The sequence below is a fragment of the Nocardioides sp. NPDC057577 genome (assembly GCF_042801335.1).
Classification (GTDB): Bacteria; Actinomycetota; Actinomycetes; order Propionibacteriales; family Nocardioidaceae; genus Nocardioides.
Genome location: NZ_JBHVGB010000010.1, coordinates 1 through 53,135 on the forward strand (window position 1 = coordinate 1; position 53,135 = coordinate 53,135).

Genomic DNA, 53,135 nt, shown 5'->3' on the forward strand with positions numbered 1-53,135 from the left:
GGTCGGCGTTGTTGCCACATGTGTCCCACCGGGCCCCACGGGAGTGACGCTTCGGCCGACCTGCGTGACGCTTCGGCGTCAGCGGGACGACATCCCCATCCGCTCGAGCGCGACCGACTCCAGGAGCTGGACGAGGTTGTAGAGCACCAGCGTGACCACGGTGATGATGGCGACGGCGGCCCACAGGTCGTCGAAGCGGGCGGCGGCGGGGAACTTCTGGATGTTTCCGCCGATGCCCTTGCCGGTCGAGAGCCACTCGGCCAGCAGCGCACCGGTCACGGCGCCGGGCACCGAGACCCGGGCAGCGGCGAAGATCGACGGGAGGGCGCCGGGCAGCGACACCTTCCGGATCGCGGTGAGCCGCGATCCGCCGTAGACGGCGACCAGGTCGAGCGACTGCGGCGAGGCCTGGGAGAGCCCGAACAGGATCGCGGCCAGCGCGGGGAAGAGCACCACGATGATCCCGAGCACCACGACCGAGGCGGTCGAGGCGCGGCCGGTGATCAGCATGACCACCGGCGCGATCGCGACCAGCGGGATCGAGCGAAGCAGCAGCGCCAGCGGCATGACGCCGGCCTCGACCGTACGCGACAGGTTGAACAGCACGGCCGCCACGATCGCGATAGCCATCCCGGCGAGGAAGCCGAGCGCGGCGTCCCTCAGGGTCACCCACGTCAGTGGGAACAGCTCGGCCCGGTGCGAGGCCGCGTCCGGCCCCGTGAAGAGGTGGTCGAGCACGTCCAACGGGCCCTTGGCGACGAAGTCCGAGACGCTCGAGAACGACACGAACCCCTGCCAGAGCACGACCACGATCGCGAGCGCGGCGACGGTGTGCAGCACCGGTCCCAGGAACGCCCGTGACAAAGACCCGGCCCTCATCCGGCCCTCCCGGCGACCCACGGCGTCACCAGACGCGAGACCAGCCCCAGGAGCAGATAGCCGGCCAGGGCGACCAGGGCACAGACCAGGAAGACGGCCCAGAGCCGCTCCGGATCGGGCTTGCCCTGCAGCACGATCAGCGTGCGCCCGACGCCGCGGTCGGTGGAGCCCAGATACTCCCCGAGGACGGCACCGAGGATCGCGGTCGGCACCGCGATCTGGAGCGCGTTGAGGATCGCCGGAACGGCCGCGATCAGGCGTACCTTCACCAGCTGCGTCCACACCGATCCGCCGTAGACCCGCACCACGTCGAGCGAGGCGCGGTCGGCCGACTTGAACCCGAGCACGGCCCCGACGACGGTCGTGAAGAAGACCATCAGCGCGGCCAGGAACACGGAGGTCTTCGACGGGTCCCCAGGCTGCTCGGCGCCGCCGAGGACCACGATCGAGATGCCGCCCACGGCGACCACGGGCAGGCAGTACGTCGTCACCGCGATCTGCATGATCACCGGCTCCAGCCAGGGCACCAGCAGCACCAGCGAGGCCAGCAGCAGGGCGATCAGGTTGCCCCACAGGAAGCCGATCGAGGCCTCCATCAGGGTTTCGCGGAGCACGCCGTCCCAGAACGCCGACGGACCTGCGGCGGCCATCTCCGACAGGACGGTCCACGGCGGCGGCACCGGCGTGAACCCGGTCCCGGCATCCGGCGGGAACCCGAACACCGCCACGACCGCCCACAGCACGAACAGGATGACCACACCGATCAGACCGGCGAGCCAGCCCGGCATCCGTATCAAGACTCCGCCTCGGCACGCCCGTCGTCACCGAAGAGCAGCTCGGAGGCCCGGTCGGCGAGCGCGTGGAACTCCGGGGTACGCATCATCTCGGGCGTACGCGGCCGAGGAAGGTCGACCTCGATGATCTCCTTGATCCGGCCGGGTCGCGGCGACATCACCGCGACCCGGTCGGAGAGGAAGATCGCCTCGTTCACACCATGGGTGACCAGCAGGGTGGTCGCCGGCTTCTCGGTCCAGATCCGCAGCAGCTCCAGGTTGAGGTTCTGCCGGGTCATGTCGTCCAGCGCGCCGAACGGCTCGTCGAGCAGGAGCACCGACGGCTTCAGCGCCAGGGCCCGGGCGATCGAGACCCGCTGCCGCATCCCGCCGGAGAGCTGCGCGGGGCGCGCCTTCTCGAAGCCCTCCAGCCCCACGAGCTTGATCAGCTCGTGGATGTAGTCCATGTCCGGGCGCCTCCCGGCGACCTCGAAGACGAGCTTGATGTTGCCGACCACCGAGCGCCACGGCAGCAGCGCGTGGTCCTGGAACGCGATCCCCAGCTCGGAGTCACGCCGCAGGTCGGCGGGAGCCTTGCCGTCGACGTACGCCTCTCCGCTCGTCGGCGTCTCCAGGCCAGCGAGGATCCGCAGGATCGTCGACTTGCCGCAGCCGGAGGGCCCCAGCAGGGCCAGGAACGAGCCCTGGTCGGTGTGGAGCTCGGTGTCCTCGAGCGCGGTGACGGCCTTCGACCCGGAGCCGAAGACCTTGCCGATTCCGGAGATGTGGATGCCGGTGCCGCCACCGGTCTCTGCCGCCGGAGCACCGGCATCCATGAGCTTGTTCTCGGCCATGACTACTTCAGGTAGTCCTTCAGCTCGGGGTTCTCCTCGTAGATCTCGTCGATGATCGAGGTGTCGAACAAGTCCTCGGCCGAGACCTCCCAGCCGGCGGCGGCGAGCGAGTCGACGGTCTGCTGCTGGAGCTCCGCGGAGATGGTGAAGAGGCCGTTCTTCTCGGTCTCCGGCGTCGAGATCAGCTTCTGCGACTCCTCGAGACCACGCTTGGTCTTGACCGGGTCGAGCTCGCCGAAGCTGGCCTCGAGACCGTCGGAGTCGCTGGCCGCCTGGTTGTAGTGGGTCGTGACGACCTTGACGACCTCGTCGGTGGGGTTCTTGAAGGTCTCGGTCCAGCCCTTGATCTCGGCGGTCAGCAGCGCCTTGAGGAGGTCGCGGTTCTCGGCGAGGTACTGGTCGGTGACGGTGTAGGTCTCGGCGACGTACGGCACGCCGTTCTCGGCGTAGGGCAGGTTGGTGACCTCGTGGCCGGCGAGCTCGACGGTGATCGACTCGTTGGTCAGGTAGGCCATGAAGCCGTCGACCTGGCCCTTCATCAGCGGCGTCGGGTCGAACTCGACCGGGACGACGGTGATGTCGTCCTTCTTCTCCTCCAGGCCGTTGGCCGCGAGGATCGCCTTGAAGACGTTGACGTTGGAGTCCTGGACGCCGATCTTCTTGCCCTTGAGGTCGGCCGGCGTCGCGATGTTGCCGCCGTCCGCGAGCGAGAGGATCGTGAACGGGTTCTTCTGGAAGGTGGCGCCGATGATCTTCAGCGGCGCCTCCTGCTCGGCGATCGCGGAGCCGACCGAGGCGGCGTCGTTGATCGCGACCTGGACCTTGCCGGAGAGCAGCTTGGCGACGCCGGTGTCGGGGCCGGAGATGCCGTTGACAGCGTCGAAGCCGGCCTCCTCGTAGTAGCCCTTGTCCTCGGCGTAGAACTCGCCGGCGAACTCTTCGTTCTTGATCCAGGAGTACTGCATCGAGATGGTGCCGAAGCCCTCCTCGCTGCTGCCTTCTTCGGAGTCGGAGCCGCAGGCGGCCAGGGTGGTGGCGGCGACCACGGACAGCAGGGCCGCGGCGGCCCGGCGTTGAACTGACGTACGTCGCGAGGTCCGAGAGGCGGGGGTAGACATCGAAACGAGTTCCCTTCGAGGAGTGTCACGCATAGGTTTCGGGGACCGTAGCGAGCGGAGGTTTCAGGGGCTGGCACCGGCGTTTCGGCGTTGTAACGACCCTTTCAAGACGAAACTCTCGAAACAGGGCGCTCGCCCCGAGACACGGCGTCCGCTGGACAAGAATGCCGTGGCTGTTGTCTAGTTACTCCGCGCGCATCGCCGCGTCTCATGTGCCGTGCGACACACCGGATCCGCCGTTATCGGTTCGTGACCGCACCGAGACCGTTCGGTGACCGACCGGGTCAGGTCGTGCGGCGCAGCAGCGGCGGGTGCAGGTGCTCGGCGGAGCCACGGCGGAAGAGCTGAGCCGGCCGGCCGCCGTCCCGTGTCGTCGTCGTGCCCGTGGGCTCGAGGAAGGCCTCGGTCTTGGTGACCTTGCGATGGAAGTTGCGGGGGTCCAGGCGCTCGCCCCAGACGATCTCGTAGACCCGGCGCAGCTCGGCGACGGTGAACTCCTCGGCGCAGAACGCCGCGCCCAGCGGCGAGTACTCCAGCTTGGAGCGGGCGCGCTCGACGCCGTCACGCAGGATCGCGGCATGGTCGAAGGCGAGGCCGCCGCCGGCCAGGAGCGAGTCGACCGGCCACCACTGCGCGTCCGCCGCGTCCGATCCCGCCGCGGGCACCGGCAGGTCGGGCGCGAGCGCGAGATAGGCGACGGTCACGACCCGCGTCCGCGGGTCCCGCCCCGGAGAGCCGTACGTCGCCAGCTGCTCGACATGCACGCTGCCCGGCCGGATCCCGGTCTCCTCGGCGAGCTCGCGCGCCGCCGCCTCCTCGAGGCCCTCGTCGTCGAGGACGAACCCGCCCGGAAGCGCCCAGGCGCCTCGATAGGGCTCGATGCCGCGGCGTACGACCAGGGCGCAGAGCGCGTCGTCACGAACGGTGAGCACGACGAGGTCGACGCTGACCGCGAACTTGGGGCACTCCACGTGGCAGACCCTAGAGGATCCGCCGCTAGATGATGGCGCGGTGCACCCGGGCGTGCCAGGCACCCACGGCGGTGGCGAGCCCGATGAGGACACCGGCGAGCAGCAGGCCGCCGCCGGTGTGCCACAGCAGCATCCCGGCACCGGCGAAGGCACCGAGCAGGATCAGCAGGACGGCGATCGCCCGGCGCGCGGTGCCGCCGCCACGGAAGGACGCCTTGCCGGAGCCGATCGGCGAGTCGGCCGCGAGGCCCGTGATCGTGCTGGTGACGACGACGGTGGTCACGTCCTTGACCGCGATGTGGCGAGCGGCCGCCGCCTGGGTGCCCATCGCGACCGCGGCCAGGGTGGTGGTCGTGACCATCACCGCGCTCGAGGGCTCGTCCCCGGTGACGAAGAGCAGCGCGGCCAACGCCAGCATGACCACTGCGACCAGGGAGAACAGCACGGTCGTGCGCCCGCTCCAGGCCTGCTTGTCGGCCTTCAGCACCCGCCCGCCGAGCGCGGCGCCGGCCATGAACCCGACCAGCGCCAGGGCCGGCCCGAGGACCGGCAGGTCGGTGTCGCCGACCAGCGCCATGCCGAGGATGACCACGTTGCCGGTCATGTTGCCGGTGAACACCTTGTCCAGACCGAGGTAGCCGACGGCGTCGTTGATGCCGGTGGTGAAGGTGAGCACCAGCATGAGCCACAGGTGCATGCGGTCGGCGGGGATGGTCTTCAGCAGCGAGTTCACCCGGCGCATTGTGCCGGACCCCCGATCACCCCTCGGCGATCGCTCCCGCGGCCACGGCGAGATCGGCCACACCGGCAGCGAGCTCGTCGGGCCGGTCGGTGGCCAGGTCCAGGTGGAAGCCGAACAGCGAGGAGTCGACGAGCGTGACGATCCGACCGGAACGCTCGCGCGGGGCGCCACAGGCGGTGACGTAGTCGCGCAGCGCGGCGTACCACAGCTCGTTGGTCTCCCGGACGACCGAGCGATAGGGCTCCATCCCGATCAACCCGGTCGCGGCCGCTTGCAGGTAGACCTGCAGGCAGCCGTGCAGCGGCTCGGTGCGGTAGGCCCGCCACAGTGCCTCCACCCCGGCGCGTACGTCCTCGGCCGGCTCGAGCGCCGCGACCGCCGCGACGGAGAGCTCGTTGGTGCGCGCCACCACCGCGGCGACGAGCTCGTCGCGACCGCCGAAGTGGTAGATCAGCATCCGGTCGCTGGTGCCGATCGCGGCCGCCAGCGGACGCAGGGTCAGCCCGATCAACCCGTGCTCGAGCACATGGTCGACCACCTGCCCGAGGAGCTCCTCCTTGCGGTCCATGAAAAGCATTATGCCCAACATGTAGCGACTGCTACATTTAGCGGTGATGTAGCAGTCGCTACACGCTCCCCAGGAGGACCCGGAAGATGTACGCCGCCATTCTGCTCGTCGCCGCGATCGCGATCGAGGTCGTCAGCACCGCGCTGCTCCCCCGCACCGAGGGCTTCCGCAACGTTCCCTGGTCGGTCGCGGTCGTGGCAGGCTACGGCGTCTCGATCTGGCTGCTGTCCGTGGTCGTGGAGCGGATGCCGGTCTCGGTGGCGTACGCCATCTGGTCGGGCCTCGGCACGGCACTGGTCGCGGGCATCGGCGTGATGTTCCTCGGTGAGCACCTCAGCGCCGCCAAGGCCGGCTTCCTGGCGATGATCGTCGTCGGCGTGGTCGGGCTGAACCTCTCCGGCGCCCACTGACCACGCCGACGCGGCGTCAGATCGCTGCGGCCGCAGCCCGGCCGGCCGTACGTCCCGAGAACAGGCACCCACCGAGGAAGGTGCCCTCGAGCGCGTTGTAGCCCATCATCCCGCCGCCGCCGAAGCCGGAGACCTCACCGGCCGCGTAGAGCCCGGGCAGCGGGGTGCCGGCCGAGGTCAGGCAGCGTCCGGACAGGTCGGTCTCGAGCCCACCGAGGGTCTTGCGGGAGAGGATGTGGAGCTTGACGGCGATCAGCGGGCCGGCCTCGGGGTCGAGGATCCGGTGGGGCTTGGCGGTGCGCTGCAGCTTGTCCCCGCGGTAGTGGCGGGCGGCGTACAGCGCAGTGACCTGGGCGTCCTTGGTGAAGTTGTTGGCGATCTCGCGGTCGCGCGCCTCGATGAGACGGCGCAGCTCGCTCTCGTTGATCTGCGGTCCGGTCGGGTCCTTATCGGCGAGGCCGTTCATGCCGTGGACCAGCGCGGTGAGGTTCTCGGCGACCACGAAGTCCTCACCGTGCTCCATGAAGCTCTTCACCGGGCCGGGGCCCTTGCGTGCCCGCTCGGCGAGCAGCTTGATGTCCTTGCCGGTCAGGTCGGGGTTCTGCTCCGAGCCGGAGAGCGCGAACTCCTTCTTGATGATCTTCTCGGTCAGCACGAACCAGGAGTAGTCGTAGCCGGTCTGCCGCAGGTGCTTGAGCGTGCCGAGGGTGTCGAACCCGGGGAAGAACGGCGCCGGGAGGCGCTTGCCGGTCGCGTCCAGCCACAGGCTAGAGGGGCCGGGGAGGATCCGGATGCCGTGGTTGGCCCAGATCGAGTCCCAGTTGCGGATGCCCTCGACGTAGTGCCACATCCGGTCGTCGTTGATGATCTTGGCGCCGGTGTTCGCGGTGATCTCGAGCATCCGGCCGTCCACGTGTGCAGGCACGCCGGAGACCATCGACTTCGGCGGGGTGCCGAGCCGCTCCGGCCAGTGCTTGCGGACCAGGTCGTGGTCACCGCCGATGCCGCCGGAGGTGACGATCACCGCCTGGCCGCGGAGCTCGAAGTCCTCCACCTCGGTGCGCGAGGAGGCATGGCCCCGCTCGATGTCGCTGGGCTCGAGCAGCTTGCCGCTCACCCCGACGGCCGCCCCGTCCTCGATCAGGATCTGGTCCACCCGGTGCCGGAAGGCGAAGGTGATCCGGCCGCTGTCGGCGTGGGCGCGCACCCGCCGCTCGAACGGCTCGACCACGCCCGGCCCGGTCCCCCAGGTGATGTGGAAGCGCGGCACCGAGTTGCCGTGGCCGTCGGCGCGGCCGTCGCCACGCTCGGCCCAGCCGACGACCGGGAAGATCCGGTGGCCCATCTGATGCAGCCAGGACCGCTTCTCGCCGGCGGCGAAGTCCAGGTACGCCTCGGCCCACCGCCGCGGCCACAGGTCCTCGTCACGGTCGAACTGGGCGGATCCCATCCAGTCCTGGAGCGCCAGCTCGGGTGAGTCCTTGATCCCCATCCGGCGCTGCTCGGGACTGTCGACGAGGAAGAGCCCGCCGAGGCTCCAGAACGCCTGGCCGCCCAGCGACTGCTCGGGTTCCTGGTCGACCAGGAGAACGCTCTTACCCGCGTCCGCGACCTCGGCCGCTGCTGCCAGGCCGGCAAGGCCGGCTCCCACCACGATCACGTCGGCGTGCCGTTGAATCTCCGCAGTCATGTCGGCAGATCCTGCCACCATCACTACCCGCGAGTACATGGAACCTGTCGCCCGACCGTTCCGCCAGGTGGACAGTTGTCGGACTCGCGCCCCGAAGCGACCGCCGATCGGTGTCCGAGCGGATAGATTTTTTGATCGTGATCGACCCCAAGGTGATGGCCAAGAGGCAGCAGAAATGGGTCCAGCGCGGCATCGACCGCACCGAGACCTGGCTGGGCCGCAGTGGCAGCAGACTCGGTCCGCTGATCCCGCACATCGCCACCGCCGGGGTGCTCACCGGGGACGAGGACCACGGCTGGGTCCCGCAGGGCCTGGCATACTCCCCCGAGACCGAGCTGCTCCTGCAGGGTTACTACGGCGACAAGCTCGGCTCCGCGCTCGCCCTGGTCGACAGGCCCTCGGGTGAGCTCATCAACGCCGTCTACCTGGGCGGGCCGAAGGGCAGCGTCAGCGGCCCGGTCAATGCCGGCGGCGTCGCGGTCATCGGCGACGAGGTCTACGTGTGCCGCGAGGGCAACCCGCCCCGGCTCTACCGTTACTCACTGACCCAGATCGTCCACGCCGAACCGATCTCGACGGTCTCGACCGTCTCCCCGCTGGTCGCACTCGCCGCCGGTTCCTACCTCGCCGCCGCGAAGGACCTGCTCTACGTGGGGTCGCACGCGAACAACCGCCTCTACAAGTACATCCGCAAGGACGACACCTGGCAGATCAAGACCCCGATCGGCGTACGCACCCCCGTCGGCACCCAGGGCGTCGTGGTCCGCGAGGAGGAGTACGTCTTCAGCGTCAACCGCGGCCCGACCCGGCGCAGCCAGCTGGTCGTGCAGGACCGGGTCACGATCCGGCCGCGTGCTGTGCAGTCGCTCCCCAACCTGGCCGAGGGCGTCGCCGAGGTCGGCGATGAGTTCTTCGTGACCTACCAGTCGGGCGCCAGGCCCTACTCCCGCGGCTCCACCCGAGGCCAGACCTGGCCCTCGGCGCACATGACCCGCACTCCCCTGGACAAGCTGGGCCTGGAGCCGCGGAAGTCGGCAGAATCCCTCTGATCTCTGGTGATCAGGCGGGCCAGTCGGTGATGTCGGCGTACTCCTCGCCGTGCCGCTTCAGCCACCCCGCGACGTACGGGCAATGCGGGATGATCCGCTTCCCCTTCGCCTTCACATCGGCCAGCGCGAACGCCACCAGCTTCGAGGCGAGCCCCTGCCCGTTGTAGGCCTCCTTGACCTCGGTGTGGAGGAAGTCCACATGCTCGTCGTCGGGCAGCCGGTAGGTCGCCAGCCCCGCGACGGTCTCCCCGTCGCGGATCTCGTAGCGACGCCTGGCCGGGTTCTCTACGTACTCGATCTCGCTCACGCGCCCATTCTCACCCACCCGAGGCTGCGGTCGCCGGCCAGGGAGACCTCGACAAGCTCGAGCACCAGAAGCATCAGGCAACGAAGATGCAGAAGATGTGCCCCGCAGGATCCGCATAAGCCCGCAGAGGCTCCTCGGGATCGTCAGAACGATCGAACCGGAGCGAAGCCCCCAACCCGAGCACACGAGCATGCTCGGCATCGAGCTCGGCTACAGACCCGACGACGGTGTCGAGATGCATGTGCTTGACCGCCCCAGGCGCAGGCCAGCCAGAGGGGTCCATCTCGGACGAGTCGACCAGGTTGAACGCGAGCGCCCGACGCCCGTCGGGCCAGGTGAGCACGAGCCAGTCGTCGTCACCCGGCTCCTCGTCGCCCGGACGGTAGACGAGGCCGAGGAACTGGCGGTAGAACTCGGCGAGGCCGCGTACGTCGGTGGTGTCGAGGACGGTGTGGAGGAGCTCAGCCACGCGGAGCACTCCTGGGTGAGCCGAGCCAGCGCGGAGTGGCAGCCCGATAGGAGTCGTACGCCTCCCCGAAGCTCCACGACAGGGCGTGCTCCTCCGCGGGGATCTGGGTGCGGTCGATGACGGCGACGAAAGCGGCGACGGGGACGAGCGGAAGCCAGCCACCGCGGAGGACGGCGTGGGCGGCGAGGAGGCCGGCCATGCCGACGTACATCGGGTTCCGGGTGTAGCGGAACGGCCCGTCGGTGACGACCGCGGTCGCACCCTCGGGCTCGAGCGGGTTGAACGTGGTGTCCTTGTGCTTGAACGCCCGGGCGGCACCACCGGCGACATAGACCGAGCCGGCCGCGAGGAGACCGGCCGCGACGGACCGAACGACGGTCGGACGGCGGCTCGGAGCGAGCAGATGCTGGGCGGCCAGGCCCGCGGCGACGTAGACGGGCGGCGGCACCTTCGGCATGCCCTCCACCGTAGCCCTGCGCCGCGGAACCGGCCCCCTCTTTTCTTGGGTAAGGGCCGATCAGTGGAGCAGCGCGCGCACCAGACGCTCGGCGACGTCCGGAGCGGGCTCGGAGCGCTCGAGGGAGTGGAGCACGAATCCACCGACCAGGGCGCGTACGAACTCCGTGACCGGCAGGTCGGCGGGCAGCTGGCCGGCGTCGACGGCTGCCTCGATACGGGTGGAGACGGTGGCGGTGATGCCGAGCGCGTCGTTGAGGCGGGTGCCGATGTCGGGGTTCTCGCAGGCGGCCGCGACGAGCGAGCGGACGAGGCCGTCGTTGCCGGGCTGGGCGACGAGGTCGATGAGGCTCTGCATCCAGGCGATCAGGTCGGCACGGATGTCCCCGGTGTCCGGTACGACCGGGTGGTCCGGCAGCAGCAGGTCCTCGATCAGAGCGTCGGCGACGACCGCGCTCTTCGAGGACCACCAGCGGTAGATCGTCTGCTTGGAGACGCCTGCTTCGGCCGCGATGCCCTCGATGGTGAGGTGGTCGTAGCCCTGGGTGGCGAAGAGCCGCCCGGTCGCGTCGAGGATCGCCATGCGAGCCTCTTCACTGCGTACGGCACCCCGACGGCGCACTCCTGCGGACGCTGACATGAACGGCATCCTAAGAGCCCGTGGCATCTCCTGGCCACGGCACAGGTGTGACACATCACTCGCTCAGCAACCCTTGTCCGTTCGCGCACAGGTGATTAACTGGACGCACCGTTGCGAATTACCGGAGGGATGCCGCCATGGCGGAGCTGTTGTACCGATTGGGCAAGTCGGCCGCGCGCCGCGCCTGGCTTGTGATCCTCGCCTGGGTGCTGGCGCTGTCCGGCGCCGCCGGGGCGTACGTCGCCTGGTCAGGCGAGCTCACCACCAGCTTCGACATCCCGGGGCTGCCCTCGTCCGAGGTGGTCGACGAGCTCCAGGAGGGGCTGCCCGACCTGGCCGGCGGCTCCGGCACGATCGCCTTCCAGACCGAGGACGGCACCCCGCTCAGCGCAACCCAGAAGCGGGAGATCCGGGCGCTGATCACCAGCGCCGAGGACCTCCCCGACGTCGCCGCGGTCACCGACCCGTTCCAGACCGAGGCCCAGCGCACGGCGCAGGCCGAGAAGGTCACCGAGGGCCAGGCCCGACTCGAGGCCGGCCGGACCCAGCTCGACAGCGCTCAGGCCAAGCTCGACAAGGCGCAGGCCGACATCGACAAGGCCCGCACCCAGCTGCAGAGCGCCGGGATGCCGACCACCCAGATCGACGCCCAGCAGGCCGCCCTCGACAAGCAGCAGGCCAAGCTCGACGACAGCGCCGCCGACCTCGAGGCCAACACCGCCAAGGCCGAGAACGGCGCCGAGCTGCTCGAGCTCGCAGACGGGATCCGAATGGTCTCGGCGGACGGCTCGGCCGCCCTGGTCAACGTCGCCTACTCGGTCGGCCGTCTGGAGATGTCCGAGGAGACCAAGAAGGCCACCGTCGATCACTTCACCGACAGCCCGATCGACGGGGTCGAGATCGGCGTCTCCTCCGACATCTCCCAGGAGACCCCCAACCCGGTGGGCCCGGGTGAGATCGTCGGCGTCGGCGTCGCCGCGATCGTCCTCCTGGTCATGCTCGGCACGATCATCGGCGCCGGCGTCCCGCTGATCACCGCGCTGACCGGAGTGGGCATCGGTGCGCTCGGCGCGCTCTCCCTCTCCGGGGTCGTGCAGATGGCCTCGATGACCCCGATCCTGGGTCTGATGCTCGGCCTGGCCGTCGGCATCGACTACTCGCTCTTCATCCTCAACCGGCACCGCAAGCAGCTGCTCCACGGCTCGGACGTCAACGAGTCGATCGCGCTCGCCAACGGCACCGCCGGCACGGCGGTCGTCTTCGCCGGCTCGACCGTGATCGTCGCGCTGGTGGCCCTCAACATGACCGGGATCCCGTTCCTCGGCCTGATGGGCTCGGTCGGAGCGGCCTGCGTCGCGATCGCGGTCCTGGTCGCGATCACCCTGACCCCGGCGATCCTCGGCCTTGTCGGTGGCCGCATCGTCTCCAAGCGCGCCCGGAAGAAGGTCGCCAAGCAGGACGCCGCCGAGGCCCACGCCAAGCCGATGCCGACCTGGCGCGCGCTGGTCACCGTCGTCGCCTCCGTGGTCGCCCTGCTCGCCCTGGCGGTCCCCGCCCTCGACATGCGCCTCGGCCTCCCCGACGGCGGCTCCGAGCCCGAGGGCTCCCTGGCCAAGACCGCCTACACGATCACCGAGGACAGCTTCGGTGCCGGCGCCAACGGCCCGCTGCTGGTCGCCGCCGAGCTGCCCGAGGGCCTCAACGAGGCCGGCATCCAGGGGGCCCAGCTGACGGTCGCCAAGGCACTGGCGGACCTCGATGACGTACGCGCAGTGGCTCCGGCCGCCGTCTCCGAGGACGGTCGCACGGCTGCCTTCCAGGTCGTGCCCGAGGAGGGCCCGAACAGCGTGTCGACCAACGAGCTGGTCAACGCGATCCGGGACATGCCGGCGGTCAACGGCGACATCACGCTCGGCGTCGCCGGCGCCACCGCGGTCGCGATCGACGTGTCGCAGGGGCTCAACGACGTACTCATCCCCTACCTCGCCGTCGTGGTCGGCCTCTCGCTGCTGATCCTGATCCTGGTCTTCCGCTCGATCCTGGTCCCGCTCATCGCGACCGGTGGCTTCGTGCTCTCGCTGCTGGCGACGTACGGCGTCGTGGTCGCGGTCTTCCAGAAGGGCATCGGCGCCGAGTGGATCGGCATCGACAGCACCGGGCCCATCCTGAGCTTCCTGCCGATCCTGCTGGTCGGGATCCTCTTCGGCCTGGCGATGGACTACCAGCTGTTCCTGGCCTCCGGCATGCGGGAGGCGTACGTCCACGGGGCTCCCGCGCGTCTCGCCGTCGCCCAGGGCTTCCGTGCCGGGCGTTCGGTGGTCATCGCGGCCGGCCTGATCATGGTCTCCGTCTTCGGCGGGTTCGTCTTCGCCGAGTCGGTGATGATCCGCTCGATGGGCTTCGGGCTCGCGCTCGGCGTGCTGCTGGACGCGTTCATCGTCCGGATGCTGCTGATGCCGGCGCTGATGCACCTGCTCGGCCGCTCCGCGTGGTGGCTGCCGAAGTGGCTCGACCGCATCCTGCCGAACGTGGACGTCGAGGGCGCAGGGCTCGAGCGCGCCCACGGCCCCGCCGCCGACGGAGCCACGGTCAAGCGCGAGAAGATCTCGGTCTGAGGAGGTTGTGAAGCTGAGAGTGACCTATAGACCACTCTCAGCTTCACAACTCCGGACCGTCGGTGACGGCCGGTAGGGTCACTCGCGTGAATGAGACGAACCGAGCGAGGTCGAGCGGCGAGCTTGCTCGTCCGCTCGTGCCGAGCGAGGGAGTGACCGCGCGAAGCGCGGAGGTGACCCCGGAGCTGGATGTCTTGCGCCGCGTCTTCGGCTACGACGAGTTCCGTGGCGAGCAGGCGGAGATCATCGGGCACGTCGCCGGAGGTGGCGATGCGCTGGTGCTGATGCCGACCGGTGGCGGCAAGTCGCTGTGCTACCAGATCCCGTCCCTGGTGAGAGCCGGGACCGGGGTGGTCGTCTCGCCGCTGATCGCGCTGATGCAGGACCAGGTCGACGCGCTCTCCGCGCTCGGCGTGCGCGCCGGCTTCCTCAACTCCACCCAGATGCCCCACGAGCGGCAGCAGGTGGAGAAGGCGCTGCTCGCCGGTGAGCTCGACATGCTCTACCTGGCCCCGGAGCGGCTGCGGGTGCCCGAGACCGGCCGGCTGCTCGACCAGGCCAAGATCTCGCTCTTCGCGATCGACGAGGCCCACTGCGTGTCCCAGTGGGGTCACGACTTCCGGCCCGACTACCTGCAGCTCTCCCACCTGCACGAGCGCTGGCCGGAGGTGCCGCGGATCGCGCTGACCGCGACCGCCACCGCCGAGACCCGGCGCGAGATCGCCTCCCGGCTCGACCTCGAGGACGCCCGCCACTTCGTGGCCTCCTTCGACCGACCCAACATCCAGTACCGGATCGCCCCGAAGGACAAGCCGGCAAAGCAGCTCCTCGACCTGATCCGCACCGAGCACCCCGGCGAGGCCGGCATCGTCTACTGCCTCTCGCGCAACTCGGTCGAGCGCACTGCCGCGACCCTGGTCGGCGCCGGGATCCCCGCGCTCCCCTACCACGCGGGTCTCGACGCCAGGACCCGCGCGCAGAACCAGTCGCGTTTCCTGCGCGAGGACGGCATCGTCATGGTCGCCACGATCGCCTTCGGGATGGGGATCGACAAGCCGGACGTACGCTTCGTGGCCCATCTCGATCTGCCCAAGTCGGTCGAGGGTTACTACCAGGAGACCGGGCGGGCCGGACGTGACGGTCAGCCGTCGACCGCGTGGCTGGCCTACGGCCTGGCCGATGTCGTCCAGCAGCGGCAGATGATCGAGACCTCCGAGGGCGACCGGGCCCACAAGCACCGGCTCGGCCAGCACCTCAACGCGATGCTGGCCCTGTGCGAGACCGTCGACTGCCGGCGGGTGCAGCTGCTGCGCTACTTCGGCCAGGCCGCCGAGCCGTGCGGCAACTGCGACACCTGCCTGGCCACACCGGAGTCCTGGGACGGCACCGTTCCCGCCCAGAAGGTGCTCTCCACCGTCATCCGGCTCGACCGCGAGCGCAACGGGCAGCGCTTCGGAGCCGGGCAGATCGTCGACATCCTGCGGGGCAAGGAGACCGAGAAGGTCCGCCAGTTCCGCCACCACGAGCTGTCGGTCTTCGGGATCGGCACCGACATCGCCGAGAGCGACTGGCACTCCGTCATCCGGCAGCTGCTGGCCCGCGAGATGCTCGCCGTCGACACCCGCTACGGTGTCTTCTCGGTCGCCGAGGCCGCCGGCCCCGTGCTGCGCTCGGAGCAGCAGCTGATGCTGCGCAAGGAGCCGCCGCGACAGGCTCGCCGCAGCGGCTCCGGGGAGCGGAAGCCGAAGGTGGCCGCGGCCGATCTCTCGCCGGAGGCGGCCGAGATCTTCGAGCGGCTGCGGGCGTGGCGCGGCGAGGTCGCCAAGGAGCAGGGCGTGCCTGCCTACGTCGTCTTCCACGACGCCACGCTCCGCGAGATCGCCACCCGGTTGCCGGCCACCCGCGACGAGCTCGGGACGATCAGCGGGATCGGCGAGGCGAAGCTGGAGAAGTACGCCGACGGAGTGCTCGCCGCCCTCCAGGTGTGATGCCCAGGCAACGAGGTTCCCGGCCCGCACCCCGGTAGGCTGCGCCGCGATGAGCTCCGAGGTCTGGTACGTCAGCTATGGATCGAACATGTGCCGCGACCGTCTCGGCGCCTATCTCCTCGGTGGCCGGCCCGGCGGCGCGCGACGGTCGTACGTCGGGGCCCGCACGCCGGCCATGCCGGTCGAAGACGTCGCCGTCGACCTCCCCGGGAGGCTCTACTTCGCGGGTGAGTCGGCGACATGGACCGGTGGCGTGGCGTTCTACGACCACGACGCGGCCGGGTCGTGGACTGCTGCCCGGGCCTTCCGGATGACCGCCGAGCAGTTCGCCGATGTCGCCGCCCAGGAGATGAACCGGCTGCCCACCCCGGGCGACCCGATCGAGAAGGTCGTCATCGACGGGCTCGAGGAGGGCCGTCACGAGGCGGGACCGGGGCACTACGAGACCCTGATCGAGGTCGGTCGCCGCGACGGCCTCCCGATGCTCACCTTCACCGCGCCGCACGGCTTCGACGCGGTCCCGCACACCCGGCCGTCGGCCGCGTACGTCTCGATGCTCGTTCGCGGGCTCCACGAGGCGCGCGGCTGGGATCGCCGGCAGGCCGATGCGTACGTCAGGGAGCGCTGCTGAGCGCTTCGTGCAGCAGGCTCACGGCCTTGGGCCCGACGCCGTGGAGCCTCAGCAGAGCATCCAGGTCGTCCGGCAGGTCCGACAGCGTGCGATAGCCCGCAGCGAGCAGTGCCCCGGTTGCGGGCCGTCCGATCTTCACGCCATCGAAGACCGGCCCCGCGTCGTTCGTCGTCGACATGACGGACAGGCTACGGCCCGGGCACCATGCGGCTGCGTACGTCCGACTAGCCTGCCCGCATGAAGATCGGACAGGCGGACGAGCGCGCGCTTCTCGAAGGAATGGTCGACATCCAGCGGGACGAGATCACCGGCCTCCTCGAGGACCTCGACGACGAAGAGGCCCGACGGAGGCTGGTCCCGTCGCTGACCACACCCCTGGCGCTGGTCAAGCACGCGACGTTCGTGGAGAAGGTGTGGTTCCACGCCCGTGTCGCCGGTGTGCCGCGCAAGGAGATCGGGCTGCCCGACACCGTCGAGGAGAGCTTCCTGCCGGACCCCGAGGACACGGTCGAGTCGGTCCGTGCGGCCCACCGTGCGGCCTGCGAGCGTTCCCGCGAGGTGGCCGCCGGACATGAGCTCGACGAGCAGTTCGACTGGCACGGGAATCCGGTGACCCTGCGGTTCGTCTACGCGCACATGATCCAGGAGCTCGCCCGCCATGCCGGGCACGGCGACATCCTCGTCGAGCAGATCAAGGCTTCCCGCGTCAGCTAGGGCGCGTCGGACTCAACCGGGTTGCCTGGTGGGCACGCGGCGGGCGAAGAACAGAGCGAGGAGAGAGATCAGCGCGAGCACCGACAGGGCAGCCCGCAGTCCGTCGAGGCGGGAGGCAGTGTTCTCCTCGATGATCGCCGCCGAGGCACTCTCGGGCACGCCGGCGTCGGCCAAGGCTTCCGCCAGGGCGTCGTCAGGAACGAACGGGATTCCCCCGGCGAGCTCGACCGCAGCCGCCGTGGAGAGACTGTCGGGTACGTCAGGGTTGTCCTGGATCCCGGTGAGGAACGACGAGGTCAGGGCAGAGATCAGCACGGCGCCCGCCAGAGCCGTGCCGATCGACGCGCCCAGGTTGGTGACCGTGTTCTGCAACCCGCCGACCTCCGAGCTCTGCTCGTCCGGGACCGCTGAGACGGTGACGCTGCCCAGCTGCGAGGCCAGCGCGCCCACGCCGAGTCCGGCCAGCAGCATCGGCCACGTGACGACTTCGGGCCCCACGCCCGCCTCGAGCGAGACCAGCAGGGAGACGTTGCCGGCGAAGAGGGCGGCGAACCCGACCCTGACCACCCTGCGGGGCGAGGCATCCGGAAAGAGCTTCGGGATACCGACTGCGGCGAGCAGCAGGGTGAGGGACAGCGGAAGGATGCGCACCCCGGTCTCGACCGCCGACAGCCCGAGGGCCACCGACAGGAACAGCGGCACCGAGAAGAACAGGCCGGCCTGCAGGAGGTACTGGAAGAAGAAGGACGTCAGGCCGCCACGGAGCACTCTGTTGTCGAGGATCGCCGGGTCGATCAACGCCGGCACCCCCTCCTGTTGACGCCGTCGCTCCCACCCCAGGAACAACCGGAGCACGAGTCCACCGGCGATCACGAGCCAGACGACAGGTGAGACGCCGAGCCACGACGGCGCCCCCTCCTTCGGGATCAAGAAGCCCCAGGTCCCCGCGCGCAGGATCCCGAACACGACCAGGCCGAGCCCGAGCGCCGACATCACGGTGCCCACCAGATCGAGGCGTGCGCTCGGGTCCGCCGGCGAGTCCGTCATCCTCCTGGTCAGGAGCAGGATGGCCAACACGATCAGGACTTCTCCGGCGAACACCAGCCGCCAGGAGGCGTACGTGGTGAGCAGTCCGCCGATCAGCGGTCCTGCCGCCACCGCGATCGCGCCGGCCGCCGCCACCAGCCCATAGGCGCGCGGTCGTTCGGCCCGAGCGAAGTTCGTGGCCACCAGCGAGACGATCGCCGGCATGATCAGTGCGGCCCCGACACCCTCGAGGAACGACCATCCGATGATGAGCACGGTCAGGTTGGGGGCCAGCGCAGTCGTCGACGAGCCGACACCGTAGATGACGCAGCCGATCGCGAAGGCCCGCTTGGTGCTCAACAGCTGGCCTACTTTTCCGCCCGTGATCATGAGGCTGGCCATCACCAGCGTGTACAGGGTGATGGCCGTCTGGATCCCGGTGACTGTCGTGTCGAGATCCTCGGCCACCGTCGCGATGGAGACGTTCATGACCGAGCTGTCCAGGGTCATCAGGAACTGCGCCGAGGCGAGGGTGAACAAGACGGCTCCCGATCCGGCGCCCACCGTGGTTCGCGTCACCTCGCTCATGACAGCCATTCGAGACGACCCGAGCGCCGTCCGGATCATCCATGGCGCATGAACCTCGTCTCGCCTGCCAGAAATGGTTCGTACGTCTGGCCGCCCGTGCCGGAGAATCTGAATCGTGCCGTCCCTGAGCCAGTTCGCCGCCTTCGCGCTCGCGTCCGTCATCTTCATCCTGATCCCCGGACCGAGCGTGCTCTTCGCCCTCGGCCGGGCCCTGACCGCGGGCCGCCGCGAGGCGATCCTCGCCGTCGGCGGCAACGCGCTGGGCCAGTTCGGCCAGGTCCTGGCGGTCGCCGTCGGGCTCGGCGCGCTGGTGGCGGCCTCGGCGACCGCCTTCACCGTCGTGAAGCTGATCGGCGCTGCGTACGTCGTCTATCTGGGCATCCAGGCGATCCGCCACCGTGCCGACGCGCGCGCCGCCCTCGACGGCGAGGACGTCGCGCGGACGACCGCATGGGGCGCGATCCGCACCGGGATGATCGTCGGCGCGACCAACCCGAAGACGATCGTCTTCCACCTGGCCTTCCTGCCCCAGTTCATCGACACCTCCGCCCCGGCGGTGCCCCAGATCCTCCTGCTCGGTGCGATCTTCTCGGCGATGGCCTTCGCCTGCGACTCGGGCTGGGTCCTGGCCGCCAGCCGCGCCAAGGCCTGGTTCGCCCGCAAGCCCAAGCGTCTCGACGGCCTCGGCGCGGGCGGTGGCGTCATCATGATCGGCCTCGGCGCGACCATGGCCACCGTCTCCCACGGCGCCTGAGGAATTCCGAGGACAGGAGCGCCGCCGTCGCAGAGACTGGGACCCATGCGGACTCCATGGAGAATCTCGGGCTTCATCGCGGCTGCGATCGCCTCGCTCGTCATCGCCTCGGGCACGTCGGTGGCCCCTGCCCAGGCCGAGGAGGAGGCGCGTCCGGACCCGCTCCTGGCGTTCAACCACGCCTGGGCGATGGTCGACCGGGAGACGGCTGACGCGATCGAGCACTCCGAGTATCTGGGCGAGTTCGCCGACCGCCGGATCAACACCGGCAACGACGGGAGCTCGACCTGGACCGGTCGCTACCTGCTCGGCAAGGAGACCTACCTGGAGTTCTTCGGGCCGGGCGATGCGCCCGACGCGGTCGCCGGGGACACCGGGCTCGCGGTCTCTGCCGACAACGACGGCGACCTGGCCATCGCCACCGACAACCTGCACAAGCTCGGCGTCGACCCGGTCGAGTTCACCCAGGTGACCGACCTCGGCGACGGCAACCCGATCCCCTGGTTCGACGTCACCTACACGACGGCCACCTACGACACCTTCTTCTCCTGGGCGATGGAGTATCGCGACGAGTTCCTCGGCGACCCGCGGCTCACCTTCCCGCCGCCCGCCTACGAGGGCGACGTCAGCCGCGACCGCTACAACCGCGACCGCTACCTCGACCACCAGATGCGCGATGTCATCGGCATCCAGATCGCCACGACCGCGGCGGACATCGACAAGATGGTGCCGCTGTGGCGTGCCGCCGGGATCACGATCCGCACCCTGAAGGACGGCGGCGTCCTCGCCTTCGACGGCATGACCACGATCCGCCTGCTCCCGGTCCCGGCCGAGAAGGCAGGCGTACGCCACGTCATCCTCGCCCTCAACGAGGCGGCCGAGGAGCCGCACACCGAGACGATCGGCAACTCGACGCTGCACGTCGGCCCGGGGGCGTACGCGCTGTGGACCTTCGACCCGATCGAGGCCGGTGCGACGGCCCGTTCCAAGGGTCCCGGCAAGCCGCTCCACCCCGCCTTCGGCGGCTGAGCCCCGGTCACCGGAACGTCGCGGCGGGGGTAGGTTGCCCGCCGCGACGGCAGACCCTAATCCGATACCGCCGCACGAAGTCGATCGATGAAGGCGTGTTCGGGCGGCGAGGTCCGCGCCCTCCTGCCGAAGAGGCCGCCGCGCTTTGTGGTGACCTCCGCGATCTGGCTCGCGAGTCCCACCAGCCAGGCGGCGTACTCATCGACGTCTGCCCTCGCGGCTCGATTCCGGAGCAGGGCGATCGAGGTCACCACCGCCTCGACCGCTCGGGCGGCTTCCCGCTCCGGGTCCGGGTAGAGAAGGTCGGTAACAGACTCGTGCTCTTCGGGCTCTTCCGGTCGATCCTGCATCGCGAGCGCGACGGCCCTGATCAACTCGTTCTCGTCCTGGCGAGCTGCCCTGAAAACCGTGGCGATCCGGGCGCTCGTTCTGTGCATCGTGAGGATGCCCGGCCTCCCGTCGGCGACGGTCACGGCGGTGATCACTGCACCTGGCGTGTCCGTGAGCTGGGTGATCTCGTCGGAGCTGAAGCCGGAGAGGATCGACATGATTCCTTGCTCTCTGGATGGTCGGATCGGGGTTACACCGACGTGGTCCTGGCTCTCCCCTGGGCAGCCAGACTATCCGCCGAGCGCCGGATGGAGATGCTTGGTCCCGATGGCGATCCGGGCCTGCTCCGCGGCGGCCCGGAGCGCGAGCTCGACCGGTTCCGTACGCAGCCGCGCGGCCAGGAAGCCCGCCATGAAGGCGTCGCCGGCACCGTTCGTGTCGACGACGGTGGCCGGCACCGCGGCAACCTCGTGTCTCGTGCCGTCGGCCTCGAGCGCGATGGCTCCCTTCGCACCGAGCGTGCACACCGCGAGTCGGGGACCACGCTCGAGGCACGAGGCCATCAGCTTCCAGGGGTCGTCGGTGCCGTCGTCGTTCATGAACACGCCCTCGGCGGCGCGTAGGAACGGCTCGTGGAACGCCGTGGCGCCGTCGTAATCGTGCAGGTCCATCCACAGCGGCGTCCCGCGCTCCGGCAGGGCCTCGAGCACCAGCCCGCCGAGCTCACTCAGGTCGACGACCGCGAGGTCCGCCGCGGCGACCGCGCGCACCGCCGCCTCGATCGCCTCGACCGACGGGGTCGAGGGCGTCGAGACGTACAACGAGACCCGGCCTCCCCCGTCCGCCATGAGGTTGACGTGCCGCTCGGTCCGCTCGCTGGCGATCGCCCCGACGACGACACCCACCCCGGCCAGCCGGTCCCGCAGCCGCGCACCGTCCTCGTCCTCACCGACCGGGGCCCACAGGCGTACGTCGACACCTAGTCCGGCAAGGTGCAGCGCCTTGCCCGCGGAGGTGCCACCGACCGTGTGCCACGACCGGCGCGCGAACTGCATGTGCGGCACCGGCTCGGGGAGATGGTCGAGCTCGATCAGGTGGTTCCAAGACGCAGGGCCGCACACCACGACCCGAGGAGTAGAAGGCATGCGCCTATTCAGCACCATCGGCCCGAGGTCGCGCAGGCGGTTGACGACGAGTTGGCAGCCGACTTGTTACTGATGGTAACGTTACGGATAGTAACTTATTCGTCCAGGAGGAGCACTGTGGATCGCGCGACGCGCGTACCCGCGACGCAGCGGCGGGAGATGCTGGTGACCGCAGGCGTGGAGATCGCCCGCGCCGAGGGTGGGCGAGCCGTGACGCTGGCCCGGGTGGCCGAGGCCTGTGGGGTCTCCAAGCCGATCGCCTACCGGCTCTTCGACTCGCTCGCCGACCTGCTGACCCAGATGGAGCGGCAGGTCGTGGCCGGCTACGAGACGGTCGTGGACGCTGCGCTCGACGACGCCCTGAGGTCAGGGGCATCGCGGGCCGAGCTCCTGGAGGTGCTGGCACGGACGTATGTGAGCCACAGCCTCGGCGCGGGTGCCGTCTACGACACCGTCTCCTCCGCCCGTGCCGCGACCGAGGAGGTCGAGGAGCACTTCTTCGAGGTGCCCGAGTCGTTCGCCCGGTTCTGCCGCGACAACCTCGGACTACCCGCCGGCGACGAGACCGCGGTGCTGGCCATGTTCCAGGGAGCGGCCGACAACCTCGTCCTCGCGATCCAGGCAGGCGCCGTCGAGCAGGCGGCTGCCGTGGATCATCTGGTCGCGCTCTTCGCGCCGCTCATGTCGAGCGCACCCAGGAGGCGCTCGTGAACCCGCTGGCCGCGATCGGCGGCATCGTCGGGTTCGGCGTGGCCGGGCTGGACCCGTTCGGCGCGCTCGTCGTCGTACCCGCCCTGGCCGGCGGCGCCCGGCGCCGCGTCGTCCTGCTGTTCTTCGGCACCTCCTGGCTCACCACGGTGCTGACCGGGATCATGCTCGGCGAGTCGGTGCAGCATGTCGTCGCCTGGCTGCGCAACCTGCTCGGCGTCCCCGACCCGGTGCGCCTGGCAGTGCAGCTGGCCACCGCCACCGGTCTCGGCCTGTGGGCTGCCCGTCGCTGGACGCACCGCAACGACACGAAGCCGGAGAGGACGAAGAGGTCCATGCTGGCCGGCCCGACCGGGATGAGCCTGATGGGCATCTTCTGGGGCGTGAGCGCCCTGACCGACCCCAGCTTCTACGGAGTCGCGACGATCGGCGCGAGCATGCCGAGCATCCTGGCCGTCGCCGCCGTCTTCACCGGATGGTTCCTGATCAGCCAGGCCCCGCTGTGCCTGGTCGTGCTCGCCCTCGCCGCCGGCAAGGACTCCCGCCCGGTCCAGCGCGCGGTCTCGCTCGCCCGCAGGACCGCCAGGCCGGCGTCGTACGTCATGACCGGCCTCCTGGCCGCCACGTCGCTGTTCCTGCTCCTCAATAGCCTGACGCTTCCCGTCACGGGTGCATTCCGGCCGTTCTGATCGCCGTTGCTCCGGAGAACACGCCCGGATGCTCAGGTCGAGGAGCGGTCGAGCCCGGCGATCAGCACCAACGCGGCGAACCCGTCCTCGGTGCCCGGCCACTGGGCCCGAACCGCGTCGATCCCGGCTCGACGGACGACGCCGCGCAGGACGGCGGCGACGATGATCGCGTCGTCAGCGTAGCCCAGCACCGGGATGAAGTCGGGCACCAGGTCGATCGGCAGCGCGAGATAGACCATCAAGAGCCCGAGCCTGATCCGTACGCCGCGAGGCATCGACCGGTCGGCCGCGAGCCTGCGCAGCAGCCGCACCACGTCGGGCAGGATCCGCAGCGCCTCACGCAGCAGGTCGCCGCGCGGGCGGACGACGATCAGCGCGACGACGAGGCAGAGCCAGGTGAGCAGCAGCGCCGCGGCGACCCCGATCGCGAGGTCCCACCAGAACGAGCCCGTCATCTCCACCACTTCCCTGCCGCACCCGGTCGCGCCGCCCCACAATTCCAGCACGGCGGGGCTGCGGAAGCCGCCGCCGTCTCCCTGTTCGAGCAGTAGGCTCGACGAACCGACGTCGACGTCGGAGCCCAGGGAGGCACCCATGCCACTCACCAGAGTCCACAATCTCTCGATCTCGCTCGACGGCTTCGCGACCGGGGAGCCGCAGTCGGCCGAGGCGCCGTTCGGGCATGCCGGCGAGCGCCTGCACGAGTGGATGTTCGCCACCCGCTACTGGGACGCCTCCGGGGCCGCGGGCGCGGACGACGCCTTCGCTCAGCGACACAGCCAGGGCATCGGCGCCGAGATCATGGGCGCGAACAAGTTCGGGCCGCCGGGATGGCAGGACGACCCCGAGTGGAAGGGCTGGTGGGGTCCCAACCCACCGTTCCACTCGCCGACCTTCGTCCTCACCCATCGGCCGCGCCCACCGCTGGAGATGGAGGGCGGCACCACCTTCCACTTCCTGGACGCACCTCCGGCCGAGGCGCTGGAGGTCGCGCTGGAGGCGGCCGACGGCCAGGACGTACGCATCGGCGGCGGCGCCACCGTGGTGCGGGACTTCGTCGCCGCCGGGCTCGTCGACCTGATGCACCTGGTCCAGGTCCCGATCGTCCTCGGCCGTGGCGTACGCATCTGGGACGGCCTCGAGGGCACCGAGACCGACTACGACATCGAGGCCGTCTCGACACCCAGCGGCGTCACCCACCTGACCTTCATCCGCAAGCCGGCCGACTCCTGACGCGGGCGAACGGTCCGTCGAGGGCGGCCCATTGCAGGAGCATGACGGTCTTGCCGTCGATGATCCGGCCGTCCCGGGTCATCGCGAGCGCCTCGGCGAAGTCGAGCTCGAGCACCTCGATGTCCTCACCTTCCTCCACGACCCCTCCGCCGTCTCCGGTGCGGCTCGCCGGCGAATAGGCCGCCGCGAAGAAGTGCAGCCGCTCGGTCACCGACCCGGGACTCATGTACGCATCGAAGACGTGGTCGACGTCGGTGAGGCTGAGGCCGAGCTCCTCGGCACTCTCCCGGCGGATCGCGGTCACCGGGTCATCGGCATCCAGCAGCCCCGCGGCCGCCTCGATGAGGAGCCCGTCAGGATGGTCGTTGACATAGACCGGATACCTGAACTGCCTGGTCAGCAGCACCGTGCCGCGCTCGGGGTCGTAGGGAAGGAGCACGGCGCCGTTGCCGCGGTCGTACGTCTCCCGCTGCTGCCGCTCCCAGCACCCGTCCCGTCGGCGATAGTCGAGCGTGGTCCGCCTGAGCACGTGCCACCCCTGCGAGGTCAGCTCGACGTCTCGGACCACGACGTCGGGGTTGCGGGTCAGGTCCCGCCCGGCTCGGTCGAGACCGGTACGGCCGCGATGGTCGGGGACGTCGACACCAGGGCGCCGGCTCATCCGCGCTGCCCCTCGACCGCGGGGATCTCCCCGATGTCGTGGTAGACCGGAAGCCCACGGCGCTCGGCGATCGCGACGTCCTGATCGGCGCCGGTCGAGTTCCCCGGGAGACGCAAGACCGCGTCGCAACGCTCGAGGAGCCGGGCCGCGGCCGGGTAGAGCACCTGCTCGGCGAGAGGGTCGCTGGGCCCGGCACCGGCGGAGTTCAACACGGGCAGCGCGACCCACTCCCCGATCATCGGAATGTGCCCTGCGGCGAAGATCGGCCAGGCGGCTGACTCGAGCCGGGCGAGATTGGCCGCCATCGCCTGAGGATCACCGTCGGTGCCGGAGCGGTAGGGACCGGCAATGAGGATGAGCATGGGCTTCGTTGTCGTCATGGCGGCAGCGTACATGCAATACTGTGCAAGAACAGAAAGGAACGTGCATGCTTGTTGGACAGCGTCGCGCTCATCTCCTCAGCGTCTTGGACGAAACAGGCAGGATCGTGGCCAAGGACGTCGCCGCGGACCTGGGCATCTCCGAGGACAGCATCCGTCGTGATCTGCGCGATCTTGCCGCGGAAGGACTGTGTCAACGCGTCTACGGCGGCGCGCTCCCCGTCTCTCCGGCGGTCGTCGACTACGCCACGCGTCACGCCGTCGAGCCCGACGCGAAGCGGGCGGTCGCCGCCACCGCGGCCGGCCTCGTACGCCCCGGCAGCACCCTCATCCTCGACGGCGGCACCACCGCGCTCGCGGTCGCACAGGCGCTCCCCGCGGACCTGGAGTGCACCGTCATCACCAACAGCCCGACCGTCGCCTCGGCCCTCCTGCAGCACCCGAGCGCCGACCTGTTCCTCCTCGGCGGCCGGGTCTTCAAGCACTCCGCCGTCACCAGTGGGGCCGCGGCCGTGGAGGCCGCCCAGAACGTCTCCGCCGACCTCTGCCTCATCGGTGTCACTGGCGTCCACCCCGAGGCCGGCCTGACCACCGGAGACGTCGAGGACGCCGCCATGAAGCGCGCCCTCGCCTCCCGGGCAGCCGAGACGTACGTGCTCGCCTCCTCGGAGAAGATCGGCGCCGCCTCGCCCTACCGGGTGCTCCCCTGGGGTCAGATCACCGGGATCATCACCGACGCCAACCCGACCGATGACATGATCAAGCAGCTCTCAGCACTCGAGGTCGAGATCCTCCACGCCGGCGGCGCATTCTAGGAACCGTCCGACATCCCGCCTCGATCGAAGTCGGAGGAACCGGAGGTGCGAGTGGCGCGGATCGACCATCGCTGCCTCATACCGCTTCACCTGCGGACCATAGGAGTCCCATGCCCAACGGATCGCCGAGTCGCTCGGGCTCCAGAGCCGAAGACCACCCCACCCCTCGCGGTTTCCGTTCCAGAGCTCCTCGCGCCTCATCGCTCTCCGCAACGTACGCAGAGTGACCTGCACCATCACACGCCACCGCGGTGGGTTCACCCACACGACGAGCTCCGCCGGCTCCCACACCAGGGTGCCGACCTTGCTCTGATAGTTCCCGTCGATGACCCAGGCATCACCGCGGGTCGCCTCGCGGACCCTGTCCACGAACACGTCCGGTTCTTCCTCGACCCACCCCGGCCGCCAGTGGATCGCGTCGAGCTCGATGTACGGGACGCCCAGGATGTCCGCCAGTCTCCTGGCAACCGTCGACTTGCCCGACCCTGAGGACCCGACCACCGACACCCGCCGGACCGGGATGGGCCCCTCAACCATTCATCGTCTTCTCCATGAGCACACGACGGTATCCGCGCTCGACCAGGTAACCAATCTCCTCATACCCCAACCGCATGTAGAGTCGCCGATTCTCGGTCATCGCCTCAAGCGTGAAGAGCTCGACGAACACCGCTCCCCGGGCCATCGCACGAGTCTCCACATGGGCGATGAGCGCCCGGCCGATCCCCCGCCGCGAGATTCTCCAACAGCACGCCGTCGTCCCCGGGGTTCCTCGTGACCGCATATCCGGCGACCTCGTCATCGACCATCGCCACCCAGACCTCAGCGGACTTGATCGCCTCCTCGCGTACGCCGCTCGCGCGATCTGCCTCAGCCGCGGGGCATCCGCCGGTGTCGCTGACCTGATGCTCACTGGAGTCGGCTCGATCAGGATGGGGCGCATCGGGAAACCGTACGTCCCGGAGGGCACTCGCACCCTTGGCTCGTCTTGGGTCCGCGGAGGTCTATGTGCGCCTGATGAAGCGAACATCGCCGTTGGGGAGGCGTTCGTGGAGGTAGGCGGTGTCGTGGGCGCGGTGGTGGTGATGGCTGCAGAGGAGGGCGGCATTGTCCAGATCGGTGGCGCCGTCTTGGGTCCAGGCGATCCAGTGGTGGGCCTCTGCCCAGGTGCCGGGGATGTCGCAGCCCTCGGCCTCGCAGGTCGCTGACCGGAGCAGGAGGGCGCGGCGTTGGGCGGCGGTGAAGAACCGTTCCTTGCGGCCGAGGTCGAGGACCTCAGAGTCACTGCCGAGGACGGCAGGGAGGATGTTCGCGGTGCAGGCCAGACGGCGGGCCTCGGCTGCCGTGATCGGGGCGCCACCGAGGACCTGGGCGACCCCGGCCTGTTTGCGGAGCTGGTCGATGTCGATGGTGACGATCACCGTGGTGGCGTCCCCGCCATGGATCGGGAGCCGGGCCGGGTCGAGGGTCTCGAGCAGCTGGCAGAACGCACGACCCAGGCGGTGGTCGTAGGGCAGGTACTCGCCGGTCTCGGTGCGGGTGCCGTCATCGCGTCGGGGTGAGGCGAAGGCTTCGAGGTTGGTGGCCAGCCGGTCGGCGGCCGCATCCGGGAGGACCGCGGAGATCCGAGTGGTGCCGTCCCCGAGGCGGCGCATGGCCAGCCGGGTCTTCTTGCGGGCGTGGGCCTCCTCGGCGGCGAGGCGTTTGGCTTCTTCGGCCTCAGCGATCTCGGGGGCGATCAGGTCGAGGATCCGGCGCCCGAGGCGGCGTAGCCGGGTGGGGTCGAACTCGGTGGCGTAGGCGACCAGCGCTTCTTCGGCCTTCGTCTTGATCTCGGGGTCGAGGTCTCTGGGGAGGTCGTCGAGAGCGGCGACGATCACCTGTGCCTGGGCCGGGTTGCAGTCGCCACGGCGCATCGCTTCGGCGACCAGCGTGTAGGAACGGTCCAGTGCCTCGGCGAGGCGGAGGTCGGCACGCAGGGTCTCGGGGCGCTGGTGGGTGTGGTGATGCAACCACGCGGCGACATCACGGGCAGCCGAGTCGGCGGCCACATCATCAGCCACAGCGAGCACCCGGAGCTCGAGCTCGGCCAACTGGGCCTTGGCCCGGGCGATCTCGAGGAGTGTGGCGGCCTTCTGGTCGGTGGCCATGAACGCCGGGTTCGCCCCAGCAACCTGCTCGAGGGAGGCGGTGATCGCGACCACGGCCCCCAGCACGGGGTGTTGTGGCTGTTGCAGCGTGGTCATCACGGTCACCTCCCGACGTACGAACTCAAAGGTTTCTGCCTATGCAGATCCATCTTGGTTCGCTGGTCTCGGAGGCCCGGCAGTACGGGCTATTACTTACCCTCGCAGCTCAGCGTGCACGCCCCTGGTTCCCCTGGATTACCCCACACCCGTTGTGTCTCGGATGAATGGGGCACGCCTCTTTCGAGGTGGTCGGCCATCACGTTTACGCCTGCGCCGAGCCTACCACACGAAGCAAACAATCGAACCCAATCAGGGACAGATATCCCAAGCCAAAGCCGAACCACTGCTGGAAGCCCGCAAGACAGGTAAATGGCACCCAGCCCAGGCACCCGGGCTTGTAAATCTCCCAACCCAAGCCACGTATTGGCCCCACCCACGCTGGAACCCAAGCACAAATGCCCGACCCGTCAGATAGCCTGCGAGCATGGCTGAGCCGCTGGACGCCGGGCCGTTCTACCACGGCACAAAGGCCGATCTTCGCGAAGGAGATCTACTCACCGCCGGGTTCCGCTCCAACTACAAACCCGATGTCGTGATGAACCACATCTATTTCACCGCCCTTCCCGACGGCGCAGGCCTAGCCGCCGAGATCGCCCCCGGCGACGGAGAGCCACGGGTCTATCTCGTCGAGCCGACCGGCGAGTTCGAGAACGACCCCAACGTCACGGACAAGAAGTTCCCCGGCAACCCGACCCGCTCCTACCGCAGCGGGGCACCGCTTCGGATCGTCTCCGAGGTCCACGACTGGACCCGGCTGACCCCCGAAGCCTTGCAGATGTGGCGGGACCGACTGGCTGCGATCCGGACCGACGACCGCTCCGAGATCATCAACTAGTCAGTCTCCCGGTCAGTGCAGGGCGGCGTCGACCGCGGTCCTACGCCAGGCATGGAAGGCGATCGTGAGCCCGGCCCGCGTGGGAGCGCAGGTGAACGGCCCGGCCTCGGCGACGAGGTCCGGAGCGAAGGGAACCAGTCGGACGAGTTGAAGAGACCCGCCGTCGACCGCGGCCCGGACGGTGAGCGCGTCGCCGGATCGGCTGACCCGCAAGAGGACCCTGCGGTCGCGCCAGTCGGGCACCGGCGCCAGCGACCAGTCCGACCTGCCGTCGGTGACGACGGCACCGAGCTGCGGACGACCGTCGGCGTACTCGACACCGGCCTTGACCCAGTGTGTCTCGCTGACGCGTACGAAGATCCCGGCCTGGTCGAACTGCTGCGAGAAGGCGGCCGTGAACTCGACCTCGACCGCGGTGTCCTGCTCGAAGGGAGCCAGCAGAGCGTGCTCGCTGTCGTGGACGAACCCGTAGGAGGTCGTACGCCACGCGTCGCTCCCCTCGGCAGCGGTGACGAGGAGGTCGGAGCCGCGCTCGACAGCGGTGACGGGCGGATGGGTCCAGCGCCCGCTCCCCCAGCGGATCAATGCCGCTCCTCGAGCCCCACGGCCTCGCGCAGGATGCGCACCGAGTCGGCCAGCTCCTCGTCGTCGCGGGCCCTGGACTCCATGAGGTCGGAGAGGGCCGAGGCGATGACGTTGAGCTTCTCGTGGGAGGCCTCCTCCGAGCGTCGCCCGGCGTTCTGGAGCAGCACCAGCAACAGCAGCGAGAGGACCGAGGAGCCTGTGTGGATGGCCAGCTCCCACTTGGTGCTCGAGGACCAGAGCGGGAAGCTCACCGCCCACAGCAGCAGGACGACCACGATCACGTAGAAGAAGGGAGCACGGCTGACCACCGAGGTGACCCTCTCCACGAAGTGTTCGAACCCGTTCCGTCCGCCGCCGCGCTGACGAGACTTCCTGGCCTTGTTCTCAACGGTCATGCGGACACGGTAGTCCTCGCCGCCGCCGCTCAGGCCGCGATCACCGAGACCACCAGGACGTACGCCGCCGTGCCGGCGAAGATGCTCAACGTCATGCTGCCGCGCCATAGGTGCAGGCCGATGGTGATCGCGAGAGCGAGGACGGCCGGACCGGCTGACGTCAACGCGACCGGGTCGGTCTCGCGGAGGGTGTAGGCGGCAAGGATGACCATCACCCCGACGGGCATCCGGTCGCCGATGTAGGCCAGCAGCGCACTGTGCCGCAGCGGGGCGAGCATCGCGAACGGAGCCGCGCGCAGGGTCCAGGTGACGGCCGCGGAGACGAGGACGGCAGACAGGACGTACCAATGATCAGCCACGGTTGCTCCTTCGGACGGCGAGGACGTACGAACAGACCAGCGCCGCACAGAACATGCCCATCGCGATCAGCAGCATGTTGTCCCGCGAGATCAGCGCTGCGACGATCGCGCAGCCCAGCGCGAGAGCCGAGACCGGCACCGACCGACGGACCTTGTACGCCTCGAGCCCCAGCACCACGAACAGTGCGGTGACGGCGAAGTCGAGGCCCACGACCTGCGGCGGGATCAGCGAGCCCAGGCCGGCGCCGACGGCCACGCAGAGCACCCACGCCAGATGGAAGAACGCCTGGATGCCGACGATCCTCGTCCGCGACCATCCGGCCGCCTCCGGCGTCGCGGTGAGCGCGTACGCCTCGTCGGTCAGGGCGAAGGTGCTGTAGGCCCTCCACCCTCGGCCGCGCACCCGGTGCATCGGGAACGAGATGGCGTAGAAGACGTGCCGGAAGTTGACCAGCAGCGTGCTGACCGCGATCTGCGCCAACGGAGCAGCGGCGGCCAGGAGGCCGACCAGCAGAAACTCCATGGAACCGGCGAACACGACCGCGCCCAGCACCGGAGCCCACCACCAGGCGAGCCCGGACTGGACCACCAGCACGCCGAGCGCGAGCCCCAGCGGGACCACGGCGACGCAGGCGGGGAGCACGGTCCGCCAGCCCGCGGCGAGCTCGTCGCGGGTCGTCGGCGACCCCTGGCACGTCGTCTCGGTCTCCATCACCTGCATGTCGCAAGCCTAGGAAAGTTCGGACGTCCTTGGGTTGCTCATCGCCGATGCTAGAGTGCCGCTATGCGCAATGATCATGCAATTGACGACCTGGATCGCGCAATCATTGCCGAGCTCGAGGATGACGCCCGACTGAGCAACGCCGAGCTCGCCCGACGGGTCGGCCTCACCCCGGCGCCCTGCCTGCGCCGCGTACAACGCCTGGAGAGCGACGGGGTGATCAAGGGCTACCACGCCAGGATCGACCCGAAGAGCGGCGGACGCGGGTTCGAGGTCATCGTCGCGATCGACATCGCCGTCAACGACGGCAAGACCATCGAGGACTTCGAGACCGCCGCGGTCGCCGTCCCCGAGGTCACCGAGATGCGCCGCATGCTCGGCCAGCCCGACTATTACCTGCGCGTCCAGGTCGCCGACCCGGAGGCCTACGAGACGCTCATCCTCGGGACCATCTCCCGGCTGCCCGCGGTGAGCAGGCTGCTGTCGCACCAGACGATGCGGCTGGTCAAGGGCTGAGCGCCTGTCGCGTGCGGTCGTCGGCGGGGACGAAGGTCTCCAGGTGGAGGCCGTTGAGCGTGACGTCCGAGGCGCTCTCGATCTGGCTGGCAACGCTGAAGAAGCGGAGGGGCTCGCCGCCCATCTCGATCTCCAGCGGGACGACGGGATCGGCCAGCGGCCGGGCGGACGGCTCACCGTCCAACGGGTAGGCCATGACCTCGTCCCGGAGCGCGACCAGTGCCGGGTCACCGCCGGTGTGGGTGATGCGCCGCCCGAGCTGATGAAGCAGGTGGGCCCGCCAGACGGCAAGGTTGCGGATGCGCGGGGCGACGCCACCCGGATGTAGGCACAGCCGGATCACGTTCAGGGGCGGCTCGAGCAGGCCGGGGTCGCAACCGGCGAGCAGCCCGTCGACGGAGGCGTTCGCATCGACGATGTCCCAGTGGTCGTCGAGGAGCAGGGCCGGGTACGGCGCATGGGCGTCCAACAGGCTGCGGAGACCGGCCATCACCGGCGCGAGCGCGTCGTCGTCGGCGGCACGGTGCGGATAGCGGGGAGCGAACCCGCCGGCGAGCAGGAGCCGGTTCTGCTCGACCATGGGCACTCCCATCACCTCGGCCAGCCGGACGATCATCTCCGATGTCGGCCGGGAGCGTCCGTTCTCGACGTAGCTCACGTGCCTGGTGCTCACCTCGGCCTGGGTCGCGAGCGCGAGCTGGCTCAGGGACCGCAGCTCGCGCCAGCGGCGAAGCTCGGTGCCGACCGACGTTGACGGTGATGTCGCGGTTGAGATCACAGCTCCGAGGCTAGCCACACCCGCATCGCGAGGGCCATGACCTCGGAGGTTATCGACCGGCGCACCCACCGGCGGCGAACCTTCTTCCACGATCCCATCGAGAGAAGGAAGACACCATGAACGACATCGTGAGGCGCTACCTCGACACCTGGAACGCCACCGACGAGGCACTCACCGAGCTGTTGGCCACCCACTGGTCCGACGACTGCGTCTACGTCGACCCGCTCGCCGAGGTCCAAGGCCGTGACGCGGTCGGAGCGACCATCCGGGCCGTACGCGCGCAGTTCCCCGACTTCGTGTTCACCCCGGTCGGCGACGTCGACACCCACCACCAGCAGGCCCGGTTCCAGTGGGGTCTCGGCCCGGCCGGCGAGGAGCCGGTCATCATCGGCTTCGACGTGGTCGTTGTCGACACGGACCAGCGGATCCGCGACGTACGCGGGTTCCTGGACAAGGTGCCCGCCTGACGGCGGTGTGCAGGTCCGCCCACCTCCCGGGTCAGACGCGCGGCAGCACACCCACGAGCGTTGCGGTGAACGAGGTCCGCAGGGCGTCGCGCAGGTCCAGCTGGAGCGCGCCGAGCTCAGGCTCGTCCGCGTAGGCGGCGAGGAGGCTGGGTGGCGGCGGGTCGTAGGCTGCCACGGCCCCTGCCGAGATCAGGCTCATCAGGCAGAAGGTCTCGGCACCGTCGCCGACCTCGGGCAGGTGGTGGCGGACGAGCGCGACCATGATCTCGAGCTTTGCGTGGGAGGACCGCTTGTGGCGTTTGACCACCTCGACCGAGACGTTGTGCTCGAGGACGCCGCCCTGTGCACCGACGAGGTCGCAGAGCACCATCCGCTCTGCGAGCGACCGGCTGAGGACCTCGGCGAGCTGTCCTGCCCGCACCTCCGGTGAGGCCTTCGCCTCGATACCCACGGCCAGCTCGGCGGCCAGCTCGTCGAGCCAGGTCGCCAGGAAGTCGTCCAGCAGCTCGAGCAGCACCGCCTCGCGCGACTCGAAGTAGCGCAGGACGTTCGACTTGGCCAGGCCCACCCGACGACTGAGCTCGTTGAGGCTCAGCTCTGCCACCGGCATCTCGTCGAGCATCGCCGCCGCCGTGTCCAAGATCGCCCGGCGGCGGATCTCCCGCTGCTCGTCGCTTCGCGCCCGTTGGAATGTCACCGCCCCAGACTAGCTTAAAGACCGCCGGTCCCTTGACATAAGACCACCGGTCTCTTAGATTGGAGGACATAACAGACCGATGGTTCTTTAGGAGCGGACAATGAGTGACACCTGGACCGAGCAGCACATCCCCGACCAGCAGGGCAGGGTGGCGGTCGTGACCGGCGCCAACACCGGCCTCGGCTTCGAGACCGCCCGGATGCTCGCCGCACACGGAGCCCACGTGGTCCTGGCCGTCCGCGACGCGGAGAAGGGAAAGCAGGCGGCAGCCCGCATCGACGGCGACGTCTCCGTCCAGGTCCTCGACCTGACCTCCCTGGACTCGATCCGATCGGCAGCGGCCGATCTTCGCACCGCCCATCCCCGCATCGACCTGCTGATCAACAACGCCGGCGTGATGTACACGCCGAAGCAGACCACCGAGGACGGCTTCGAGCTGCAGTTCGGGACCAACCACCTGGGCCACTTCGCCTTCACCGGGCTGCTGCTGGACAGCCTCCTCCCCGTTCCCGGATCCCGGGTCGTGACCGTCAGCAGCATCGGCCACCGCATCCGGGCCGACATCCACTTCGACGACCTGCAGTGGGAGCGCTCATACAGCCGCGTCGCCGCGTACGGCCAGGCCAAGCTCGCCAACCTGATGTTCACCTACGAGCTCCAGCGCCGGCTCGCACCTCACGGCACCACGATCGCGGTGGCCGCTCATCCCGGCGGGTCCAACACCGAGCTCGCCCGCAACACACCCGCCGCGCTTCGGGTGCCGCTCACCTGGCTCGCGCCGCTGATCACCCAGCCGGCCGAGATGGGCGCGCTGCCCACCCTCCGCGCCGCGACCGACCCCTCCGTCATCGGAGGCCAGTACTACGGGCCCGGCGGCCGGGCCGAGGTCCGCGGATATCCGAAGCTGGTGACCTCGAGCCCGCTCTCCTACGACCTGCAGACCCAGCAGCGGCTGTGGACCGTCTCCGAGGAGCTCACCGGCGTACGCATTCCGCTCCAGAGCACCTCACTCACCTGAACCGGGGGATGCGTCCGGGCCCGCCACGAGATCAGTCTCTGGCCAGACGACTACGGACGGAGACCAGATGGCCAAGCAGTTCAAGGGGATCGTCAATCTCGACGTGCGGGACTCGGTCCCGGACTGGACGCCGTTCCGTGAGCCGCCGGCTCCGGAGGGCGCTCCCAACGTACTGCTGGTTCTCTACGACGACACCGGCATGGCCGCGTGGTCGCCGTACGGCGGCCGCATCAACATGCCGACCATGCAGCGGCTCGCCGACAACGGCCTGACCTACACCCAGTGGCACACCACCGCGCTCTGCTCGCCGACCCGTTCCTGCCTCCTCACGGGACGCAATCACCACGAGAACGGCTTCGCCCAGATCGCCGAAGGTGCCCAGGGGTTCCCCGGTCACACCGGCCACATCCCGATGGAGAACGCCACCATCGGCGAGGTGCTGCGCGAGAACGGTTACAACACCTTCTGGGTCGGCAAGAACCACAATGTCCCGCTCGACGAGTGGGCGGTCGGGGCGAGCAAGCGGAACTGGCCGCTGGCACGCGGGTTCGACCGCTTCTACGGGTTCATCGGCGGCGAGACCAACAACTGGTTCCCGACCTTGGCCGAGGACAACCACTACGTCGACCAGCCCTACCTCCCCGAGGACGGCTACCACCTCTCCAAGGACCTTGCCGACAAGGCGATCTCGTTCATCGCCGACAGCAAGACCTCCGCACCGAAGAAGCCTTGGTACCTCTGGTTCTGCCCCGGGGCCAACCACGCCCCGCACCACGCACCCGAGGAATACATCGCGAAGTACGCCGGGCAGTTCGACGACGGCTACGAGGCCTACCGCGAATGGGTGCTGCCCCGGATGGTCGAGCGCGGCATCCTCCCCGAGGACACGCAGCTCACCGACATCAACCCGCTGCCGGGCGAGACGGCGCAGCCGATGGACCACGTGCGGCCCTGGGAGACACTCAACGACGAAGAGAAGCGACTCTTCGCGCGATTCGCCGAGGTCTACGCCGGCTTCTCCGAGTACACCGACGCCCAGGTCGGCCGGATCATCGACTATCTCGAGGAGACGGGTCAGCTCGACAACACGATCGTCTTCTACTGCGCCGACAACGGCGCCTCCGGCGAGGGGAGTCCGGACGGCACCGTCAACGAGAACAAGCTCTTCAACGCCTATCCCGAGGACCTCGAGCAGAACCTCTCGATGCTCGACCAGCTCGGCTCCCCGGAGACGTACAACCACTATCCGACCGGCTGGGCAACGGCGTTCTCCACGCCGTTCAAGATGTTCAAGCGCTACACCTACCAAGGCGGCGTCGCCGACCCGCTGGTCATCTCGTGGCCGAAGGCAATCGCCGCACGCGGCGAGGTTCGCAACCAGTACCACCACGCCGTAGACATCGTGCCCACGATCTTGGAGTGCATCGGGCTGGAGATGCCGGAGGAGGTGCTCGGGTTCGCTCAGTCGCCACTGCCGGGAGTCTCGATGAAGTACAGCTTCGACACGGACGGACCGACGCAGAAGGCCATTCAGTACTACGAGATGTTCGGGACCCGAGCGCTGTGGCACGACGGCTGGCACGTCGTCGCCCGGCGTGCACCGAACGCCGGCGGGACCGCTGCCGACCTGGTCAACGACACCTGGGAGCTCTACCACTCCGAGGGCGACCGGGCAGAGGCGAAGGACCTCGCCGCCGAGCATCCCGACAAGGTCAAGGAGCTGGTCAACCTCTGGTACGTCGAGGCCGGCAAGTACGACGTACTGCCGCTCGACAACCGGTCCATCGCCGATCTGGTCAGGGAGATGCCGGTCGCTGACATCCCGGAGGGCGGCGTCTACCGCTACTACCCGGACACCTCTCCCGTGCCCGAGTTCGCCGCCGCCGAGATCCGCGGCCGGTCGTTCAAGATCCTGGCCCAGGTGGAGCTCGAGGACGACGCGGAAGGCGTGATCATCGCGAACGGGGCCCGCTTCGGCGGGCACACGCTCTTCATCAAGGACCGGAAGCTCTGGTACGCCTCGAACTTCCTCGGCATCCCGCCTGAGCAGCAGCTGGTCTCACCGGACGAGCTGACGCCCGGAGAGCATGTGCTCGGGGTGGAGTTCTCCAAGGATGGCCACGGCGAGCACCAGGAGGCGATCGGAACGGCGACGCTCTACGTCGACGACCGGGCCGTCGCCAAGGGCGGCTGGAAGACGCAGCCCGGCCACTTCGCGCTGTGTGGCGAGGGGCTCACCGTGGGCAAGGACGGCGCCGACCCGGTCTCGCGGGAGTACTCCTCACCGTTCGCCCTCACCGGCGCCAAGATCAGGGTGGTCGAGATCAACATCGGCGACGACGTCTACCTCGACCGGGAGCGCGACTTCCACGCCGCGATGTCTCGGGACTGACCGGCGCGGCCGCGGGAGCCGACTCCAGGCATCCCGCGGCCGCGCCGACGGTCATGACATCCGCGTCGCCCTGCTCAGTCGCGGGCCAACGCCGCCAGAGCTTCGGTCTCGAGGTCGAGGTAGCTCTCGCCACTGACGTCGACGGCGACGCCGAGGATCTTTCCCCCGGTGAACGCGAACGGCGCCTTGTAGCTGCGGCTGACCGCATCGGCACTGTCGAAGCCGACGCAGAGGCCGTCGCCGCACAGGGTGAACTTGCCGATCTGGGCACGCATCTCCCCCGTGGCCACGATCTGGTCGTCGACGTACAGGTTGGTCGTACCGACCGACTCCTTGTTGGGACCGGCGCCTTCGCGGACGAACTCCATCCCCAGCGCGTGCGGTCCCGGGGTCAGCGGCTCGGAGACGAAGGTCTGCTCCGGCGGGATGCCGAGGAAGTTGTAGACGTAGTGCAGCTTGTTGTCCTTGATGAACAGCGCGTGGCCACCGAAGCGTGACCCGTGCGCGAAGATCACGCCTTCGGCACCTTCGCTGAGGTCAACGTCGGCGATGATCTTGTAGGAACGACCGCGTACGTTGACCGCAACGCCCTCCGGCACGGCCCCGCTGCCGGGGTAGTAGATGTAACGGTTGCGCGGCGGCTCGGCCTGGGGCCGCTCGACCGTGATCATCTCCAGCGCGGAACGGTCGTCGAGCGGAAGTCCGTGGTACTTCTCGGCCTCCTCGAACCAGGCCGCGACCAGCTCCTGCACCTTCTCCGGGTGCTGCTCGGCGAGGTCTTTCGACTCCGAACGGTCCTCGTCGACGTGGTAGAGCTCCCACCGGTCCTGATCGAAGTTGCCCTTCCCGGACAGCGGTGCGTGGGTGGCGGCAGCCTTCCAGCCGTCCTGCCAGATGCCTCGGGTGCCGAGCATCGTGTAGTACTGGCGCTTCTTCATGGTCGGCGCGTCGGCGCCGTCGAAGCTGTACGCCATCGAAACACCCGGCAACGGCTCCTGCTCCACCCCGCGGTAGACCTCCGGCATCTCGAGGCCGGCGAGGTCCAGGATGGTCGGCACGATGTCGGTGACGTGGTGGTACTGGTGCCGGATCTCGCCCTTGGCCCGGATACCGGCCGGCCAGTGGATGACCAACGGGTCACACGTGCCGCCGGAGTACTGGCTGTACCGCTTGAACATCTGGAACGGCGTGCTGAAGGCGGCCGCCCAACCGGTCGGGTAGTGGTTGTACGTCTCCGGCGAACCGAGCTGATCCAGCATCGCGAGGTTCTCGGCGAGCTCGTCGGGGTAGCCGTTGAAGAACTTGTTCTCGTTCACCGAGCCGGCGTCCGATCCCTCGCCCGAGGCGCCGTTGTCGGCGCAGTACATGACGATCGTGTTCTCCAGCTGGCCGGTCTCCTCCAGGTAGTCGATGACCCGGCCGACCTGGGCGTCGGTGTACTCGCTGAAGCCGGCGAAGACCTCGGCCATCCGGGCGAAGAGCCGCTTCTCATCGATGCTGAGATCGTCCCACGGCGTCACGTGGTCGGCCGGGTTGGCCTGGTCCTCGGCCACGGGGTTCCACGGGGTCAGGTCGGTGCCCTCGGGCAGGATGCCCTTCTCGATCATCCGGGCGAGCACCCACTCGCGGTAGGCGTCGTAGCCGTCGTCGAACTGGCCGGCGTACTTCGCGATGTACTCCTCGGGTGCGTGGTGCGGCGCGTGGTTGGCACCGGGGCAGAACCACATGTACCAGGGCTTCGACGGGTTGGACGCGTTCTGATCGCGCAGCATCTTGATCGCTCGGTCGGCGAGGTCCTTGGAGAGGTGATAGCCCTCCTCCGGCGTGTAGGGCTGCTCGATGTAGTGGTTGTCCTCGACCAGGTCGGGATACCAGTTGTTGGTCTCGCCACCGAGGAAGCCGTAGAACCTGTCGAAGCCCTGCTGCAGCGGCCACTGCTGGCGGCTGCCACCGGCGGAGTTGTCCTCCTCCGGGACGTTGTGGTTCTTGCCCAACCAGAACGTGCTGTAGCCGTTGTCCTGCAGGATGTGCCCGATCGTGGCGCACTCCTCAGGGATCCGGCCGGCCTGACCCGGGAACCCGTTGGTCGCCTCCATGATCGAGGCGACCCGGTTCGTGGTGTGGTTGCGGCCGGTCAGCAGAGAGGACCGCGTCGGCGAGCACAGCGCGGTGGTGTGCCACTGGGTGTAGGTCAGCCCGTTGTCGGCCAGACGCTGCAGCGTCGGCATGTTGACCCGTCCGCCGTACGGCGACCAGGTGGCCAGGCCGGTGTCGTCGTAGAGCACGACGAGCACGTTCGGCGCGCCTTCCTTCGCCGTCGGTAGCTCGTATGGGGACCAGTCCGGGACCGAGTCCCGGACGTCCAGGTTGATGACGCCGTTGAATTCCTTCTCAGCCATGACTCGTCCTCTGCTCAGCAGATCCGGGCACTTCCACCGTTGGCGCACGTGGCCGTCACTGCTTCACCCGGTTCGAGTGAGTCACGCACCGAGCCGCGGTAGGGCTCAGAGGTTCTCGACGATCTGCTTGATGGCAGCAAGGCGACGGTCCCACTCGACGCCGATGGCATCGAGGCGACGAGCCACGGTGCTGAGTCCGGAGCCGACGACTCGATACTGGACCTCGCGCCCGGCCTGGACCGTCTCCACGAGATCGACCTCGTGCAGGACGGCAAGGTGCTTGGCGATGGCTTGCCGGGTGATCGGCAGGCGCCGGGCGAGGGCGGACGCCGAGGCGTCGCCCTCGCCGAGGGCGGCAAGGATGCTCCATCGGCTCTCGTCGCCGAGTGCGCTGCACATGTCGACCACGGCCCGGTCCACGAGAGTGCCGTCGCTCATGAGCTCTGCTCGAGGAGGGCGACGAGCTTGTCGAGCTCTTCATCCCAGCCGCCGCGATGGTCCGCCATGAGTCCCGTCGGGTCGCTGGTGTGCTCGAAGCCCGTCTCCACGACGGTGAGCCGAGTGCCGCCGGGGGTCGGCTCCAGGGTGAAGCGGAAGACCGTGGAACGCTGTTCGTCGACCGTCTCGGGCAGCGGGCCCTCTTCGTTGCACCAGCGGTAGGAGACTTCCGAGGGAGGGTCGAAGGTGTCGACCCGGATCGGCACCCGGCGCTCACCCGGCCAGCCGATCGTGCCGACGGCACCGACGCCGGCACCGGTGAGAACGATCTGACCGAACCACTGCGAGATCAGCTCGGGCTCGGTGACGGTTCGCCAGACCTTCTCCCGGGGCGCGTTGATGTGGATCGTACGGCGCACGCTGAAGGTGTCGGCCTCGACTTCTGCCCGGGGGTTCTGCGTGTTCTCCATGATGGTTCCTTTCTCTCGGTATTGCGGTCACCGGACCGCGGCGGGTTCGGGTTCCGGTGCTCGTTCTGGTTGGGTCGAGGGTGCGGGCGCGGGGCGCAAGGAGCGGCTGGCGATCGCGGCGGCGACGGCGACGGCGGCGAGGATCGCGGCGACGAGAAGCGCTGCCGGGATGCCGCCGGCGGTGATCGCCTGCCCTCCGCCGAAGGCGCCGATCGCGTCACCGAGGTTTCCGGCGGACGCGGGCAGCGAGGCCGCGAGGATCGCACCGGGACCGGCGAGGTGTTCGACGCGGTGCTGCCACGGGGTGGTGATGCCGGCACTGAACATGCTGAGGCACAGCACTGCAAGAACCGCGACGGCGGTGCTCGTTCCCCAGAGGACCATCGCGACGAGTGCAGCCGAGGTGCCCACGGCACCGACGGTCAGGGCGCGTGCGGCACCGATGTCGGCGAACACTCCACCGGCGAACGACCCGAGTGCAGCCGCGATGCCGTAGCCCATCAGGCAGACTCCGATCCAAGGCCCCGAGACCCCGGCCACGCCACCCAGGAACGGGACGAGATAGGTCAGCGCCGCCGAGACGCCCGCAAACAGCAGCACGCCGACCGCGAGCACCGCGAGCACGTGCGGACCGAAGGCGAGCCGCAGCTGGGCGAGCATTCCGACGTCGCCGTCGGCAGGAACCCGCGGCACCACCAGCAACGCGATCAGGAGCGTGGCGGCGGATGCCAGGACGACGGCGAGGAACGACGCCCGCCAGCCGACGGATTCGCCGAGAAGCCGGCCCAACGGCATCCCCACCGCGCCGGAGACGGCGAACCCGGAGATCACGATGGCCATCGCCCGGCCGGCCCGTTCCGGCGGCACGACCGACGTCGCGGTCGTGATGGCGGCCGCGATGAACAGCCCCTCCACGGCGCCGATCGCGACCCGGGCGGCAACGAAGGCGTCCAAGCCGGCGCCGAGCGCCGGAAGCAGGTTGAGCCCGGTGAACGTCGCGAACGCGGCCAACAGCACCGGCAGCCGATCGAGGCGGGCGGTCAGGAACGTCAGAAGCGGACCGCCGATCGCGATCCCGAGTGCATTGGCCGAGACCAGCACGCCGACCGCCGGGACCGGGACGGCCAGGTCTTCGGCCATGAGGTCGAGCATGCCCATCACGAGCATCTCGGCAGACCCCATCACCAGCGTGCCCGTGAACAGTGCGCCCAGGGTGATCACGGCTCGCGAACGGCGCGTCATCGAACGACTCTGTCGAGAAGACATCTGTCCCCCTGTGGCTGTGCAACTCAATGGTTGCACTTAACTCTTGCAGACGCCGCCCGCAATAGCAACCCTAAGGTTGCATTACGTCTTTCGTGGGCGCACTCGATGTTCGCCATACGCCGTCCCCGAGGGTTCCTATGATCATGACCATGACCACTCCCCTCTCGACCGCAGCTCAGGTCGTCGAGGCCCTGCGCAACGCTGCCGACCCGAGCGAGGAAGCCAAGATCCGCAACCGCGTTGCCGAAAAGGAACCCGTGATCGGAGTGCGCATGGGCACCCTGTTCGACATCGCGAAGTCTGCTGTCGATCTGCCGAGAACGGAGCTCGATGCGCTGTTCGAGCATCCGGCGTACGAGACGCGCATGTCAGCGTTCTGCGTACTCGACTTCCGTGCTCGACGTAACCTCACGGACGACGAGCGTGCGGCCCTTGCACGCATCTATCTTGATCGGCACGACGCCATCACCACGTGGGACATGGTGGATCGTGCGGCCCCGAGGGTTCTCGGCTGGCCGATCCTCATCGAGGTCATCGACGACGTCGTGCTCGACGAACTCGCGGGCGCTGCCGATCCACTCCGACGCAGATCAGCGATCACGGCACCACTCTGGTTCATCAAGAAGGGATCTCCCGCAGATGTCGAACGCGGGCTCGAGATCGCCTCGTCCCTCGACGGCGACGACCACCCACGCGTCCGGTCCGCAGTCGAGATCTATCGAAAGCACGCGCTGCAACGGTTACGGAGCCAGAGCGGCGCTTAGCCGATCTGCTCGCTGCGTCATCGACGCAGCCTTCGGGAAGACGATCCCCGGACGGCACCAGTTCACTCGGGGCCGATGGAGTCGGACGCCTCGATCCGGTGTGCGTTTCGCACCGACACCGAACCGGCGTATCCCTCGATGAAGCCGACGACCACGTCGTACTCGTCGCCCGCGGTGGAGCGCAGGGTGAACGTCCAGGAGTTGTCGGCGGGGTGGTGTTCCTCCGCGCGGAGCGACAGGGCGTCCGGGTCCACGGTGTACGCCGTCGCGGCCGCGTCTCGGGCACGCTGGACCGCCGACTCGCGCGAGGCCGGCGTCCGCTCCTGTTGGCCGACCACCTCCATCACGTCGAGGAAGGCGCGGGTCACACCGTCGTACGACGCCTCCGAGACCGCCGTGGTCCGCGGCCCGATGCTCACCAGCAGCCCGATCTCGAGGGCGCCCGGACTGGCGCCCCAGCTGGTGTGCCATCGGTGCTGGTGCAGCGAGTAGTGCCGCCGCGCGTCGGCCCCGGCGTACAGGACGGGCTCCAGCGCCGCGAGGATCCGCCGCTCGTCGAGGACATCCCCGTCTCCCCCGCCATCCTGCTCCGGGACCGACAGGTCGAGCAGGTAGTGCCGATCCACCTGCTTGTCCGGGCTAGCCCGATAACCCACCTGGACCCGCACCGAGTCCACCCGCCCGAGCGTCAGCAGCGAACACGAGTCATCGACCGCACGGCTAGTCATCGCTCCAGAGTTCTCCTCACCGTCGCCCGGGTCAAGCACCTCAGCGCCCGGACCGTGCGCCGAGCGCTTCGCGAAGCTGCTTCGAGGCGGACCGAGGCGTAGCGCCCCCGCGCCAGATGGCGAGCAGCAGGTCCGCCCGTGGCCTGCCCGGCTCCGTCCATCTCGGCCCGAGCCCTACGTGGTGGAGCGCGTCGATCAGGTCATCGTCAGCTGCCGTGCGCGCTTCGGCCCAGGCCCGGGCGTACCCCTCATCGACCCGGTTCAAGATCGCCTCGCTCTCCACGATCGCAGGCGACACAGCGACCTCGACTCCAGACTCCTGCCGACGACGCAGGAACGCGATGAGGAAATAGACCAGGGCACCAGCCCAGCAGAAGACCAGCACCATCACGATGTCGAGGACGTCCAGGCCACTCATGCGTCCCCGGGCAGCGATACTGCGGCCGATCAGGACCAGCGCGACGATCGTCGGCACCCACCACAGCGCGACGAGCGCGACTGTCCACATCACCTCAACCTGACCAACCATCGCCGTTCCACTCCGTCAGCCGAGACCTCGGCCGAGACTAGCCCCGGCGCGCCGGCCGTCGACGACGAATACGGCAAACCGTCGGGGTGAACCAGAGCCGTCAGACATCAGGACCGGAGAGGGCAGCCCTCAGCCAAGCGTTCCGTCGCTCCAGCAGCGTCGTCATGTACCTCGTCAGCACGACAAGATTCACCAACCGCCCGATCGAACCGGCGGGCGCCTCGAACTCCACGACATCCGTCATCAAGGTGCCGCCGGCGGCCGGCTCGAACCGGTGCTCGTGCCACCACCGCCGGAACGGGCCGGACCGCTGCTCGTCGACGAACCGGTGCGGAGCGTCGTACTGGCTGATCACAGAGGTCATCGTGAACGGGATCCCGAAATGGCGAGCCCTCCAGGTCACCGAGTCTCCGCGACGCATCACACCGGAGGTGACTCCGGCGATGGCGCGCTCTCCCGAGTCGGACATCGACGACCGGTGCGCGTCCACGGACAGGCTCAGCTCGAAGCACCGCTCGGGCGTCGCCGAGATCTGCGTGGTGAGCACGATTCGGGGCACCTCATGATCCTAGGTTCCCAGCCGCCTCGGAACTCGATCCGATGACCTCCAGGACGAGCGCCTTGGCCCGCCCCAGCTCGTCGTCGTCCCCGAACAGCTCTCGCCGGGTATTGCCGGCCACCAGGAACGCATCGATCCGAAACGCGTCGTCGGTCGGATGTGCGGACCCCGCAGCCACCAACTCCGCCTCGAGCAGGTCCAGCCACTCTCGCTTCAGCGCACGCACCGACTCCGCTACCGGACCCACACGGTGGCCGTACTCGACCGAGGTGGCCGCGACGAAGCAGCCGCCAGGAAACACCTCCTGCAGGAGATAGTCGATCCATGAGTCCATCAGCGCGCGGAGCCGCGGCCGCCCCGGCTCCGCGTCCCAGGCGGGTGCTATCACGGTCTCGCGGTAGATGCGCCGGGCTTCGGCGACCGCGGCAACCTGGATCTGTTCCCGGTTGCCGAACACGGTGAGGATCCCGCTCTTGCTCAGCCCGGTCGCCTCGGCCAGGCCGCCCACGGTGATCGCGTCCAGCCCGTGAGTGGTCGCGATCTCGGCGGCCTTGCGCGCCGTACGTCGGCGGGTCACGTCGCCCCGGGCGCGACGCCCGTCGCGTGGAAGTGAGGTCACGACGAGGATTCTATGCGACCGACTGGACGCGGAGTTTAGAACTGGATATCTTTGCGACCGATCGGACGCCAAATGAGGAGGCCCCATGTACGCCGTGCCGACTTTGGAAGAGAGCATCGACATCGCGGCCCCACCAGCACGAGTCTGGGAAATGGTCAGCGACGTATGTCGGATGCACGAGTGGAGCCCGCAGGTGACCTCGACCCGCCTTCGCTCCGGCCATGAACGCGTCGGCCCGGGCGCGGAGTTCACCAACCGCAACCGCCACGGCGACCTCGAATGGACGACCCATGCCGAGATCACCCGATGGGTCCCGGATGAGGAACTGGCCTTTCGGATCGTCGAGAACTGGGTGACCTGGTCGTTCAGGCTCCAAGCCGTGGCCGGGAGTGGCACTCGACTCATCCAGCGGCGCGACGCCCCCGAAGGAATCTCTCAACTCTCCCGTGACCTGACCGACGGGTTCATGGGAGGGCAGGACGAGTTCACTGCGGCCATGCGCGCCGGGATGCGCGAGACCCTCGAACGGATCCGTGAGGCAGCAGGCGGCTGACATCGAGCCGAGCGTACGACCTCGGCCACCAGGTCAGACGGGGCCCCACCCGTCACAGGGAAGGCTTTACCCTCCCGCCATCGGCGCTATCCGAGGCTCGAGTACGCAAGGTTGAACGCGGCTGCGACAACCACCGTGCCACCGACCGCCACGATCAGCGGGACAGCTCCACGCAGTCCGCGCACCACGCTCCAGACGACGAGCGCCGCACCCAGGCCGATGATCACGATCCAGTAGACCGGGCTCGTCGTCTCCGACACCACCGTCAGCCCGTAGACGCCCTCGCCGACGCCGATGCCCGCGAGCAGCGCGGTGCCGAGTGCCCTACGGAGCCCCTCAGCGCGCAGCCAGCACGCAGCGACACCGACGAACGGCCCCACGACGACGCCGATGAGAGAGAACATCAGCGGGTCGTAGTAGAGGCCCCGCGCGGTGGCGATGACCGCGTACCCCACGGTGAGAAGCACGAAGCTGACCGCACCCAGGACCGCGGCCAGCCGCCACCGCACCTTCGTGATCACGATCAGGATCGCGGTGATCAACGTCCAGCCGCTCGCGGAGTTCGCGAAGGAGCTGAGCTCGTCAGGCAGCAGTCCCTGCGCAAAGGAGGTCACCCCTCCGAGAGCGAAGCTCCCGACGGCCACGAAGAGTGAGGCGACAAGCGCGGCACGCAGCCCAGCAGCACCCGCCTGCATCGAAGCGGCATCCTCGCCGGCGTACTGAATGTCGCGATCCACGTCGCGATGGTAACCATGGCGCGCGCAACCCTGAGGGATGCGAACGGTGAATGGAAGTTCATTCACCGATCAGCTCCCGGATGCGTGAAGATCGTTGGTCGTGGACGTATTCGAAGCAGTCGATACCCGCCGCGCCGTACGAGCGTTCAGCGACAAGCCCGTGCCGCGGGAGTCCATCGAACGGGTCCTCGATGCGGCGACCCGAGCCCCTTCCAGCGGGAACCTGCAGCCCTGGCACCTGTATGTGGTCGCCGGCGAACCGCTGGCCGGCCTCAAGCAGCGAGCTTCTGCCAGGGCGGCGGCCGGCGATCCCGGCGACGATCGCCAGTATCCGATGTATCCGGACCCACTCACCGCTCCGTACAGCGACCGGTTCACCGCTGCTGCCGCTCAGCGTTACCAGGCTCTGGGGATCGAGCGCGACGATCCCGATCGGCCCCGGAAGATCGCCGGCCTGAACACCCACGCATTCGGTGCGCCCGTCGTCATGTTCTGCTACATCGAGCCTTCCATGGGCCCCGGGCAGTGGGCCGACGTCGGCATGTACCTGCAGACCGTCATGCTGCTGCTGAGGGCGGAAGGTCTCCACAGCTGCCCTCAGGTGATGTGGACGATGTTCCACAGGAGCGTTCGAGAAGCGGTGCGCACCGCGGCCGATCGCATTCTCCTCTGCGGACTCTCCGTCGGGTTCGAAGACGATTCCGTCCCACGCCTGCGCACCGACCGCGCACCGATGCAGGAGACCGTGACCATGGTCGGAATCTGATCATCGGCCATGGCGCCAGACCACAGATCGGCATGCGGCTACACGTTGAAGCGGAACTCCACCACGTTGCGGCACGGAACAACCTATGGCCGATCGGTCCGGGTCAGCGCTGCGAGCTCTTCGGGTCGCGCAAGGCAGTCATCGCTTCCAGCAACGTGTCGTGGATATAGGCGAGCTCGGGCGACTCCTCGCCCCATCCCTCATCGGTGCCCTCGACCGCCCGCTCGTCCTCACCGTCCTGGGCTTCCCAGACCGCATCCCCGTGCTGATCACCGTGCTGCCAGATCCACCACAGGTTCGCACTCGCGTCCTGTACGCGGGCGAACTGGGTGCCGAAGAAGTCGGTCGGCTTCGTGACCAAACGCGCCCCACGCGCGAGGGCGCGCTCGAGCACCGCGTCGAGGTCATCGACGTAGACCTGGAGCATGCTCGGCGTGAAAGGCCAGCTCGGTTTGCGCTCGGCGAGCATGATGGTGGTCGTGCCGACGCGCACCTCGGCCTGCAGCAGGAGCCCGTCCTCATCGATGGTGCGGGCCTCTGTGCGCTCCTCGCCATCAAAGACCTCGATCACGAACCGGGTCAGCTCAACGGCGTCTGCCGTGATGATGAACGGGTTGACCGTGGCATAGCCCTCGGGGGCGGCGGGTGCGGACATCGTGTGCTCCTGTACTGGTGGTGGATGCGATGTCCTCAGTCCATCACTGAGCGAAGATCACTGTATTGAACAATTCCGCCATCATCGACCGGACAGCACCTGGGCCGGCGTTTGGCCGTGGAAGACTCTCAGAGAACGAATCAGGTGAGCCTGGTCCGCGAAGCCGCAGCGTGCGGCGCACTCGGTCGGCGGCACGCCCTGCATCAGCAGAGCAAATGCCTCACGCGCCCGGGACAGTTGCTGGATCTGCTTCCGCGTAAGCCCTGTCGCGGCGCGGACCCGGCGCTGCCGGTGCCGCTCCGAGTAACCCGCATCGTCGCCCGAGAGCACCCGTCGAACACCGTCGTCGCAGCGAAGGACGTCGAGTTCCAGAAGTCGATCGGTGAACGCCTCGAGGTGCGCGAACTCCGGGAACGGCACGGCATGCCGCCCAAGTGTGACGTGCCCGGCTTCGACAACGAGCTGCTGCTCCCCGCCGAGCAGGAGCTGTTTGCTCACTCCAGGAAGGACGACATGAGCCTTCAGCTGAATGCCCCAGCTGTGCTCCCCGATCTTGGATCGGACCCAGCGGTGGCCAAGGGTCGGACCAGCAAGTCCAGCGCGTAGCTCTCCGTCTGGCGCACGGGTGAACCATAGATCCCAGTACTCCACCGCCGAGACGAGGTAGCGCTCGTCCTGCGTCGCCCGGGCTTGCCACACGCACTCCAGTACTGGCGATTCGGGATGATGCTCTTCGTACATGCGCTCCATCCGCCGTACGTCCCCTCTGAGCACATTCGCTTCCGCCAGATGTTCAGTTCGAGAAGCGGAACTCCACCACGTCGCCGTCGGCCATGACGTAGTCCTTGCCCTCCATGCGCGCTTTGCCGAGTTCGCGGGCCTTGGCCACGGAGCCGGCGGAGATGAGGTCGTCGTAGGAGACGATCTCGGCCTTGATGAAGCCCTTCTGGAAGTCGGTGTGGATGACACCGGCGGCCTCGGGGGCGGTGGCGCCCTGGGGGATCTCCCACGCACGGACCTCCTTGGGCCCGGCGGTGAGGTAGGTCTGCAGGCCGAGGGTGTCGAAGCCGACGCGGGCCAGGATGTCCAGGCCGGGCTCCTCGACGCCGGCGTCGGCCAGGAACTCGCGGGCCTCGTCCTCGTCGAGCTCGACCAGCTCGGACTCGAACTTCGCGTCCAGGAAGATCGCCTCGGCGGGGGCGACGAGCTCGCGCATCGAGTCCTTGAGCGCCTCGTCGGCGAGCTCGTCGGAGTCGCAGTTGAAGACGAAGATGTAGGGCTTCGCGGTGAGCAGCATCAGGTCGCGGATCAGGGCGCGGTCGATCTTCGTGGCGATGATCGGGGTGCCGGCCTCGAGGGCGTCCTTGGCCTCGACCACGGCGGCGAGGTTGGCCTTGAGGTCCGGCTGCTTGCGCGACTCCTTCTCCAGCCGCGGGATCGCCTTCTCGACCGTCTCCAGGTCGGCGAGGATCAGCTCGGTCTGGATCGTGGAGATGTCGTTGGCGGGCTCGACCTTGCCGTCGACGTGGGTGACGTCGTCGTCGCGGAAAACCCGGGTGACCTGGCAGATCGCGTCGGACTCACGGATGTGGGAGAGGAACTTGTTGCCCAGGCCCTCACCCTGCGAAGCGCCGCGCACGATGCCGGCGATGTCGACGAACTGCACGGTGGCCGGCAGCAGCTTCTGAGACTCGTAGATCTTCGCCAGCTCGGCCAGCCTCTCGTCGGGAACCCCGACGACACCGACGTTGGGCTCGATGGTGGCGAACGGGTAGTTCGCCGCGAGTACGTCGTTCTTGGTCAGAGCGTTGAAGAGGGTCGACTTGCCCGCGTTGGGAAGTCCCACGATGCCGATGGTGAGTGCCACGATCGACAATCCTAGAGTCGTACGCCGACCACGACCGAAACGCCGGACAGGGCTGAGGCGCGCCAGGCAGACTCGGGATGTGAGCCCTGGCAGGTCAGGCGAAGGAGAAGATGAGCGGGAAGGCCACGACCACGACCGCCGCCCACAGGCCGTAGACCGGCAGGTAGCGGGTCTGCCAGCGCTCCACGTCGTGGAACGTGCCGGTGCGACGTACGAATCCCAGGGTGAGCCACCCGGTCCAGGCCAAATGTGCCAGCAGGATCAGGTTGAGGCCGAGGGCCGCGGTCTTGTTGGCGGTCCAGCCGAACTCCGCGATCCGGGTCAGCATCGCGGACAGCGCGATCGCGTCGACCGCGAGCGCGGCCACGACCAGACCGAGCTGGAGCCAGTCGAAGACGCCGGCCGGTTCCATCGGGTTGTGGGCGGAGATGGAGTAGAGGAGCAGGGCCACGACCAGGATCAGGACCGCGTCCATCAGGATGAGCAGGTTGCGGTCGACCGCGTCGAAGGAGTCACCGAGGACCATCACCGCGAACATCGCCACCAGCATCACCAGCGCCAGCGGGGTGAAGACCTTGGTGAGCACCGGCGCGATGTTCTCCACGACGTTCATCTTCACCTCGACCAGCCAGGCGGCGACCATGATCGCGCCGGGGATGCCGAAGGGCAGGATCCAGTTCTCCAGGTAGGGCTCGAGGTCGAAGCCGGCCAGGTTCCACACCCCGACACTGAGCCCGATCAGCACGCCGGCGCCGGCTGTGATGAGGGCCAGATACATCGCCAGCTCACCGGTGAACCTCACGAAGTCCATCCGGCGGCCGTGAGAGCGCCAGTCGCCGCCGGCGTACGCCACCGCGGTGAGCAGCCACAGCACCACTGGCGTGTGGATCACCACGAGCACGGCGGTCATGCCCGGGTCCTCGCCGCCACCGCCGGCCCACGGGATCATCTCGAACGGATAGAGGTTGACCACGAGCAGGAGCCCGGCCGCCACCGCCGTGAGCACCGCGGCGACCCGCCACGGCACCCTCCGCTTGTACGCCAGCCAGCCCGCCACCGCCGGGACCAGCACAAACGCCACGTTGCGGATGAGCGCGAACTCGTCCAGGGACTCGATCAGGATCTTGAGCACGACACCGGCGAGCAACGCCACCCCGATGACCAGGCCGAGGTCGCGCCAGCGCGACCCGACGACACCGGCCCCCGGCTCCGGGATCAGCACCAGCTGGCGCCACAGCCGCTCGGAGTGCTCGCGGGCGAACTCGCGCGAGACGTCGTCGAGGTTGCCCATCCGCTTGACCGCGACCAGGAACGCCTCGTCCTCTTCCAGGCCACCGGCAGCCAGATCGGCGATCTGGTTGCGGAGGTGGTCCTCCATCTCCACGATGTCGTCGGTGGTCATCGCCGGCCGGCGAGCCACGAAGCCGCGCCACTGGTCGATCTGCGCCTCCAGATCCACACTCATGCCAACCCCTCCGCGACCGGGGGCGTGCCGAAGCTGCGCCACACGTTGTCCAGGGTGTCGGCGACCACCTGCCACTGCCGCTGCCGCTCGGCGAACGCCTGCCGGCCGGTGTCGGTGATCGCGTAGTGCTTGCGCCGGCGGCCGGTCTCCGACCGGCCCCAGCTCGCCTCGACGTGGCCGAGTCGCTCCAGGCGGTGCAGCAATGGGTAGAGCATCCCGTCGGTCCACTCCATCCTGCCTCCGGAGAGCTCTGCGACCCGTTTGCCGATGGCATAGCCGTACGACTCGCCCTCGGACAGGATCCCGAGCACGAGCGGGGTCGCCGAGGCGGCGACCAGATCCTTGTCGATGCGCATGCGCACCTCCCTCACATACCTAGTTCTTCTAGGCATGAACCCTAGCTGTTCTAGGGGTGTGCTGGCGCCGTCTGCACCGAATCTCCACATATCCGACGGTAAAGACCACCCACCCAATAGGCTCGCCAACCGTGAGCGACCCCGAGGCACCACACCGACTGCGCGAACCCGCCCATCAGGTCTCCGAGCAGGCGCCGGCCTACTGGCGTACGGCCGAGGCGATCGGCGCGGTGATCTGGCTGGCACTGGCCGTCGGTGCCGCGGTCGCGGCGATCATGGTCCCGGGGGGCTTCTGGACCTGGATCCTCTGGCTCGTCGCCGTGTTCTTCGTCCTGGCGCCGGTGCCGGGGCTGACGTTCGTGCCCTCGATCCGGTTCCGGATCCATCGGTGGGAGGTGACCGACATCGCCGTCCACGTACGTCACGGGTGGCTCACCGTCGTCGACGAGATCGTGCCGCTCTCCCGGGTACAGACGGTCGACTCGACGCAGGGGCCGCTGATGCGGCGGTTCGGGCTGCGTACGGTCAAGGTCTCCACGGCCTCCTCGGCGGGCACCGTCCAGATCGCCTGCCTCGACGATGCGCTCGCTCTCGAGGTCGTCGCGAAGCTGGTCGCGATCACCGCCGCGACGCCTGAGGACGCGACGTGAGCACACCAGAGGTCCCTGACGTACCTGATGTTCCTGATGTTCCCGAGGTCTCCGACGCGCCCGTCGTTCCGGACGCGGAGTGGCAGCGGCTGGCCGGCTGGACGGCCGTCGTCAGCCCGCTCTCGACGCTGCGCCAGGCGATCATCCCGGCGGCGATCGCTGCCTTCGGTGCCGGACAGGCCAACCCCTTCATCGGCCTGATGATCGCCGCCGGCATCGCCGTGGTCGCGGCCCTGGCCGGCATGGTCCCGTGGCTGACCACGAGCTACCGGGTGACGCCGACGCACCTGGAGGTACGCAAGGGTCTGCTCAACCGCACCACCCTGACCGCCCGGCTCGACCGGGTGCGCAGCGTCGACCTGAACTCGACCCTCATCCACCGCGCGCTCGGGGTCACCAAGGTCAACGTCGGCACCGGGGTCGACGAGGGCCAGATCACCCTCGACTCGCTGACCAAGGACGCCGCCGCACGGTTGCGGCGCGAGCTCCTGCACTCGGCCCCCGCGCCCTCGGCGGCCGAGGTGCCCCCAGCTGCCGGACCCTCGCCATGGATCGACCCCGTCGAGGCCACCTCCGAAGGTGAGGTCGTCGCCAGGCTCGACTGGTCCTGGATCAGGTACGCCCCGCTCAACCTCAAGAACCTCGCGATCGCGGTCGGCGGTCTGGGCGCGGTCTTCGGCGCCTTCTCCGACCTCATCCCGTGGGAGTCCTTTGGGGTCCGGGTCACCAACGGCGAGGTCAACGGCGTCCCGGTCGAGGAGGTCGTGCGCACGCTGTACATCGCCGTGCCGATCGCGATCGTCGGGGCGGCCGCGGTGTGGGCGATCGGGTCGTGCGTCGGCTACGCGGTGCGTTGGTGGGACCTCCAGGTGGTGCGCGAGCAGGGCCGGGAAGGCACCACCCTGCGCCGCAGCTTCGGCCTGACCAGCACCCGCGCGACGACGGTGGAAGAGGCGAAGGTACGCGGCGCCACCTCCACCGTCGGCCCACTGATCGGCCTCGCCGGCGGCGCCGACCTCAACCTGCTGACGACCGGGCTCGACGACAACTCTCCGGCGGTCCTGCCGACGGCC

At 68.8% G+C, this 53,135-nt stretch carries 64 protein-coding genes (1 of these 64 running past the window's edge); 22 read left to right on the plus strand and 42 right to left on the minus strand.

Annotated elements, in window-relative coordinates; translation table 11 throughout:
- Positions 1-78 precede the first annotated feature (78 nt).
- From ACFU7D_RS03470 to ACFU7D_RS03500, 7 genes are all read right to left on the minus strand, one after another.
- Positions 79-879, minus strand: coding sequence for an ABC transporter permease (locus tag ACFU7D_RS03470; RefSeq protein WP_378863342.1), 801 nt, complete (start codon positions 877-879; stop codon positions 79-81).
- A complete protein-coding gene (locus tag ACFU7D_RS03475) occupies positions 876-1,667 on the minus strand; it encodes an ABC transporter permease (RefSeq protein ID WP_378863345.1) in 792 nt (263 codons plus the stop codon). The genes ACFU7D_RS03470 and ACFU7D_RS03475 overlap by 4 nt, the downstream gene beginning before the upstream one ends.
- Before the next feature lie 5 nt (positions 1,668-1,672).
- On the minus strand, positions 1,673-2,506 hold the full coding sequence (locus tag ACFU7D_RS03480) for an ABC transporter ATP-binding protein (protein ID WP_378863348.1): 834 nt from the start codon (positions 2,504-2,506) through the stop codon (positions 1,673-1,675).
- Positions 2,507-2,508: 2 nt separating this feature from the next.
- Complete coding sequence (locus ACFU7D_RS03485) at positions 2,509-3,624, minus strand: ABC transporter substrate-binding protein (protein ID WP_378863351.1); 1,116 nt, start codon at positions 3,622-3,624, stop codon at positions 2,509-2,511.
- 284 nt (positions 3,625-3,908) lie between these two features.
- Positions 3,909-4,595, minus strand: a complete 687-nt coding sequence (locus ACFU7D_RS03490) for an NUDIX domain-containing protein (RefSeq protein WP_378863354.1) — start codon at positions 4,593-4,595, stop codon at positions 3,909-3,911.
- A 25-nt stretch (positions 4,596-4,620) separates the two neighbouring features.
- Positions 4,621-5,328, minus strand: a complete 708-nt coding sequence (locus ACFU7D_RS03495; RefSeq protein WP_378863357.1) for a YoaK family protein — start codon at positions 5,326-5,328, stop codon at positions 4,621-4,623.
- Positions 5,329-5,353: 25 nt separating this feature from the next.
- Positions 5,354-5,905, minus strand: a complete 552-nt coding sequence (locus tag ACFU7D_RS03500; protein ID WP_378863360.1) for a TetR/AcrR family transcriptional regulator — start codon at positions 5,903-5,905, stop codon at positions 5,354-5,356.
- 86 nt (positions 5,906-5,991) lie between these two features.
- Between ACFU7D_RS03500 and ACFU7D_RS03505 the strand changes: the two genes are divergently transcribed.
- The gene (locus tag ACFU7D_RS03505) at positions 5,992-6,315 is read left to right on the plus strand and encodes a DMT family transporter (protein WP_378863364.1); all 324 of its coding nucleotides are present in this window, start codon (positions 5,992-5,994) and stop codon (positions 6,313-6,315) included.
- A gap of 16 nt (positions 6,316-6,331) precedes the next feature.
- Here ACFU7D_RS03505 and ACFU7D_RS03510 read toward each other — a convergent pair whose 3' ends face one another.
- A complete protein-coding gene (locus ACFU7D_RS03510) occupies positions 6,332-8,005 on the minus strand; it encodes an FAD-binding dehydrogenase (protein ID WP_378863368.1) in 1,674 nt (557 codons plus the stop codon).
- A gap of 137 nt (positions 8,006-8,142) precedes the next feature.
- Between ACFU7D_RS03510 and ACFU7D_RS03515 the strand changes: the two genes are divergently transcribed.
- On the plus strand, positions 8,143-9,054 hold the full coding sequence (locus ACFU7D_RS03515; protein ID WP_378863372.1) for a hypothetical protein: 912 nt from the start codon (positions 8,143-8,145) through the stop codon (positions 9,052-9,054).
- Between the two features lie 10 nt (positions 9,055-9,064).
- Here ACFU7D_RS03515 and ACFU7D_RS03520 read toward each other — a convergent pair whose 3' ends face one another.
- The 4 genes from ACFU7D_RS03520 to ACFU7D_RS03535 form a co-directional block, all read right to left on the minus strand.
- Positions 9,065-9,361 (minus strand): GNAT family N-acetyltransferase, encoded by a 297-nt coding sequence (locus tag ACFU7D_RS03520; protein ID WP_378863375.1) that lies wholly within the window; start codon positions 9,359-9,361, stop codon positions 9,065-9,067.
- A 73-nt stretch (positions 9,362-9,434) separates the two neighbouring features.
- Positions 9,435-9,830, minus strand: a complete 396-nt coding sequence (locus tag ACFU7D_RS03525; RefSeq protein ID WP_378729093.1) for a VOC family protein — start codon at positions 9,828-9,830, stop codon at positions 9,435-9,437.
- Complete coding sequence (locus ACFU7D_RS03530; RefSeq protein WP_378863378.1) at positions 9,823-10,287, minus strand: methyltransferase family protein; 465 nt, start codon at positions 10,285-10,287, stop codon at positions 9,823-9,825. The genes ACFU7D_RS03525 and ACFU7D_RS03530 overlap by 8 nt, the downstream gene beginning before the upstream one ends.
- Positions 10,288-10,347: 60 nt before the next feature.
- Entirely contained in the window at positions 10,348-10,926 is a 579-nt protein-coding gene (locus ACFU7D_RS03535; protein ID WP_378863381.1) for a TetR/AcrR family transcriptional regulator, read from the minus strand.
- A gap of 137 nt (positions 10,927-11,063) precedes the next feature.
- Here ACFU7D_RS03535 and ACFU7D_RS03540 point away from each other — a divergent pair, with 137 nt between their 5' ends.
- From ACFU7D_RS03540 to ACFU7D_RS03550, 3 genes are all read left to right on the plus strand, one after another.
- Positions 11,064-13,541 (plus strand): MMPL family transporter, encoded by a 2,478-nt coding sequence (locus ACFU7D_RS03540; RefSeq protein ID WP_378863384.1) that lies wholly within the window; start codon positions 11,064-11,066, stop codon positions 13,539-13,541.
- A 137-nt stretch (positions 13,542-13,678) separates the two neighbouring features.
- Positions 13,679-15,529 carry a DNA helicase RecQ gene (gene recQ / locus ACFU7D_RS03545; protein ID WP_378863558.1) on the plus strand — a complete coding sequence of 617 codons (1,851 nt, stop codon included), beginning with the start codon at positions 13,679-13,681 and terminating at the stop codon, positions 15,527-15,529.
- Positions 15,530-15,578: 49 nt separating this feature from the next.
- Positions 15,579-16,160: a histone deacetylase gene (locus ACFU7D_RS03550; protein ID WP_378863387.1), complete on the plus strand. Its 582-nt coding sequence runs from the start codon at positions 15,579-15,581 to the stop codon at positions 16,158-16,160.
- Here ACFU7D_RS03550 and ACFU7D_RS03555 read toward each other — a convergent pair.
- Positions 16,144-16,338 (minus strand): helix-hairpin-helix domain-containing protein, encoded by a 195-nt coding sequence (locus ACFU7D_RS03555; RefSeq protein WP_378729087.1) that lies wholly within the window; start codon positions 16,336-16,338, stop codon positions 16,144-16,146. The genes ACFU7D_RS03550 and ACFU7D_RS03555 overlap by 17 nt on opposite strands.
- 59 nt (positions 16,339-16,397) lie before the next feature.
- Between ACFU7D_RS03555 and ACFU7D_RS03560 the strand changes: the two genes are divergently transcribed.
- Entirely contained in the window at positions 16,398-16,874 is a 477-nt protein-coding gene (locus ACFU7D_RS03560; protein ID WP_378729086.1) for a DinB family protein, read from the plus strand.
- A 12-nt stretch (positions 16,875-16,886) separates the two neighbouring features.
- Here ACFU7D_RS03560 and ACFU7D_RS03565 read toward each other — a convergent pair whose 3' ends face one another.
- A complete protein-coding gene (locus ACFU7D_RS03565) occupies positions 16,887-18,488 on the minus strand; it encodes an MFS transporter (protein WP_378863390.1) in 1,602 nt (533 codons plus the stop codon).
- Positions 18,489-18,603: 115 nt separating this feature from the next.
- Here ACFU7D_RS03565 and ACFU7D_RS03570 point away from each other — a divergent pair, with 115 nt between their 5' ends.
- Complete coding sequence (locus ACFU7D_RS03570) at positions 18,604-19,242, plus strand: LysE family translocator (protein WP_378863393.1); 639 nt, start codon at positions 18,604-18,606, stop codon at positions 19,240-19,242.
- Between the two features lie 45 nt (positions 19,243-19,287).
- Entirely contained in the window at positions 19,288-20,271 is a 984-nt protein-coding gene (locus ACFU7D_RS03575; protein ID WP_378863396.1) for a DUF5829 family protein, read from the plus strand.
- A 56-nt stretch (positions 20,272-20,327) separates the two neighbouring features.
- Here ACFU7D_RS03575 and ACFU7D_RS03580 read toward each other — a convergent pair whose 3' ends face one another.
- Both ACFU7D_RS03580 and ACFU7D_RS03585 read right to left on the minus strand, forming a co-directional pair.
- The gene (locus ACFU7D_RS03580; RefSeq protein ID WP_378863399.1) at positions 20,328-20,819 is read right to left on the minus strand and encodes a hypothetical protein; all 492 of its coding nucleotides are present in this window, start codon (positions 20,817-20,819) and stop codon (positions 20,328-20,330) included.
- Positions 20,820-20,891: 72 nt separating this feature from the next.
- Positions 20,892-21,746 carry a carbohydrate kinase family protein gene (locus ACFU7D_RS03585; protein WP_378863403.1) on the minus strand — a complete coding sequence of 285 codons (855 nt, stop codon included), beginning with the start codon at positions 21,744-21,746 and terminating at the stop codon, positions 20,892-20,894.
- Positions 21,747-21,863: 117 nt separating this feature from the next.
- Between ACFU7D_RS03585 and ACFU7D_RS03590 the strand changes: the two genes are divergently transcribed.
- Positions 21,864-22,457: a TetR/AcrR family transcriptional regulator gene (locus ACFU7D_RS03590; RefSeq protein ID WP_378863406.1), complete on the plus strand. Its 594-nt coding sequence runs from the start codon at positions 21,864-21,866 to the stop codon at positions 22,455-22,457.
- Positions 22,454-23,143, plus strand: coding sequence for a hypothetical protein (locus tag ACFU7D_RS03595; RefSeq protein ID WP_378863409.1), 690 nt, complete (start codon positions 22,454-22,456; stop codon positions 23,141-23,143). The genes ACFU7D_RS03590 and ACFU7D_RS03595 overlap by 4 nt, the downstream gene beginning before the upstream one ends.
- A gap of 32 nt (positions 23,144-23,175) precedes the next feature.
- Here the strand turns inward: ACFU7D_RS03595 and ACFU7D_RS03600 are convergent, their stop codons facing one another.
- Positions 23,176-23,739 carry a YkvA family protein gene (locus ACFU7D_RS03600; protein ID WP_378863412.1) on the minus strand — a complete coding sequence of 188 codons (564 nt, stop codon included), beginning with the start codon at positions 23,737-23,739 and terminating at the stop codon, positions 23,176-23,178.
- On the opposite strand from ACFU7D_RS03600, the gene ACFU7D_RS03605 reads away from it, so the two are divergent.
- Positions 23,738-24,376: a dihydrofolate reductase family protein gene (locus ACFU7D_RS03605; RefSeq protein ID WP_378863414.1), complete on the plus strand. Its 639-nt coding sequence runs from the start codon at positions 23,738-23,740 to the stop codon at positions 24,374-24,376. The genes ACFU7D_RS03600 and ACFU7D_RS03605 overlap by 2 nt on opposite strands.
- Here ACFU7D_RS03605 and ACFU7D_RS03610 read toward each other — a convergent pair.
- Positions 24,351-25,037: an NUDIX domain-containing protein gene (locus tag ACFU7D_RS03610; protein ID WP_378863417.1), complete on the minus strand. Its 687-nt coding sequence runs from the start codon at positions 25,035-25,037 to the stop codon at positions 24,351-24,353. The genes ACFU7D_RS03605 and ACFU7D_RS03610 overlap by 26 nt on opposite strands.
- Positions 25,034-25,417 carry a DUF4406 domain-containing protein gene (locus ACFU7D_RS03615; protein ID WP_378863420.1) on the minus strand — a complete coding sequence of 128 codons (384 nt, stop codon included), beginning with the start codon at positions 25,415-25,417 and terminating at the stop codon, positions 25,034-25,036. Before ACFU7D_RS03615 ends, ACFU7D_RS03610 begins: the two co-directional genes overlap by 4 nt.
- Before the next feature lie 47 nt (positions 25,418-25,464).
- Here ACFU7D_RS03615 and ACFU7D_RS03620 point away from each other — a divergent pair, with 47 nt between their 5' ends.
- Positions 25,465-26,232 carry a DeoR/GlpR family DNA-binding transcription regulator gene (locus ACFU7D_RS03620; RefSeq protein WP_378863423.1) on the plus strand — a complete coding sequence of 256 codons (768 nt, stop codon included), beginning with the start codon at positions 25,465-25,467 and terminating at the stop codon, positions 26,230-26,232.
- On the opposite strand, the gene ACFU7D_RS03625 is transcribed toward ACFU7D_RS03620, so the two are convergent.
- Genes ACFU7D_RS03625 through ACFU7D_RS03635 form a run of 3 tightly spaced genes read right to left on the minus strand, consistent with a single transcriptional unit; the run spans position 26,188 to position 28,475 of the window.
- Complete coding sequence (locus ACFU7D_RS03625; RefSeq protein ID WP_378863426.1) at positions 26,188-26,769, minus strand: AAA family ATPase; 582 nt, start codon at positions 26,767-26,769, stop codon at positions 26,188-26,190. The two genes, ACFU7D_RS03620 and ACFU7D_RS03625, sit on opposite strands and share 45 nt — an antisense overlap.
- Positions 26,762-27,337: a GNAT family N-acetyltransferase gene (locus ACFU7D_RS03630; RefSeq protein ID WP_378863429.1), complete on the minus strand. Its 576-nt coding sequence runs from the start codon at positions 27,335-27,337 to the stop codon at positions 26,762-26,764. The genes ACFU7D_RS03625 and ACFU7D_RS03630 overlap by 8 nt, the downstream gene beginning before the upstream one ends.
- Positions 27,234-28,475 carry a DUF222 domain-containing protein gene (locus ACFU7D_RS03635; protein ID WP_378863432.1) on the minus strand — a complete coding sequence of 414 codons (1,242 nt, stop codon included), beginning with the start codon at positions 28,473-28,475 and terminating at the stop codon, positions 27,234-27,236. Before ACFU7D_RS03635 ends, ACFU7D_RS03630 begins: the two co-directional genes overlap by 104 nt.
- A 427-nt stretch (positions 28,476-28,902) precedes the next feature.
- On the opposite strand from ACFU7D_RS03635, the gene arr reads away from it, so the two are divergent.
- Positions 28,903-29,313, plus strand: a complete 411-nt coding sequence (arr, locus tag ACFU7D_RS03640; protein WP_378863435.1) for an NAD(+)--rifampin ADP-ribosyltransferase — start codon at positions 28,903-28,905, stop codon at positions 29,311-29,313.
- Between the two features lie 12 nt (positions 29,314-29,325).
- On the opposite strand, the gene ACFU7D_RS03645 is transcribed toward arr, so the two are convergent.
- From ACFU7D_RS03645 to ACFU7D_RS03660, 4 genes are read right to left on the minus strand one after another with little or no spacing between them, the layout of a single operon-like run.
- A complete protein-coding gene (locus ACFU7D_RS03645) occupies positions 29,326-29,898 on the minus strand; it encodes a DUF1349 domain-containing protein (protein ID WP_378863439.1) in 573 nt (190 codons plus the stop codon).
- Complete coding sequence (locus tag ACFU7D_RS03650) at positions 29,895-30,293, minus strand: low affinity iron permease family protein (RefSeq protein WP_378863442.1); 399 nt, start codon at positions 30,291-30,293, stop codon at positions 29,895-29,897. The genes ACFU7D_RS03645 and ACFU7D_RS03650 overlap by 4 nt, the downstream gene beginning before the upstream one ends.
- Before the next feature lie 29 nt (positions 30,294-30,322).
- Complete coding sequence (locus ACFU7D_RS03655) at positions 30,323-30,652, minus strand: branched-chain amino acid transporter permease (protein WP_378729065.1); 330 nt, start codon at positions 30,650-30,652, stop codon at positions 30,323-30,325.
- Positions 30,645-31,373: an AzlC family ABC transporter permease gene (locus ACFU7D_RS03660; RefSeq protein ID WP_378863445.1), complete on the minus strand. Its 729-nt coding sequence runs from the start codon at positions 31,371-31,373 to the stop codon at positions 30,645-30,647. Before ACFU7D_RS03660 ends, ACFU7D_RS03655 begins: the two co-directional genes overlap by 8 nt.
- 63 nt (positions 31,374-31,436) lie before the next feature.
- Between ACFU7D_RS03660 and ACFU7D_RS03665 the strand changes: the two genes are divergently transcribed.
- Positions 31,437-31,889: an Lrp/AsnC family transcriptional regulator gene (locus ACFU7D_RS03665; protein ID WP_378863450.1), complete on the plus strand. Its 453-nt coding sequence runs from the start codon at positions 31,437-31,439 to the stop codon at positions 31,887-31,889.
- On the opposite strand, the gene ACFU7D_RS03670 is transcribed toward ACFU7D_RS03665, so the two are convergent.
- Positions 31,879-32,667 carry a helix-turn-helix domain-containing protein gene (locus ACFU7D_RS03670; protein ID WP_378863453.1) on the minus strand — a complete coding sequence of 263 codons (789 nt, stop codon included), beginning with the start codon at positions 32,665-32,667 and terminating at the stop codon, positions 31,879-31,881. The genes ACFU7D_RS03665 and ACFU7D_RS03670 overlap by 11 nt on opposite strands.
- A 116-nt stretch (positions 32,668-32,783) precedes the next feature.
- Here ACFU7D_RS03670 and ACFU7D_RS03675 point away from each other — a divergent pair, with 116 nt between their 5' ends.
- The gene (locus tag ACFU7D_RS03675; RefSeq protein ID WP_378863456.1) at positions 32,784-33,134 is read left to right on the plus strand and encodes a nuclear transport factor 2 family protein; all 351 of its coding nucleotides are present in this window, start codon (positions 32,784-32,786) and stop codon (positions 33,132-33,134) included.
- A gap of 31 nt (positions 33,135-33,165) precedes the next feature.
- Here the strand turns inward: ACFU7D_RS03675 and ACFU7D_RS03680 are convergent, their stop codons facing one another.
- A complete protein-coding gene (locus ACFU7D_RS03680; protein WP_378863459.1) occupies positions 33,166-33,831 on the minus strand; it encodes a TetR/AcrR family transcriptional regulator in 666 nt (221 codons plus the stop codon).
- Between the two features lie 100 nt (positions 33,832-33,931).
- Here ACFU7D_RS03680 and ACFU7D_RS03685 point away from each other — a divergent pair, with 100 nt between their 5' ends.
- The gene (locus tag ACFU7D_RS03685) at positions 33,932-34,849 is read left to right on the plus strand and encodes an SDR family NAD(P)-dependent oxidoreductase (RefSeq protein WP_378863462.1); all 918 of its coding nucleotides are present in this window, start codon (positions 33,932-33,934) and stop codon (positions 34,847-34,849) included.
- A 67-nt stretch (positions 34,850-34,916) separates the two neighbouring features.
- Positions 34,917-37,241 (plus strand): arylsulfatase, encoded by a 2,325-nt coding sequence (locus ACFU7D_RS03690; protein WP_378863465.1) that lies wholly within the window; start codon positions 34,917-34,919, stop codon positions 37,239-37,241.
- 74 nt (positions 37,242-37,315) lie between these two features.
- Here the strand turns inward: ACFU7D_RS03690 and ACFU7D_RS03695 are convergent, their stop codons facing one another.
- The 4 genes from ACFU7D_RS03695 to ACFU7D_RS03710 form a co-directional block, all read right to left on the minus strand.
- Positions 37,316-39,640, minus strand: coding sequence for an arylsulfatase (locus ACFU7D_RS03695; RefSeq protein ID WP_378863468.1), 2,325 nt, complete (start codon positions 39,638-39,640; stop codon positions 37,316-37,318).
- A gap of 105 nt (positions 39,641-39,745) precedes the next feature.
- Complete coding sequence (locus tag ACFU7D_RS03700) at positions 39,746-40,078, minus strand: ArsR/SmtB family transcription factor (RefSeq protein WP_378863471.1); 333 nt, start codon at positions 40,076-40,078, stop codon at positions 39,746-39,748.
- A complete protein-coding gene (locus ACFU7D_RS03705; protein ID WP_378863474.1) occupies positions 40,075-40,548 on the minus strand; it encodes an SRPBCC domain-containing protein in 474 nt (157 codons plus the stop codon). Before ACFU7D_RS03705 ends, ACFU7D_RS03700 begins: the two co-directional genes overlap by 4 nt.
- A 27-nt stretch (positions 40,549-40,575) precedes the next feature.
- Positions 40,576-41,790 (minus strand): MFS transporter, encoded by a 1,215-nt coding sequence (locus ACFU7D_RS03710; protein ID WP_378863477.1) that lies wholly within the window; start codon positions 41,788-41,790, stop codon positions 40,576-40,578.
- Positions 41,791-41,963: 173 nt separating this feature from the next.
- Here ACFU7D_RS03710 and ACFU7D_RS03715 point away from each other — a divergent pair, with 173 nt between their 5' ends.
- Entirely contained in the window at positions 41,964-42,578 is a 615-nt protein-coding gene (locus ACFU7D_RS03715; RefSeq protein ID WP_378863480.1) for a DNA alkylation repair protein, read from the plus strand.
- A 62-nt stretch (positions 42,579-42,640) separates the two neighbouring features.
- Here the strand turns inward: ACFU7D_RS03715 and ACFU7D_RS03720 are convergent, their stop codons facing one another.
- From ACFU7D_RS03720 to ACFU7D_RS03735, 4 genes are all read right to left on the minus strand, one after another.
- Entirely contained in the window at positions 42,641-43,306 is a 666-nt protein-coding gene (locus tag ACFU7D_RS03720; protein WP_378863483.1) for a hypothetical protein, read from the minus strand.
- A 40-nt stretch (positions 43,307-43,346) separates the two neighbouring features.
- Complete coding sequence (locus tag ACFU7D_RS03725) at positions 43,347-43,814, minus strand: hypothetical protein (RefSeq protein WP_378863486.1); 468 nt, start codon at positions 43,812-43,814, stop codon at positions 43,347-43,349.
- Between the two features lie 121 nt (positions 43,815-43,935).
- A complete protein-coding gene (locus ACFU7D_RS03730) occupies positions 43,936-44,394 on the minus strand; it encodes an SRPBCC family protein (RefSeq protein ID WP_378863489.1) in 459 nt (152 codons plus the stop codon).
- Position 44,395: 1 nt separating this feature from the next.
- Positions 44,396-45,013, minus strand: a complete 618-nt coding sequence (locus ACFU7D_RS03735; RefSeq protein ID WP_378863491.1) for a TetR/AcrR family transcriptional regulator — start codon at positions 45,011-45,013, stop codon at positions 44,396-44,398.
- Positions 45,014-45,098: 85 nt separating this feature from the next.
- Here ACFU7D_RS03735 and ACFU7D_RS03740 point away from each other — a divergent pair, with 85 nt between their 5' ends.
- Positions 45,099-45,566 carry an SRPBCC family protein gene (locus ACFU7D_RS03740; protein ID WP_378863493.1) on the plus strand — a complete coding sequence of 156 codons (468 nt, stop codon included), beginning with the start codon at positions 45,099-45,101 and terminating at the stop codon, positions 45,564-45,566.
- Between the two features lie 86 nt (positions 45,567-45,652).
- Here ACFU7D_RS03740 and ACFU7D_RS03745 read toward each other — a convergent pair whose 3' ends face one another.
- Complete coding sequence (locus ACFU7D_RS03745) at positions 45,653-46,303, minus strand: DUF6518 family protein (RefSeq protein WP_378863496.1); 651 nt, start codon at positions 46,301-46,303, stop codon at positions 45,653-45,655.
- A gap of 100 nt (positions 46,304-46,403) precedes the next feature.
- Here ACFU7D_RS03745 and ACFU7D_RS03750 point away from each other — a divergent pair, with 100 nt between their 5' ends.
- Complete coding sequence (locus ACFU7D_RS03750; RefSeq protein ID WP_378863499.1) at positions 46,404-47,069, plus strand: nitroreductase; 666 nt, start codon at positions 46,404-46,406, stop codon at positions 47,067-47,069.
- Between the two features lie 103 nt (positions 47,070-47,172).
- On the opposite strand, the gene ACFU7D_RS03755 is transcribed toward ACFU7D_RS03750, so the two are convergent.
- The 5 genes from ACFU7D_RS03755 to ACFU7D_RS03775 all read right to left on the minus strand — a co-directional run bounded on the left by ACFU7D_RS03755 (position 47,173) and on the right by ACFU7D_RS03775 (position 51,412).
- Positions 47,173-47,724 carry a VOC family protein gene (locus ACFU7D_RS03755; RefSeq protein ID WP_378863502.1) on the minus strand — a complete coding sequence of 184 codons (552 nt, stop codon included), beginning with the start codon at positions 47,722-47,724 and terminating at the stop codon, positions 47,173-47,175.
- Positions 47,725-47,805: 81 nt separating this feature from the next.
- Entirely contained in the window at positions 47,806-48,474 is a 669-nt protein-coding gene (locus ACFU7D_RS03760) for a helix-turn-helix domain-containing protein (protein ID WP_378863505.1), read from the minus strand.
- A gap of 43 nt (positions 48,475-48,517) precedes the next feature.
- Positions 48,518-49,591: a redox-regulated ATPase YchF gene (ychF, locus tag ACFU7D_RS03765; RefSeq protein WP_378863508.1), complete on the minus strand. Its 1,074-nt coding sequence runs from the start codon at positions 49,589-49,591 to the stop codon at positions 48,518-48,520.
- A 94-nt stretch (positions 49,592-49,685) separates the two neighbouring features.
- On the minus strand, positions 49,686-51,056 hold the full coding sequence (locus ACFU7D_RS03770) for a permease prefix domain 1-containing protein (protein ID WP_378863511.1): 1,371 nt from the start codon (positions 51,054-51,056) through the stop codon (positions 49,686-49,688).
- The gene (locus ACFU7D_RS03775; protein ID WP_378732130.1) at positions 51,053-51,412 is read right to left on the minus strand and encodes a PadR family transcriptional regulator; all 360 of its coding nucleotides are present in this window, start codon (positions 51,410-51,412) and stop codon (positions 51,053-51,055) included. Before ACFU7D_RS03775 ends, ACFU7D_RS03770 begins: the two co-directional genes overlap by 4 nt.
- 131 nt (positions 51,413-51,543) lie before the next feature.
- Between ACFU7D_RS03775 and ACFU7D_RS03780 the strand changes: the two genes are divergently transcribed.
- Complete coding sequence (locus tag ACFU7D_RS03780) at positions 51,544-52,062, plus strand: PH domain-containing protein (protein WP_378863514.1); 519 nt, start codon at positions 51,544-51,546, stop codon at positions 52,060-52,062.
- Positions 52,059-53,135: the 5' portion of a PH domain-containing protein gene (locus tag ACFU7D_RS03785; protein WP_378863517.1), read on the plus strand. 525 nt of this gene lie beyond the right edge of the window; 1,077 of the gene's 1,602 nt are visible here — the first part of the coding sequence; its start codon is at positions 52,059-52,061; its stop codon lies off the right edge, out of view. Before ACFU7D_RS03780 ends, ACFU7D_RS03785 begins: the two co-directional genes overlap by 4 nt.

Excerpts from the sequence above, each read along its gene's own strand:
- ACFU7D_RS03740 (WP_378863493.1), top strand. The coding sequence starts at position 45,099 with ATGTACGCCGTGCCGACTTTGGAAGAGAGCATCGACATCGCGGCCCCA.
- ACFU7D_RS03715 (WP_378863480.1), top strand. The coding sequence starts at position 41,964 with ATGACCACTCCCCTCTCGACCGCAGCTCAGGTCGTCGAGGCCCTGCGC.
- arr (WP_378863435.1), top strand. The coding sequence starts at position 28,903 with ATGGCTGAGCCGCTGGACGCCGGGCCGTTCTACCACGGCACAAAGGCC.
- ACFU7D_RS03575 (WP_378863396.1), top strand. The coding sequence starts at position 19,288 with ATGCGGACTCCATGGAGAATCTCGGGCTTCATCGCGGCTGCGATCGCC.
- ACFU7D_RS03705 (WP_378863474.1), bottom strand. The coding sequence starts at position 40,548 with ATGGAGAACACGCAGAACCCCCGGGCAGAAGTCGAGGCCGACACCTTC.
- ACFU7D_RS03695 (WP_378863468.1), bottom strand. The coding sequence starts at position 39,640 with ATGGCTGAGAAGGAATTCAACGGCGTCATCAACCTGGACGTCCGGGAC.
- ACFU7D_RS03565 (WP_378863390.1), bottom strand. The coding sequence starts at position 18,488 with ATGAGCGAGGTGACGCGAACCACGGTGGGCGCCGGATCGGGAGCCGTC.
- ACFU7D_RS03620 (WP_378863423.1), top strand. The coding sequence starts at position 25,465 with ATGCTTGTTGGACAGCGTCGCGCTCATCTCCTCAGCGTCTTGGACGAA.
- ACFU7D_RS03615 (WP_378863420.1), bottom strand. The coding sequence starts at position 25,417 with ATGACGACAACGAAGCCCATGCTCATCCTCATTGCCGGTCCCTACCGC.
- ACFU7D_RS03475 (WP_378863345.1), bottom strand. The coding sequence starts at position 1,667 with ATGCCGGGCTGGCTCGCCGGTCTGATCGGTGTGGTCATCCTGTTCGTG.
- ACFU7D_RS03685 (WP_378863462.1), top strand. The coding sequence starts at position 33,932 with ATGAGTGACACCTGGACCGAGCAGCACATCCCCGACCAGCAGGGCAGG.
- ACFU7D_RS03610 (WP_378863417.1), bottom strand. The coding sequence starts at position 25,037 with ATGAGCCGGCGCCCTGGTGTCGACGTCCCCGACCATCGCGGCCGTACC.
- ACFU7D_RS03550 (WP_378863387.1), top strand. The coding sequence starts at position 15,579 with ATGAGCTCCGAGGTCTGGTACGTCAGCTATGGATCGAACATGTGCCGC.
- ACFU7D_RS03530 (WP_378863378.1), bottom strand. The coding sequence starts at position 10,287 with ATGCCGAAGGTGCCGCCGCCCGTCTACGTCGCCGCGGGCCTGGCCGCC.
- ACFU7D_RS03540 (WP_378863384.1), top strand. The coding sequence starts at position 11,064 with ATGGCGGAGCTGTTGTACCGATTGGGCAAGTCGGCCGCGCGCCGCGCC.
- ACFU7D_RS03580 (WP_378863399.1), bottom strand. The coding sequence starts at position 20,819 with ATGTCGATCCTCTCCGGCTTCAGCTCCGACGAGATCACCCAGCTCACG.
- ACFU7D_RS03510 (WP_378863368.1), bottom strand. The coding sequence starts at position 8,005 with ATGACTGCGGAGATTCAACGGCACGCCGACGTGATCGTGGTGGGAGCC.
- ACFU7D_RS03690 (WP_378863465.1), top strand. The coding sequence starts at position 34,917 with ATGGCCAAGCAGTTCAAGGGGATCGTCAATCTCGACGTGCGGGACTCG.
- ACFU7D_RS03775 (WP_378732130.1), bottom strand. The coding sequence starts at position 51,412 with ATGCGCATCGACAAGGATCTGGTCGCCGCCTCGGCGACCCCGCTCGTG.
- ACFU7D_RS03710 (WP_378863477.1), bottom strand. The coding sequence starts at position 41,790 with ATGACGCGCCGTTCGCGAGCCGTGATCACCCTGGGCGCACTGTTCACG.
- ACFU7D_RS03660 (WP_378863445.1), bottom strand. The coding sequence starts at position 31,373 with ATGCAGGTGATGGAGACCGAGACGACGTGCCAGGGGTCGCCGACGACC.
- ACFU7D_RS03585 (WP_378863403.1), bottom strand. The coding sequence starts at position 21,746 with ATGCCTTCTACTCCTCGGGTCGTGGTGTGCGGCCCTGCGTCTTGGAAC.
- ACFU7D_RS03535 (WP_378863381.1), bottom strand. The coding sequence starts at position 10,926 with ATGTCAGCGTCCGCAGGAGTGCGCCGTCGGGGTGCCGTACGCAGTGAA.
- ACFU7D_RS03760 (WP_378863505.1), bottom strand. The coding sequence starts at position 48,474 with ATGGAGCGCATGTACGAAGAGCATCATCCCGAATCGCCAGTACTGGAG.
- ACFU7D_RS03700 (WP_378863471.1), bottom strand. The coding sequence starts at position 40,078 with ATGAGCGACGGCACTCTCGTGGACCGGGCCGTGGTCGACATGTGCAGC.
- ACFU7D_RS03555 (WP_378729087.1), bottom strand. The coding sequence starts at position 16,338 with ATGTCGACGACGAACGACGCGGGGCCGGTCTTCGATGGCGTGAAGATC.
- ACFU7D_RS03630 (WP_378863429.1), bottom strand. The coding sequence starts at position 27,337 with ATGCCGCCCTCCTCTGCAGCCATCACCACCACCGCGCCCACGACACCG.
- ACFU7D_RS03605 (WP_378863414.1), top strand. The coding sequence starts at position 23,738 with ATGCCACTCACCAGAGTCCACAATCTCTCGATCTCGCTCGACGGCTTC.
- ACFU7D_RS03635 (WP_378863432.1), bottom strand. The coding sequence starts at position 28,475 with ATGACCACGCTGCAACAGCCACAACACCCCGTGCTGGGGGCCGTGGTC.
- ACFU7D_RS03470 (WP_378863342.1), bottom strand. The coding sequence starts at position 879 with ATGAGGGCCGGGTCTTTGTCACGGGCGTTCCTGGGACCGGTGCTGCAC.
- ACFU7D_RS03665 (WP_378863450.1), top strand. The coding sequence starts at position 31,437 with ATGCGCAATGATCATGCAATTGACGACCTGGATCGCGCAATCATTGCC.
- ACFU7D_RS03755 (WP_378863502.1), bottom strand. The coding sequence starts at position 47,724 with ATGTCCGCACCCGCCGCCCCCGAGGGCTATGCCACGGTCAACCCGTTC.
- ACFU7D_RS03725 (WP_378863486.1), bottom strand. The coding sequence starts at position 43,814 with ATGTGGACAGTCGCGCTCGTCGCGCTGTGGTGGGTGCCGACGATCGTC.
- ACFU7D_RS03720 (WP_378863483.1), bottom strand. The coding sequence starts at position 43,306 with ATGACTAGCCGTGCGGTCGATGACTCGTGTTCGCTGCTGACGCTCGGG.
- ACFU7D_RS03500 (WP_378863360.1), bottom strand. The coding sequence starts at position 5,905 with ATGGACCGCAAGGAGGAGCTCCTCGGGCAGGTGGTCGACCATGTGCTC.
- ACFU7D_RS03560 (WP_378729086.1), top strand. The coding sequence starts at position 16,398 with ATGAAGATCGGACAGGCGGACGAGCGCGCGCTTCTCGAAGGAATGGTC.
- ACFU7D_RS03485 (WP_378863351.1), bottom strand. The coding sequence starts at position 3,624 with ATGTCTACCCCCGCCTCTCGGACCTCGCGACGTACGTCAGTTCAACGC.
- ACFU7D_RS03505 (WP_378863364.1), top strand. The coding sequence starts at position 5,992 with ATGTACGCCGCCATTCTGCTCGTCGCCGCGATCGCGATCGAGGTCGTC.
- ACFU7D_RS03770 (WP_378863511.1), bottom strand. The coding sequence starts at position 51,056 with ATGAGTGTGGATCTGGAGGCGCAGATCGACCAGTGGCGCGGCTTCGTG.
- ACFU7D_RS03600 (WP_378863412.1), bottom strand. The coding sequence starts at position 23,739 with ATGGGTGCCTCCCTGGGCTCCGACGTCGACGTCGGTTCGTCGAGCCTA.
- ACFU7D_RS03480 (WP_378863348.1), bottom strand. The coding sequence starts at position 2,506 with ATGGCCGAGAACAAGCTCATGGATGCCGGTGCTCCGGCGGCAGAGACC.
- ACFU7D_RS03675 (WP_378863456.1), top strand. The coding sequence starts at position 32,784 with ATGAACGACATCGTGAGGCGCTACCTCGACACCTGGAACGCCACCGAC.
- ACFU7D_RS03625 (WP_378863426.1), bottom strand. The coding sequence starts at position 26,769 with ATGGTTGAGGGGCCCATCCCGGTCCGGCGGGTGTCGGTGGTCGGGTCC.
- ACFU7D_RS03650 (WP_378863442.1), bottom strand. The coding sequence starts at position 30,293 with ATGACCGTTGAGAACAAGGCCAGGAAGTCTCGTCAGCGCGGCGGCGGA.